This window comes from Staphylococcus sp. HMSC055A09, from assembly GCF_001809655.1.
GTDB lineage: Bacteria > Bacillota > Bacilli > Staphylococcales > Staphylococcaceae > Staphylococcus > Staphylococcus capitis.
This window is the reverse complement of sequence record NZ_KV798369.1, coordinates 1,024,385-1,082,055: the sequence shown is the minus strand read 5'-3', so window position 1 is coordinate 1,082,055 and position 57,671 is coordinate 1,024,385. Positions and strand designations below refer to the sequence as shown.

56 protein-coding genes, 1 other RNA gene, 1 riboswitch and 3 other annotated features (2 of these 61 running past the window's edge) are annotated in these 57,671 nt (G+C 33.0%); of the genes, 53 read left to right on the top strand and 4 right to left on the bottom strand.

Annotation, left to right across the window (positions count from 1 at the left end):
- From thrS to HMPREF2642_RS10540, 17 genes are all read left to right on the top strand, one after another.
- Nucleotides 1-706, top strand: the 3' portion of a protein-coding gene (gene thrS / locus HMPREF2642_RS10620; RefSeq protein ID WP_002453420.1) for a threonine--tRNA ligase. The gene continues 1,232 nt to the left of window position 1, outside the view; 706 of the gene's 1,938 nt are visible here — the last part of the coding sequence; the start codon falls outside the window, past its left edge; its stop codon occupies nucleotides 704-706.
- A gap of 49 nt (nucleotides 707-755) precedes the next feature.
- A riboswitch (Lysine riboswitch) is annotated at nucleotides 756-931 on the top strand.
- Nucleotides 932-1,151: 220 nt separating this feature from the next.
- Nucleotides 1,152-2,651 (top strand): amino acid permease, encoded by a 1,500-nt coding sequence (locus HMPREF2642_RS10615; protein ID WP_049427474.1) that lies wholly within the window; start codon nucleotides 1,152-1,154, stop codon nucleotides 2,649-2,651.
- Between the two features lie 60 nt (nucleotides 2,652-2,711).
- Nucleotides 2,712-2,835: a sequence feature (ribosomal protein L20 leader region), on the top strand.
- 27 nt (nucleotides 2,836-2,862) lie between these two features.
- A complete protein-coding gene (infC, locus tag HMPREF2642_RS10610; RefSeq protein ID WP_002436083.1) occupies nucleotides 2,863-3,390 on the top strand; it encodes a translation initiation factor IF-3 in 528 nt (175 codons plus the stop codon).
- Nucleotides 3,391-3,417: 27 nt separating this feature from the next.
- Nucleotides 3,418-3,618, top strand: coding sequence for a 50S ribosomal protein L35 (gene rpmI, locus HMPREF2642_RS10605; protein WP_001830767.1), 201 nt, complete (start codon nucleotides 3,418-3,420; stop codon nucleotides 3,616-3,618).
- A 48-nt stretch (nucleotides 3,619-3,666) separates the two neighbouring features.
- A complete protein-coding gene (gene rplT, locus HMPREF2642_RS10600; RefSeq protein WP_002436058.1) occupies nucleotides 3,667-4,023 on the top strand; it encodes a 50S ribosomal protein L20 in 357 nt (118 codons plus the stop codon).
- Nucleotides 4,024-4,202: 179 nt separating this feature from the next.
- Entirely contained in the window at nucleotides 4,203-4,811 is a 609-nt protein-coding gene (locus HMPREF2642_RS10595) for an NUDIX domain-containing protein (RefSeq protein WP_049427477.1), read from the top strand.
- Between the two features lie 19 nt (nucleotides 4,812-4,830).
- Nucleotides 4,831-5,754, top strand: coding sequence for a hypothetical protein (locus tag HMPREF2642_RS10590; protein ID WP_002436066.1), 924 nt, complete (start codon nucleotides 4,831-4,833; stop codon nucleotides 5,752-5,754).
- A 163-nt stretch (nucleotides 5,755-5,917) separates the two neighbouring features.
- Nucleotides 5,918-7,219 (top strand): trigger factor, encoded by a 1,302-nt coding sequence (tig, locus tag HMPREF2642_RS10585; protein WP_023350131.1) that lies wholly within the window; start codon nucleotides 5,918-5,920, stop codon nucleotides 7,217-7,219.
- 389 nt (nucleotides 7,220-7,608) lie between these two features.
- Nucleotides 7,609-8,871 carry an ATP-dependent Clp protease ATP-binding subunit ClpX gene (gene clpX / locus HMPREF2642_RS10580; protein ID WP_002436051.1) on the top strand — a complete coding sequence of 421 codons (1,263 nt, stop codon included), beginning with the start codon at nucleotides 7,609-7,611 and terminating at the stop codon, nucleotides 8,869-8,871.
- 144 nt (nucleotides 8,872-9,015) lie between these two features.
- A complete protein-coding gene (gene yihA, locus HMPREF2642_RS10575) occupies nucleotides 9,016-9,603 on the top strand; it encodes a ribosome biogenesis GTP-binding protein YihA/YsxC (protein WP_070597851.1) in 588 nt (195 codons plus the stop codon).
- Nucleotides 9,604-9,806: 203 nt separating this feature from the next.
- Nucleotides 9,807-11,153, top strand: a complete 1,347-nt coding sequence (gene hemA, locus HMPREF2642_RS10570; RefSeq protein WP_023350132.1) for a glutamyl-tRNA reductase — start codon at nucleotides 9,807-9,809, stop codon at nucleotides 11,151-11,153.
- A gap of 21 nt (nucleotides 11,154-11,174) precedes the next feature.
- On the top strand, nucleotides 11,175-11,987 hold the full coding sequence (locus HMPREF2642_RS10565) for a cytochrome C assembly family protein (protein ID WP_002436077.1): 813 nt from the start codon (nucleotides 11,175-11,177) through the stop codon (nucleotides 11,985-11,987).
- A gap of 66 nt (nucleotides 11,988-12,053) precedes the next feature.
- The gene (gene hemC, locus HMPREF2642_RS10560) at nucleotides 12,054-12,983 is read left to right on the top strand and encodes a hydroxymethylbilane synthase (protein WP_002436130.1); all 930 of its coding nucleotides are present in this window, start codon (nucleotides 12,054-12,056) and stop codon (nucleotides 12,981-12,983) included.
- A gap of 34 nt (nucleotides 12,984-13,017) precedes the next feature.
- Nucleotides 13,018-13,698, top strand: a complete 681-nt coding sequence (locus HMPREF2642_RS10555; RefSeq protein WP_037549820.1) for a uroporphyrinogen-III synthase — start codon at nucleotides 13,018-13,020, stop codon at nucleotides 13,696-13,698.
- Nucleotides 13,688-14,662, top strand: a complete 975-nt coding sequence (gene hemB / locus HMPREF2642_RS10550; RefSeq protein WP_023350136.1) for a porphobilinogen synthase — start codon at nucleotides 13,688-13,690, stop codon at nucleotides 14,660-14,662. The genes HMPREF2642_RS10555 and hemB overlap by 11 nt, the downstream gene beginning before the upstream one ends.
- A 28-nt stretch (nucleotides 14,663-14,690) precedes the next feature.
- Nucleotides 14,691-15,974 (top strand): glutamate-1-semialdehyde 2,1-aminomutase, encoded by a 1,284-nt coding sequence (gene hemL, locus HMPREF2642_RS10545; protein ID WP_002435979.1) that lies wholly within the window; start codon nucleotides 14,691-14,693, stop codon nucleotides 15,972-15,974.
- Nucleotides 15,975-16,071: 97 nt separating this feature from the next.
- Complete coding sequence (locus HMPREF2642_RS10540; RefSeq protein ID WP_070597850.1) at nucleotides 16,072-17,139, top strand: AbrB family transcriptional regulator; 1,068 nt, start codon at nucleotides 16,072-16,074, stop codon at nucleotides 17,137-17,139.
- A gap of 52 nt (nucleotides 17,140-17,191) precedes the next feature.
- On the opposite strand, the gene HMPREF2642_RS10535 is transcribed toward HMPREF2642_RS10540, so the two are convergent.
- Entirely contained in the window at nucleotides 17,192-17,752 is a 561-nt protein-coding gene (locus HMPREF2642_RS10535; protein ID WP_023350138.1) for a DNA-3-methyladenine glycosylase I, read from the bottom strand.
- Between the two features lie 58 nt (nucleotides 17,753-17,810).
- Nucleotides 17,811-18,058 (top strand) — a binding site (T-box leader).
- 40 nt (nucleotides 18,059-18,098) lie between these two features.
- Between HMPREF2642_RS10535 and HMPREF2642_RS10530 the strand changes: the two genes are divergently transcribed.
- From HMPREF2642_RS10530 to HMPREF2642_RS10515, 5 genes are all read left to right on the top strand, one after another.
- Nucleotides 18,099-20,729, top strand: a complete 2,631-nt coding sequence (locus HMPREF2642_RS10530) for a valine--tRNA ligase (RefSeq protein ID WP_002469671.1) — start codon at nucleotides 18,099-18,101, stop codon at nucleotides 20,727-20,729.
- A gap of 10 nt (nucleotides 20,730-20,739) precedes the next feature.
- A complete protein-coding gene (locus HMPREF2642_RS10525; RefSeq protein WP_030061502.1) occupies nucleotides 20,740-22,005 on the top strand; it encodes a bifunctional folylpolyglutamate synthase/dihydrofolate synthase in 1,266 nt (421 codons plus the stop codon).
- Between the two features lie 185 nt (nucleotides 22,006-22,190).
- Nucleotides 22,191-22,901 carry a prepilin peptidase gene (locus HMPREF2642_RS11465; protein ID WP_083300173.1) on the top strand — a complete coding sequence of 237 codons (711 nt, stop codon included), beginning with the start codon at nucleotides 22,191-22,193 and terminating at the stop codon, nucleotides 22,899-22,901.
- Nucleotides 22,898-23,581, top strand: coding sequence for a RadC family protein (radC, locus tag HMPREF2642_RS10520; protein ID WP_023350142.1), 684 nt, complete (start codon nucleotides 22,898-22,900; stop codon nucleotides 23,579-23,581). Before HMPREF2642_RS11465 ends, radC begins: the two co-directional genes overlap by 4 nt.
- A gap of 67 nt (nucleotides 23,582-23,648) precedes the next feature.
- On the top strand, nucleotides 23,649-23,930 hold the full coding sequence (locus HMPREF2642_RS10515; protein WP_049427491.1) for a hypothetical protein: 282 nt from the start codon (nucleotides 23,649-23,651) through the stop codon (nucleotides 23,928-23,930).
- 70 nt (nucleotides 23,931-24,000) lie between these two features.
- Here the strand turns inward: HMPREF2642_RS10515 and HMPREF2642_RS11460 are convergent, their stop codons facing one another.
- Complete coding sequence (locus HMPREF2642_RS11460) at nucleotides 24,001-24,180, bottom strand: hypothetical protein (protein WP_037560643.1); 180 nt, start codon at nucleotides 24,178-24,180, stop codon at nucleotides 24,001-24,003.
- A gap of 165 nt (nucleotides 24,181-24,345) precedes the next feature.
- On the opposite strand from HMPREF2642_RS11460, the gene HMPREF2642_RS10510 reads away from it, so the two are divergent.
- The 24 genes from HMPREF2642_RS10510 (at nucleotide 24,346) to HMPREF2642_RS10400 (ending at nucleotide 47,894) form a co-directional block, all read left to right on the top strand.
- Nucleotides 24,346-24,828 (top strand): DUF4930 family protein, encoded by a 483-nt coding sequence (locus HMPREF2642_RS10510; protein ID WP_070597849.1) that lies wholly within the window; start codon nucleotides 24,346-24,348, stop codon nucleotides 24,826-24,828.
- Nucleotides 24,829-24,916: 88 nt separating this feature from the next.
- On the top strand, nucleotides 24,917-25,057 hold the full coding sequence (locus HMPREF2642_RS11640) for a hypothetical protein (protein WP_002436055.1): 141 nt from the start codon (nucleotides 24,917-24,919) through the stop codon (nucleotides 25,055-25,057).
- Nucleotides 25,058-25,253: 196 nt separating this feature from the next.
- Complete coding sequence (gene mreC, locus HMPREF2642_RS10505) at nucleotides 25,254-26,096, top strand: rod shape-determining protein MreC (RefSeq protein ID WP_070597848.1); 843 nt, start codon at nucleotides 25,254-25,256, stop codon at nucleotides 26,094-26,096.
- Nucleotides 26,096-26,617, top strand: coding sequence for a rod shape-determining protein MreD (mreD, locus tag HMPREF2642_RS10500; RefSeq protein WP_023350147.1), 522 nt, complete (start codon nucleotides 26,096-26,098; stop codon nucleotides 26,615-26,617). The genes mreC and mreD overlap by 1 nt, the downstream gene beginning before the upstream one ends.
- 32 nt (nucleotides 26,618-26,649) lie before the next feature.
- Nucleotides 26,650-26,780, top strand: a sequence feature (ribosomal protein L21 leader region).
- Between the two features lie 12 nt (nucleotides 26,781-26,792).
- A complete protein-coding gene (gene rplU, locus HMPREF2642_RS10495; protein WP_002436008.1) occupies nucleotides 26,793-27,101 on the top strand; it encodes a 50S ribosomal protein L21 in 309 nt (102 codons plus the stop codon).
- 4 nt (nucleotides 27,102-27,105) lie between these two features.
- Nucleotides 27,106-27,426 (top strand): ribosomal-processing cysteine protease Prp, encoded by a 321-nt coding sequence (locus HMPREF2642_RS10490; protein ID WP_002436010.1) that lies wholly within the window; start codon nucleotides 27,106-27,108, stop codon nucleotides 27,424-27,426.
- Between the two features lie 11 nt (nucleotides 27,427-27,437).
- Nucleotides 27,438-27,722, top strand: coding sequence for a 50S ribosomal protein L27 (gene rpmA / locus HMPREF2642_RS10485; RefSeq protein ID WP_001830822.1), 285 nt, complete (start codon nucleotides 27,438-27,440; stop codon nucleotides 27,720-27,722).
- Between the two features lie 143 nt (nucleotides 27,723-27,865).
- The gene (gene obgE / locus HMPREF2642_RS10480) at nucleotides 27,866-29,158 is read left to right on the top strand and encodes a GTPase ObgE (RefSeq protein WP_002436005.1); all 1,293 of its coding nucleotides are present in this window, start codon (nucleotides 27,866-27,868) and stop codon (nucleotides 29,156-29,158) included.
- Nucleotides 29,159-29,169: 11 nt separating this feature from the next.
- Nucleotides 29,170-29,625, top strand: coding sequence for an ACT domain-containing protein (locus HMPREF2642_RS10475; RefSeq protein WP_002436060.1), 456 nt, complete (start codon nucleotides 29,170-29,172; stop codon nucleotides 29,623-29,625).
- A gap of 13 nt (nucleotides 29,626-29,638) precedes the next feature.
- Complete coding sequence (gene ruvA, locus HMPREF2642_RS10470) at nucleotides 29,639-30,241, top strand: Holliday junction branch migration protein RuvA (protein ID WP_002436096.1); 603 nt, start codon at nucleotides 29,639-29,641, stop codon at nucleotides 30,239-30,241.
- A gap of 33 nt (nucleotides 30,242-30,274) precedes the next feature.
- A complete protein-coding gene (gene ruvB / locus HMPREF2642_RS10465) occupies nucleotides 30,275-31,279 on the top strand; it encodes a Holliday junction branch migration DNA helicase RuvB (RefSeq protein WP_002436053.1) in 1,005 nt (334 codons plus the stop codon).
- Nucleotide 31,280: 1 nt separating this feature from the next.
- Entirely contained in the window at nucleotides 31,281-32,306 is a 1,026-nt protein-coding gene (queA, locus tag HMPREF2642_RS10460) for a tRNA preQ1(34) S-adenosylmethionine ribosyltransferase-isomerase QueA (RefSeq protein ID WP_002436078.1), read from the top strand.
- A 22-nt stretch (nucleotides 32,307-32,328) separates the two neighbouring features.
- A complete protein-coding gene (gene tgt, locus HMPREF2642_RS10455; protein ID WP_049427500.1) occupies nucleotides 32,329-33,468 on the top strand; it encodes a tRNA guanosine(34) transglycosylase Tgt in 1,140 nt (379 codons plus the stop codon).
- Nucleotides 33,469-33,483: 15 nt separating this feature from the next.
- The gene (yajC, locus tag HMPREF2642_RS10450; RefSeq protein WP_002436110.1) at nucleotides 33,484-33,747 is read left to right on the top strand and encodes a preprotein translocase subunit YajC; all 264 of its coding nucleotides are present in this window, start codon (nucleotides 33,484-33,486) and stop codon (nucleotides 33,745-33,747) included.
- Between the two features lie 235 nt (nucleotides 33,748-33,982).
- Entirely contained in the window at nucleotides 33,983-36,274 is a 2,292-nt protein-coding gene (gene secDF / locus HMPREF2642_RS10445) for a protein translocase subunit SecDF (RefSeq protein WP_023350151.1), read from the top strand.
- Nucleotides 36,275-36,413: 139 nt separating this feature from the next.
- Nucleotides 36,414-38,687, top strand: coding sequence for a single-stranded-DNA-specific exonuclease RecJ (gene recJ, locus HMPREF2642_RS10440; RefSeq protein WP_070597847.1), 2,274 nt, complete (start codon nucleotides 36,414-36,416; stop codon nucleotides 38,685-38,687).
- 18 nt (nucleotides 38,688-38,705) lie between these two features.
- Nucleotides 38,706-39,224, top strand: a complete 519-nt coding sequence (locus HMPREF2642_RS10435) for an adenine phosphoribosyltransferase (RefSeq protein ID WP_002453394.1) — start codon at nucleotides 38,706-38,708, stop codon at nucleotides 39,222-39,224.
- A 410-nt stretch (nucleotides 39,225-39,634) separates the two neighbouring features.
- Nucleotides 39,635-41,824: a RelA/SpoT family protein gene (locus tag HMPREF2642_RS10430; protein WP_002436070.1), complete on the top strand. Its 2,190-nt coding sequence runs from the start codon at nucleotides 39,635-39,637 to the stop codon at nucleotides 41,822-41,824.
- A 13-nt stretch (nucleotides 41,825-41,837) separates the two neighbouring features.
- Complete coding sequence (gene dtd / locus HMPREF2642_RS10425; protein ID WP_049427503.1) at nucleotides 41,838-42,290, top strand: D-aminoacyl-tRNA deacylase; 453 nt, start codon at nucleotides 41,838-41,840, stop codon at nucleotides 42,288-42,290.
- Nucleotides 42,287-43,162, top strand: coding sequence for an N-acetylmuramoyl-L-alanine amidase family protein (locus HMPREF2642_RS10420; protein WP_002436126.1), 876 nt, complete (start codon nucleotides 42,287-42,289; stop codon nucleotides 43,160-43,162). Before dtd ends, HMPREF2642_RS10420 begins: the two co-directional genes overlap by 4 nt.
- A 387-nt stretch (nucleotides 43,163-43,549) precedes the next feature.
- Entirely contained in the window at nucleotides 43,550-44,812 is a 1,263-nt protein-coding gene (gene hisS / locus HMPREF2642_RS10415; protein ID WP_023350155.1) for a histidine--tRNA ligase, read from the top strand.
- A 15-nt stretch (nucleotides 44,813-44,827) separates the two neighbouring features.
- Nucleotides 44,828-46,594, top strand: coding sequence for an aspartate--tRNA ligase (gene aspS / locus HMPREF2642_RS10410; RefSeq protein ID WP_002436088.1), 1,767 nt, complete (start codon nucleotides 44,828-44,830; stop codon nucleotides 46,592-46,594).
- Nucleotides 46,595-46,819: 225 nt separating this feature from the next.
- Nucleotides 46,820-47,010, top strand: a non-coding RNA gene (gene ssrS / locus HMPREF2642_RS10405) — 6S RNA.
- Nucleotides 47,011-47,120: 110 nt separating this feature from the next.
- Nucleotides 47,121-47,894 carry a tRNA threonylcarbamoyladenosine dehydratase gene (locus HMPREF2642_RS10400; protein WP_002435982.1) on the top strand — a complete coding sequence of 258 codons (774 nt, stop codon included), beginning with the start codon at nucleotides 47,121-47,123 and terminating at the stop codon, nucleotides 47,892-47,894.
- Between the two features lie 96 nt (nucleotides 47,895-47,990).
- On the opposite strand, the gene HMPREF2642_RS10395 is transcribed toward HMPREF2642_RS10400, so the two are convergent.
- Complete coding sequence (locus HMPREF2642_RS10395; protein WP_030064671.1) at nucleotides 47,991-49,259, bottom strand: replication-associated recombination protein A; 1,269 nt, start codon at nucleotides 49,257-49,259, stop codon at nucleotides 47,991-47,993.
- A gap of 83 nt (nucleotides 49,260-49,342) precedes the next feature.
- Between HMPREF2642_RS10395 and cymR the strand changes: the two genes are divergently transcribed.
- Nucleotides 49,343-49,765: a cysteine metabolism transcriptional regulator CymR gene (gene cymR, locus HMPREF2642_RS10390; protein ID WP_002436108.1), complete on the top strand. Its 423-nt coding sequence runs from the start codon at nucleotides 49,343-49,345 to the stop codon at nucleotides 49,763-49,765.
- Nucleotides 49,766-50,113: 348 nt separating this feature from the next.
- A complete protein-coding gene (locus HMPREF2642_RS11635) occupies nucleotides 50,114-50,254 on the top strand; it encodes an SAS049 family protein (RefSeq protein ID WP_002436115.1) in 141 nt (46 codons plus the stop codon).
- A 53-nt stretch (nucleotides 50,255-50,307) separates the two neighbouring features.
- On the opposite strand, the gene HMPREF2642_RS10385 is transcribed toward HMPREF2642_RS11635, so the two are convergent.
- Nucleotides 50,308-51,303, bottom strand: a complete 996-nt coding sequence (locus tag HMPREF2642_RS10385) for an LLM class flavin-dependent oxidoreductase (RefSeq protein ID WP_023350159.1) — start codon at nucleotides 51,301-51,303, stop codon at nucleotides 50,308-50,310.
- Nucleotides 51,304-51,563: 260 nt separating this feature from the next.
- Here HMPREF2642_RS10385 and HMPREF2642_RS10380 point away from each other — a divergent pair, with 260 nt between their 5' ends.
- From HMPREF2642_RS10380 to alaS, 5 genes are all read left to right on the top strand, one after another.
- Nucleotides 51,564-52,706: a cysteine desulfurase family protein gene (locus HMPREF2642_RS10380; protein WP_002436113.1), complete on the top strand. Its 1,143-nt coding sequence runs from the start codon at nucleotides 51,564-51,566 to the stop codon at nucleotides 52,704-52,706.
- On the top strand, nucleotides 52,706-53,824 hold the full coding sequence (mnmA, locus tag HMPREF2642_RS10375; RefSeq protein WP_049427509.1) for a tRNA 2-thiouridine(34) synthase MnmA: 1,119 nt from the start codon (nucleotides 52,706-52,708) through the stop codon (nucleotides 53,822-53,824). Before HMPREF2642_RS10380 ends, mnmA begins: the two co-directional genes overlap by 1 nt.
- 102 nt (nucleotides 53,825-53,926) lie before the next feature.
- A complete protein-coding gene (locus tag HMPREF2642_RS10370) occupies nucleotides 53,927-54,595 on the top strand; it encodes a tetratricopeptide repeat protein (protein ID WP_002470021.1) in 669 nt (222 codons plus the stop codon).
- 1 nt (nucleotide 54,596) lies between these two features.
- A complete protein-coding gene (locus tag HMPREF2642_RS10365) occupies nucleotides 54,597-57,047 on the top strand; it encodes an SF1B family DNA helicase RecD2 (protein WP_070597846.1) in 2,451 nt (816 codons plus the stop codon).
- 339 nt (nucleotides 57,048-57,386) lie between these two features.
- On the top strand, nucleotides 57,387-57,671 hold the beginning of the coding sequence (gene alaS, locus HMPREF2642_RS10360) for an alanine--tRNA ligase (RefSeq protein ID WP_070597845.1). It continues 2,346 nt past the right edge of the window; 285 of the gene's 2,631 nt are visible here — the first part of the coding sequence; its start codon is at nucleotides 57,387-57,389; the stop codon falls past the right edge of the window.

The following is a 57,671-nucleotide window of genomic DNA, read 5'->3' as shown; positions in this document are numbered from 1 at the left end:
AGACTTCGGTTTTAAGGATTACACTTTCAGATTAAGCTACAGAGACCCAGAAGATAAAGAAAAATATATGGATGATGATGAAATGTGGAATAAAGCTGAATCAATGCTCAAAGAAGCAGTTGATGAAATGGGTCTACCATATGTAGAAGCTATTGGTGAAGCGGCATTTTATGGTCCTAAACTTGATGTTCAAGTTAAAACTGCAATGGGTAAAGAAGAAACTTTATCTACTGCGCAGCTTGATTTCTTACTACCTGAACGTTTTGAACTCACTTATATTGGTAGTGATGGTGAACAACATAGACCAGTAGTTATTCACCGAGGTGTTGTTTCTACAATGGAACGTTTCGTCGCATTCCTTACTGAAGAAACTAAAGGAGCTTTCCCAACATGGTTAGCACCAAAACAAGTCGAAATCATTCCAGTTAATGTAGATTTACATTATGATTACGCCCGCCAATTACAAGATGAACTTAAATCGCAAGGCGTTCGTGTTGAGATTGATGATCGTAATGAAAAAATGGGTTATAAAATTCGTGAAGCGCAAATGCAAAAAATACCATACCAAATTGTTGTAGGGGATAAAGAAGTAGAAAATAATGAAGTCAATGTAAGACAATATGGTTCCCAAGATCAAGAAACACTTGAAAAAGATGAATTTATTTGGAATTTGGTGGATGAAATTCGTTTGAAAAAACATAGATAACCTTGAAAAGATAGGTCGTATCATGTATATTACAAATGAATGAAATAAAATTAGAGTTAGAGGTTGCATCTTTAATTAGTAACTAGTCAGAAGTCGTATGGGACATGTGTTGAATTAGTGAAAGGTAACGATGCCGAAACAATTGTAAAACCATAATTTATAATTGTTGGGACAGTTTTCGACAAGAAGCTGTACTGTCACAGAATGTGATGTGCTACCTTATATAGATAAAACCTAAGTGGTTGCATATCTTAAAGGTATGTAACCACTTTTTATTTTCGTATTGTGTAGTATTTAGCTTAATAAATGATTTAGTGCTATTATTGTCACAAAGTTTGTTGCTTATAAATTTTTTAATCAAACTTTCATATTTAAAATATATATTTATTACACAAAGAGAAAAATAGTTACATGTTAGCCTCTAAGACAAGGAAAGGGAGCTTCTATGAGTAAAAAAGAAAATCAAAATGACGGTGTCCAAAGAGGATTAAAAGACCGTCATATTTCAATGATCGCTATAGGCGGTTGTATTGGTACAGGTCTATTCATGACATCTGGTGGTGCTATTCATGATGCTGGTGCGTTAGGTGCTTTAATTGCTTATGCAATTATTGGTGCAATGGTATTCTTCCTGATGACATCTCTTGGGGAAATGGCTACTTATTTACCAGTTTCCGGTTCATTTAGTACATATGCTACACGCTTTGTTGATCCATCACTGGGATTTGCATTAGGTTGGAACTATTGGTTTAACTGGGTAATAACTGTTGCTGCTGATGTTACCATAGCTGCACAGGTTATACAGTATTGGTCACCTATGCAAGGTATACCAGCGTGGGTTTGGAGTTGTATCTTTTTAGTAATTATATTTGCCCTAAATTCTTTATCAGTGAGAATTTATGGTGAAAGTGAATATTGGTTCGCTTTAATAAAAGTAATAACTGTAGTTATATTTATTGTCATTGGTTTATTAACAATTGTTGGAATTATGGGTGGTAAATACGTCGGTTTTGATACATTTAACAAAGGTGATGGTCCTATTCTAGGTGGAAATTTAGGTGGTAGCCTATTATCAATTTTAGGAGTATTCCTTGTTGCAGGTTTCTCATTCCAAGGAACAGAATTAATAGGTATCACAGCTGGTGAGTCTGAAAATCCAGAAAGAGCCGTCCCTAAAGCGATTAAGCAAGTGTTTTGGCGTATCTTATTATTTTACATTCTAGCAATATTCATTATAGGTATGTTAATTCCTTATGATAGTAAGTCTCTAATGGGCGGTGGAGATAGCATTTCTACTTCTCCATTTACACTTGTGTTCAAAAATGCTGGTCTTGCTTTTGCAGCATCATTTATGAACGCCGTTATATTAACGTCTGTTTTATCTGCTGGTAACTCAGGAATGTATGCATCAACTCGTATGTTATATTCAATGAGTAAAGACAAATTAGCATTTTCTTCTTTTGGTAAGACTAACAAAAGTGGCGTACCTTATTTATCATTAATTGCTACTGGTGTACTTGTTGTAATCATCTTTGCTTTACAGCATATAAGTGGAGATGCATATGAATATATTGTTGCAGCTAGTGGTATGACAGGGTTTATCGCTTGGGTAGGTATAGCAATAAGTCACTATAGATTCAGACGAGCATTTGATAAACAAGATTATGATAAAAGTAAACTTAAATATAAGGCTAAGCTGTTCCCATTTGGCCCTATATTTGCAGGTATATTATGTATAATTGTTATCATCGGACAAGATGTAGACTTTATAAAAACAGGACATTTTGATCTTAATCGTTTTGTTATTACTTATATGGGAATACCTGTTTTCTTAGCATTCTTCATTTACCATAAGCTACGCTATAAAACGAAAATGATTCCACTTAAAAAAGTTGATTTAAGACAAGATGTTTCGATGGATGAAATTAGACATCACAATAAATAACAAAAAAACAATTGACTTACATGTTTATTATTGATATGATTAGTAACGTTGAATACGAAACGAACCAAGTAGAAGCACCCGCTTCTCACCTGTAGCGACGCAATAGCAGTTGGCAGGTTAATCATGTTACACAATAAATGTGTGGAAGAAGAGCGGGTATTGTTACTCGCTCTTCTTTTTTGCTTGGGACAATTTCGTAAAACTCTAGGAGGTGTCAACCATAGCAAAAGATCAAACTCAAGTTAATGAGAGAATTCGTGCAAAAGAACTACGTTTAATCGGCCAAGATGGTGATCAAATTGGTGTGAAATCGAAACGTGAAGCTTTAGAAATGGCTGAACGAGTTGATTTAGATTTAGTTGTTGTCGCACCAAATGCGAAACCACCTGTTGCGAGAATTATGGACTACGGTAAATATAAATTCGAACAACAGAAAAAAGAAAAAGAAATGAAGAAGAAACAAAAAGTCATTAATGTTAAAGAATTACGTTTAAGTCCAACAATTGAGGAACATGATTTCCAAACTAAGTTGAAAAATGGACGTAAATTCTTATCTAAAGGCGACAAATGTAAAGTTTCTATTCGTTTCAGAGGTCGTGCGATTACGCATAAAGAAATTGGTCAACGCGTATTAGAACAATTTGCAGATGAATGTAAAGATATAGCAACAGTTGAACAAAAGCCTAAAATGGAAGGGCGTCAAATGTTTATCATGTTAGCGCCTATCAATGAAAAATAATCGTTAAATAATAGGAGGAAATGAATCATGCCTAAAATGAAAACTCACCGTGGAGCTGCTAAACGTGTTAAAAGAACTGGTTCTGGTCAATTAAAACGTTCAAGAGCTTTCACATCTCACTTATTCGCAAACAAAAACACTAAACAAAAGCGTCAATTACGTAAAGCTAAATTAGTTTCAAAAAGTGATATGAAACGCGTAAAACAATTATTAGCTTACAAAAAATAATATTTAATACGAAATTACAAGATAGATAATATCTAAGGAGGAATTATTATGCCACGAGTTAAAGGTGGAACAGTAACAAGAGCACGTCGTAAAAAAACGATTAAATTAGCTAAAGGTTACTTCGGTTCAAAACATACATTATATAAAGTAGCTAAACAACAAGTAATGAAATCAGGTCAATATGCTTTCCGTGACCGTCGTCAACGTAAACGTGACTTCCGTAAATTATGGATTACACGTATTAACGCTGCTGCACGTCAACACGACATCAGCTATTCTCGTTTAATGAACGGTTTGAAGAAAGCTGAAATCGATATTAACCGTAAAATGTTATCAGAAATTGCTATTTCAGATGACAAAGCTTTCGGTGAATTAGTTACTAAAGCTAAAGAAGCTTTAAAATAATATTAGATTAAGAGATGACTCAGGTGTCATCTCTTTTTTTATGGCAATTCATAGTTGGTATCATTTTCAATTGCCATTAAGATTTTTGTGATTAAAACTTCATAATAAAGTAAATCGCAAAATAAGTAGATTTTTGCTAAAATGACTGATATAAAAGTATATACCTAAAGGAGATTAATATGTCTAAATTTGATGAACAAATTATCGTTGTTCCACGAAAAGTACTTTTTAATGATGAGAAAAATGCTTTTAATGGATTTTTACATAAAAATAATATTAAAGGTAAAGATATCTTTAATGCACTAAGTGAATACGAAGTAAAAAGACGTGGAGATATGGAAGAGGATTCCAAATTTAAACAGCTTATTTCATATTGTTTATTAGAAAATGAAAAAGGTGAAATCCTTGTATATGAGCGCTTATCTGGCGGAGGAGAAGAAAGGTTGCATGGTCAATCTTCAATAGGAGTAGGTGGTCATATGAACGACGTTATGGGAGCAGACTCTATCAATGAAGTACTAAGAGTTAATGCTCAAAGAGAATTAGAAGAAGAAGTTGGCCTTGCAAAAGAAGATTCTCAAAACATGGAATATCTTGGATTTATTAACGATGATAATAATGAAGTAGGAAAAGTTCACATGGGCATTGTTTTTAAAATAACTGTAAGTACTACTGATGTTGAAGCGAAAGAGACAGATACCCTTAGAATTAAATGGGTAGAAAAGGGAAGTATTGAGTCGTATGATGATTTTGAGACATGGAGTGCTTTAATTCTTCAAGATTTATAAAGATTGGAGTGCATAATCAATGTCAAATGTAATTCCATTTCCACAATCAGAGGAGAAAATAAGAAAGCAAATTAATGAAGCTCAAACGAGTCTTGATCTTGATTTAATGTATGATTTGTTTGAGAAGTATGAAATGCATTTTGAACTTAGTGAAGAATTAGCATTGAAAAAATGTTGGATGCTTCATCAGATGAGCTCTTTTTTAGAATTAAGAGAAGAAGCAATTATATTATTAAAGCGTGGATTAAATTGCTATGACGATTTAATGATTTATTATATAAAAAGTTTAAATGGGTTAGGTCAATATTACCAAGCGGTCGAAGTAATTAATCAAATTATCGATGAAGTTAAAAATCATAAAACGAGAATGGAATTATTTCCATTGAAAGAATATGCACAATCTAAACTTGATCAAGATAGAAAAATGATTTCAACTTCTTTATCTCAATTTGATGAGTTCAATAGTAGAGAACAGACAGCACTAATCCTCCAACTTATTGATAACGGTCATTATCAATTTAAAGAAAGTATCGCTCATTTATTAACAACATTAGATTTACCTAATAATATAAAAAGCTTGATGCTAGAATATTTAAGATTTGCGGGTTATCAACGAACAATTGATATTAACAAATATCGTCTTAGTGCAGAAGTTATACCATCGAAATTATGTGGACTTGAACATACAATAATGAAGAAACTAGTTATTCCTCAAGTAATTCAAAGGCTTGAAGATGGGGCTTTGCATATTGTAGATGAGGCTCATCATATCATGAATAATCACTCGATTCTTCTATATCCATTAAATATTGAAGATTTGTATGATATAGAAGATTGGATAAATGCATACGATGTTTATTTCAAAGCGTTACTTGGTATAGATATAACTGTTGAAAACTTAAACACACTTGAATTCATAAAATCTTTAGATATTGAAAGCTAAAATTCATTTGTTGCAAATTAGCTAAAAGAATTTTAATATAGTATCTATTGAAAACAAATAAACATGAAAAAGTCAGTATTTTCAATGTTTGTTTACGTTTTGAACCTATGATATAATAGGGAAGTTGAAAAAATAAATTAGTCAATCATGGAGGTATTTATACATGACAGCAACTTGGGAAAAAAAGGAAGGTAACGAAGGCGTATTAACAGTTACAGTTCCAGCAGAAAAAGTAGACAAAGCATTAGATCAAGCATTCAAAAAAGTAGTTAAACAAATTAATGTGCCTGGTTTCCGTAAAGGTAAAGTGCCTCGTCAAATTTTTGAACAACGTTTTGGTGTAGAGGCATTATACCAAGATGCAGTTGATATCTTATTACCTGAAGCTTACGGTGAAGCTATTGATGAAACTGGTATCAACCCAGTAGCGCAACCTGAAGTAAGCGTTACTCAAATTGAAAAAGGTAAAGACTTTATTTTCGATGCTACAGTAACAGTTGAACCTGAAGTTAAATTGGGCGACTATAAAGGTCTTGAAATTGAAAAACAAGATACTGAACTTACAGATGATGAATTGCAAGAATCAATTGATCATAGTTTAGGTCATTTAGCAGAAATGGTTGTTAAAGAAGATGGAGCTGTTGAAAATGGCAATACAGTAAACATCGACTTCACAGGTTCTGTTGACGGTGAAGAATTTGAAGGTGGACAAGCTGAAGGTTACGACCTAGAAGTTGGTTCTGGTTCATTCATTCCAGGATTTGAAGAACAATTAGAAGGTATGAAAACTGGCGAAGAAAAAGATGTAGTCGTTACATTCCCAGAAGAATACCATGCTGAAGAATTAGCTGGTAAGGAAGCTACTTTCAAAACTAAAGTCAATGAAATTAAATATAAAGACGTTCCAGAGCTTAATGATGAAATTGCGAACGAATTAGATTCTAATGCTGAAACAGTAGATGAGTATAAAGAAAACTTACGCAAACGTTTATCTGAACAAAAAGCTACTGAAGCTGAAAATACTGAAAAAGAAGAAGCCATTAACAAAGCAACTGAGAACACTACAATCGACATTCCAGAGGCTATGGTTAACACTGAATTAGATCGTATGATTCAAGAGTTTGGCCAAAGAATTCAACAACAAGGTTTAGATTTACAAACTTATTATCAAATCTCAGGTCAAAATGAAGATCAACTAAGAGAACAAATGAAAGACGATGCAGAACAACGCGTTAAAACAAACTTAACTTTAACTGCTATTGCTGATGCTGAAAATGTTGAAGTTTCAGACGAAGACATCGATAAAGAATTAGAAAAAATGAGTGAACAATTTAATATTTCAGTTGAAGATATTAAATCAACATTAGGTAATACTGACATTGTTAAAAATGATGTTCGTATCCAAAAAGTTATTGACTTATTAAGAGATAATGCTAAATATGTTGAATCAACAAAAGAAGACTAATTAACAAGTAAAGTTAATTTAACTTGCGCTATTTAATCAATTACTGATTGTTCGTATACTATGTTAATGTAATAAAGTGGGAGAGGGACGAAATATAATTTGTCAAAATTATTTTCATTGTCCCTCTCCCAACTTGCCCTACTTGTAGAATTTCGCTAAAATGAAATTCACTATGTTGGGCCCTGTTGACAAAGATGAATATGTTGGAAGAATCTTGGTATAAGCGCGCTTCCAATTCAGACATCTACTGCCAATATGTTGAGTGAGGCTGAGACAATGAATCATGTCCCAGCCTCATAACTATGTAAGCAGATAAATTGTAAATGTATAAAGTTGCATTGTAGAATGCAATCTAGTATAGTCTTTAAAGAATAGGGGTGTATATAAGAATGTTCAAATTCAATGAAGATGAAGAAAATTTAAAATGTTCTTTCTGCGGTAAAGACCAAGATCAAGTTAAAAAATTAGTCGCAGGAAGTGGCGTATATATTTGTAATGAGTGTATTGAATTATGCTCTGAAATCGTTGAAGAAGAATTAGCTCAAAATACGTCTGAAGGATTTACTGAATTACCAACTCCTAAAGAAATAATGGATCATTTAAATGAATATGTTATCGGCCAAGAAAAAGCTAAAAAATCATTAGCAGTAGCTGTATATAATCATTACAAACGAATTCAACAATTAGGACCAAGCGATGATGATGTTGAACTACAGAAAAGTAACATCGCTTTAATAGGTCCAACGGGTAGCGGTAAAACATTATTAGCTCAAACATTAGCTAAAACGCTTAATGTACCTTTTGCTATTGCTGATGCAACAAGTCTTACTGAAGCCGGTTACGTTGGTGATGATGTTGAAAATATACTATTACGTTTAATCCAAGCTGCAGACTTTGATATAGATAAAGCTGAAAAAGGTATCATTTATGTAGATGAGATTGATAAAATTGCTCGTAAATCTGAAAATACTTCAATTACACGTGATGTTTCAGGTGAAGGTGTACAACAAGCATTACTTAAAATTTTAGAAGGTACAACTGCAAGTGTACCTCCACAAGGTGGCCGTAAACATCCAAATCAAGAATTAATTCAAATTGATACGACAAATATATTATTTATTTTAGGCGGTGCCTTTGATGGTATTGATGAAGTTATCAAACGTCGTCTAGGTGAAAAAGTTATTGGCTTTGCTAGTAATGAAGCAGACAAATACGATGAAGAAGCACTATTAGAACAAATTAGACCTGAAGATTTACAATCATATGGTTTAATTCCGGAATTTATCGGACGTGTTCCTATTGTTGCAAACCTTGAAACATTAGACGTTGCAGCACTTAAAAATATTTTAACTCAACCTAAAAATGCATTAGTTAAACAATATACTAAAATGCTTGAGTTAGATAATGTTGAGTTAGAATTCACTGAAGAAGCGTTATCTGCTATAAGTGAAAAAGCTATTGAGCGTAAGACTGGTGCTCGTGGTTTACGTTCTATTATTGAAGAAGCACTTATTGATATTATGTATGACGTGCCATCAACTGAAAATGTAAGTAAAGTTGTTATAACTGAAAATACAATTAATGAAGAGATTGAACCTGAATTATATGATTCAGAAGGTAATCTTGTTAATGAAGATAAAACTTCTGCTTAATTTAAAAGCTAAACAGTGTCACACTTCTGTGACACTGTTTTTTATGTGTTGATTTAAACATATAATCAAATATATCTTATCGACACTAAATCATATATAATGTTAGAGTTAAGTTAAATTTAAGTGATAAAGAGAGGATCTAACATGAATATTAATCCTAATAATATTGAATTAATAATTAGTGCTGTTCAAGAGGCTCAATATCCTGAGACAAATTTGTCAGAAGTTGCTTTAAGCGGTCGTTCAAATGTTGGTAAATCAACATTTATCAATAGTATGATAGGACGAAAAAATATGGCTCGAACATCTCAACAACCTGGTAAAACTCAAACACTTAATTTCTTTAATATCGATGAACAACTTATCTTTGTAGATGTACCAGGGTATGGCTATGCAAAAGTGAGTAAAGCACAAAGAGAAAAATTCGGAAAAATGATAGAAGAGTATTTAACTCAACGAGAAAATCTAAGACTTGTCATACAACTCGTTGATTTAAGACATAATCCGACTGAAGATGATGTGCTTATGTATAATTATCTCAAACATTTTGATATATCTACTCTAGTTATCTGCACTAAAGAAGATAAAATCGCTAAAGGAAAAGTGCAAAAGCATTTAAAAAATATTAAGGATAAACTTGAATTAGAACCTGAGGATAGTATTATTAGTTATTCTTCTATTAAAAATAATAAGCAACAACCAATTTGGGATCTCATCTCAACTTATTTATAATCATTATTGTTTAAGATTGCTTAAACGAGTACAAATTTTGATATGAACTATATTTGATGGAAGATAATATTAATGCTTGTAATGATTTTGACAAAAAATTGAAGTTAGATTAGAATATTTCTAATTTATTTGAGCAATCAACTTAAATGTGTATATAAATGTGTTATACTTGGATTATTGTTAGTATATGGAGGGCGTTATAAATGCATTTTATTGCAATTAGCATAAATCATCGAACTGCTGATGTAGCACTAAGAGAGCAAGTTGCTTTTAGAGATGATGCCTTGCGATTAGCCCATGAAGATTTATATGAAACTAAATCTATTTTAGAAAATGTCATTTTATCTACATGTAATCGTACTGAAGTATACGCCGTTGTTGATCAAATCCATACAGGACGCTACTATATTCAACGATTTTTAGCACGTTCATTTGGATTCGATGTAGATGATATTAAAGTAATGTCAGAAGTCAAAGTGGGGGACGACGCAGTAGAACATTTATTGCGTGTGATTTCTGGTCTTGATTCAATAGTACTTGGTGAAACTCAAATTTTAGGTCAAATGCGTGATGCATTCTTCCTTGCCCAAGAAACAGGTACTACTGGAACGATATTTAATCATTTATTTAAACAGGCAATTACTTTTGCTAAACGCGCACATAGTGAAACAGATATTGCAGATAATGCAGTAAGTGTTTCATACGCTGCAGTTGAATTAGCTAAAAAGGTATTCGGTAAATTAAAAAGTAAACATGCTGTCATTATTGGTGCAGGGGAAATGAGTGAATTATCACTCTTAAATCTTTTAGGTTCTGGTATCTCAAACATTACTATTGTCAATCGTACTCTAGCTAAAGCAGAAATTTTAGCTAATAAACATAATGTATCATTTGATTCTTTAGATGCTTTACCTTCATTGTTAGAGCAAACTGATATTGTAATCAGCTCTACAAGTTCTCAAGATTATATCATTACTAATGAAATGATTAATCAAATTTCTGATCGTAGAAAAGTTGATTCATTAGTTATGATTGATATAGCGGTACCGCGTGATATTGAACCAGGTATCGATGCAATCACTAATATTTTTAACTATGACGTTGATGATTTAAAAGGTTTAGTTGACGCTAATTTAAGAGAACGTCAACTTGCAGCTGAAACGATTGCACAACAAATTCCAGCTGAAATTGACTCACACAATGAATGGGTTAATATGTTAGGTGTCGTACCTGTCATTCGAGCATTACGTGATAAAGCTATGGATATACAATCAGAAACGATGGATAGTATTGACCGTAAATTACCTCATCTTTCAGAAAGAGAAAGAAAAGTAATTTCTAAGCATACAAAAAGTATTATTAATCAAATGTTGAAAGATCCAATCAAACAGGCTAAAGAATTAAGTAGTGATAAGAAAAGTACTGAAAAATTAGAGCTATTTCAAAACATTTTTGACATTGAAGCCGAAGATCCTAGAGAAAAGGCTAAGCTAGAAAAAGAGAGTAAAGCACAGGAGATTTCTGCTCGTCGAATTTTTAGTTTTGAATAAGCATATTAATATGGTGATAATATGCAAGAAACCCTGTTTATTCGATTTCATGAAATTATATTAATTATATATATTCTAAGTATAGTGTTCTATTTTATAGATTTTATTAGTAAAAGTTATAAAGTTAGGACTTTAGGCGTTTATTCATTAGGGATTGTTTGGGTATTACAAACAATCTCTTTATCTGTTTTTATCATTCAAACTCAAAAAGTGCCTTTAAATTCGATATTTGATGTCTTTTTCACACTTACGTGGATTATTATTTCACTTTCTTTAATATTGAATTTAATTAAAGTTCTTAATTTCTCCGTTTTCTTTTTGAATTTAGTAGGATTAGCACTTATGGCGATGAACACGTTTCAGCCTGAACACTATCAAACACAGGTACAACAAGTAGCTGTGATCAATGAACTTTTACTTGTTCATATTGGTTTAGCTGTGTTAAGTTATGCCTTTTTTGCAGTAGCATTTGTGAATGCTTTGCTATACATTATTCAATATAGAAACTTAAAAGAGAAAATTTTTGATCAAAATTACTTTAGAATTGGTAGCGTCGCTACTTTAGAGTCGATTATATTTTACTCCACACTAATAGGCTTTATCGTTCTTATTTTGAGTATTATTTTAGGTGCTCAATGGGGCGTTTTTGCCATCGGTAATCGTATTTTTATAGATCCAAAAGTTATCTTTTCTTCAATTATTACTTTATTATATGGTGTTTACATCCTGTTACGTATTAGAAAATGGATTACACAAAGAAATTTAATTTATTTTAATATCATTCTATTCTGTCTTAGTATGATTAATTTATTCTTTACAACGCACTTTAATTAAAAAGTTGCTTAATTTTTACTATTTCGAGTATTTAATAGATTTTAGTACCTAGGAGGCATTCAACATATGCGTAAACTCGTTGTTGGATCACGTAGAAGTAAACTAGCTTTGACTCAAAGTCAACAATTTATAGATAAATTAAAAAAAGTCGATCCTGATTTAGACATCGAAATCAAAGAAATTGTTACAAAAGGGGACCAAATTGTAGATAAACAACTATCCAAAGTTGGAGGTAAAGGTCTATTTGTTAAAGAAATTCAAAATGAATTATTTAATAAAGAAATCGATATGGCTATTCATTCTCTGAAAGATGTGCCAAGTATTATTCCCGAAGGTCTTACATTGGGATGTATTCCAGATCGTGAAGTTCCATTCGATGCTTATATTTCGAAAAACCACACCCCACTGAGTGAGTTAACAGAGGGTAGTATAGTCGGTACAAGTTCACTTCGTCGAGGCGCACAGATTTTATCTAAATATCCTCATTTAGAAATTAAATGGATTCGCGGTAATATAGATACGCGTTTAAAAAAATTAGAAACAGAAGATTATGATGCAATTATACTCGCTGCAGCAGGTCTAAAACGTATGGGTTGGTCAGACGACATAGTTACAACTTATTTAGATAAAGATGTCCTTCTACCAGCTATTGGACAAGGAGCACTAGGTATAGAATGTAGAAGCGATGATAAAGAACTTTTAGAGTTGCTTAAAAAAGTGCATAATCAAGATGTCGCACAATGTGTTACTGCTGAACGTACCTTCTTGTCGGAGATGGATGGCAGTTGCCAAGTACCCATCGGTGGATACGCCACTATAGATGGTGATAAGCAAATCGAGTTCACAGGATTAATTATGACACCAGATGGAAAAGAACGTTATGAACATACTGCCAAAGGTTTAGATCCTGTTGAATTAGGTCAAGAAGTTAGTCGCGTATTGAAAGAACAAGGCGCTTATGAAATTATTAGAAAGTTAAATGAGGAAAATAATTAAAAAGATTACCATGTCTTAAAGGTGGAACTCAATGATGAAACCAGTTATAGTTATGACCCAAACAAGTAAAGTTCAAAGTAATTTAGTCAATATTATTCATAAACCATTGATTCAAATACAAGAACTTTCGTTTAATGAGCATTTGCTTAATCATGACTATGACTGGCTTATTTTTTCTTCTAAAAATGCAGTCAAATACTTTTATGAGTATTTAAAAAGCGTTAAAGTTAAGAAGGTAGCAGTTATCGGCGAGAAAACGGCTCAATACTGTGAGGATTTAAATATAAATGTTGATTTTATTCCAAGTGATTTTTCTCAAGAAGGATTTCTTAAAGAGTTTAATTCTATGAATCAGCGAATCTTACTTCCTTCTAGTCAGCTTGCACGACCGAAATTAGCACATCAATTGAATAATAATAATGTTGTGATTAAGATTGATTTATATAAACCTATACCTCACCATCAAAATATTAATGAGGTTAAACAACTTGTAAAAAATAATGAATTAGATGCTATAACTTTCTCAAGCTCATCTGCAGTTCGTTATTATTTTGAAAATGGAGATACTCCAGAGTTTCACCATTACTATGCGATAGGTAAGCAAACAGCTACAGTTCTTAAAAATTATAATCAAAATGTGCAAGTTGCTGATTCACAAACTTCGGAATCAATAATAGCCAAAATTTTAGAAAGTAGGGAGAATAATGAAATTTGATAGACATAGAAGACTACGTTCTTCTCATACAATGCGAGATTTAGTGAGAGAGACACACGTGAGAAAAGAGGATTTAATTTATCCTATTTTCGTAGTCGAACAAGATGACATTAAATCTGAAATTCATTCACTACCTGGTGTATATCAAATTAGTTTAAATCTATTACATGAAGAAATTAAAGATGCTTATGATTTAGGCATTAGAGCAATAATGTTCTTTGGAGTGCCTAATAACAAAGACGATGTAGGTTCAGGTGCATACGATCATAACGGTGTTGTACAAGAAGCAACGCGTATTGCTAAAAAAATGTATGATGACTTGTTAATTGTTGCGGATACTTGTCTATGTGAATATACAGATCACGGCCATTGTGGCGTTATTGATGATCATACTCATGATGTTGACAATGATAAGTCATTACCTTTATTAGTTAAAACTGCTATATCACAAGTAGAAGCAGGCGCAGATATTATCGCTCCAAGTAATATGATGGATGGTTTCGTTGCAGAAATTAGGAAAGGCTTAGATCAAGCTGGGTACGAAAATATTCCAATTATGAGTTATGGTATTAAATATGCGTCTAGTTTCTTCGGTCCGTTCCGTGATGCAGCAGATTCAGCTCCATCTTTCGGTGACAGAAAAACTTATCAAATGGATCCAGCAAATCGTTTAGAAGCATTGAGAGAATTAGAAAGCGATCTTAAAGAAGGTTGCGATATGATGATTGTTAAGCCAGCTTTAAGTTACTTAGATATTGTTAGAGACGTAAAAAATAATACTAATGTTCCTGTTGTTGCATACAATGTCAGTGGTGAATATAGCATGACTAAAGCTGCGGCCCTCAATGGTTGGATTGATGAAGAAAAAATTGTGATGGAACAAATGATTTCTATGAAACGTGCTGGTGCGGATTTAATCATCACTTACTTTGCTAAGGATATTTGTCGCTATTTAGATAAGTAATGAATCACTACTAAGGAGGATTTTATTTATGGGTTATGAAAAATCTATAAAAGCTATGGAAACAGCTGAAAATTTAATGCCTGGAGGTGTTAATAGCCCTGTCAGAGCATTTAAATCGGTAGATACACCTGCTATTTTTATGGATCATGCAGACGGTTCTAAAATATATGATATAGATGGCAATGAATACATTGATTATGTACTAAGTTGGGGACCACTAATTTTAGGACATAAAAATAAACGTGTGATAGAAAAGCTTCATGAAGCAGTTGATAACGGTACAAGTTTTGGTGCTTCAACGTTACAAGAAAATAAACTAGCAGAACTCGTGATTGACAGAGTGCCATCAATAGAAAAAGTAAGAATGGTGTCTTCAGGTACTGAAGCTACACTTGATACTCTACGTTTAGCTAGAGGGTATACAGGTCGTAGTAAGATAATTAAGTTTGAAGGTTGCTATCATGGTCATAGTGATTCTTTATTAATTAAAGCTGGTTCTGGCGTAGCTACATTAGGATTACCTGACTCTCCTGGTGTACCAGAGGGAATTGCTAAAAACACAATAACAGTTCCTTATAATGATTTAGAATCATTAAAATTAGCTTTTGAAAAATATGGTGACGATATCGCTGGTGTAATTGTTGAGCCAGTAGCAGGTAATATGGGTGTAGTTCCGCCTTTAGAAGGATTCTTACAAGGTTTACGTGACATTACAAATGAATATGGTTCTTTACTTATTTTTGATGAAGTAATGACTGGTTTCCGCGTAGGATATAATTGTGCTCAAGGTTACTTTGGTGTTACTCCAGACTTAACTTGTTTAGGAAAAGTTATTGGTGGCGGATTACCAGTTGGTGCATTTGGTGGTAAAAAAGAAATTATGGATCAAATAGCTCCAGTAGGAAATATTTATCAAGCTGGAACTCTATCAGGAAATCCTTTAGCAATGACGAGTGGGTATGAAACATTAAGTCAGCTAACTCCTGAGTCTTATGAATATTTTAATGAATTAGGGGACATTCTTGAAAAAGGTCTAAAAGATGTGTTCGCTAAACATAATGTACCTATTACTGTAAATAGAGCAGGCTCAATGATAGGATACTTCCTAAATGAGGGCCCTGTTACTAATTTTGATGAAGCAAATAAAAGTGATTTAGAACTATTTAGTAATATGTATAGAGAAATGGCAAAAGAAGGTGTATTCTTACCGCCATCTCAATTCGAGGGTACTTTCCTTTCAATGGCTCATACTAAAGAGGATATTGAAAAAACGATTCAAGCATTTGATAACGCACTAGGCCGTATTGTATGATAAATTGAACAAAATAAAAAAGATAAATGACTGGGGTGATAGCTATTATCCCAGTCTAAGTTTTGTTAATGTTCTTTTATGAAAGTAGTGAGATAAGATGAATAATATACAGAGAAATAACTTTATTGTCTTAGCATTAGCTATAATAATAAGTTTAATATTGAAGATTTCTCACATACTGTTGCCTTTCATGTTTGGACCAATTATTGCAGCGGTTATTTGTGTGAAAGCATTTAAATTGGAGATCAAATGGCCTTTTTGGTTAAGTCAAATCGGTTTAATATTTCTTGGCGTACAAATTGGTTCTACTTTTACGAAAACAGTGATCGGTGATATAAAAAATGATTGGTTAACAATCATCATAGTAACTGTACTTTTATTAGTCTTAGCATTATTAATAGCTTATTTCTTTAAGAAAATAGCTCAAGTTAATTCGGAAACAGCTATTTTAAGTGTAATTCCAGGTGCATTAAGCCAAATGTTAATTATGGCTGAGGAAGATAAGAAAGCTAATATTTTAGTTGTAAGTTTAACTCAAACATCTCGTATAATATTTGTGGTTATATTAGTTCCGTTGATATCATATTTTTCCCAAGATTCCCATAATACCACTGGGGAACATGTAAGCAAAGCGCCAGCATTGACACATGCTCTTGATTTTTGGCAAATATTCATAATATTTTTAGCTGTAGCAATAGTTTATTTCTTGATGGCGAAAATTAACTTTCCTATTAAACAATTGTTAGCTCCTATATTTGTCTTAATTGTTTGGAATATGACTACAAATTTAAATTTCACTTTAGATAATTGGTTACTCGCATCTGCGCAAGTGATTTATATGATACGTATAGGCCTTCAAATTGCTCATCTACTTAATGATTTAAAAGGTCGTATCGCAGTAGCTATTGCTTTTCAGAATATAATGTTAATTATTTCGGCTTTTATAATGGTGGTTATCATTCATCTTTTCACGCATAATTCAATTAATGAATTATTCTTAGGTGCAGCCCCAGGAGGTATGAGTCAAATAGTTTTAGTAGCTATAGCTACTGGTGCTGATGTAGCAATGATTTCAAGCTATCACATCTTTAGAATTTTCTTCATTCTTTTCTTAGTTGCACCTGTGATTAATTACTTCTTAAAATTTAGAGCGAAATCTCGTTAAATAAATAATAAAACGCATTTCCTAAGTTAATAGGAAATGCGTTTATTTCTATCTAAGAATGACTCGGTTTAACAGGGCATCCTTCAAGATGTGAATCGTATAATCCTGCAGCCTCAAGAAATGAAAATACAGTGACAGGACCTAAAAATTTAAAACCATATTTTTTTAAATCTTTAGAAAGTTGTGTAGCTCTATCATCTACTGTTTTACGATCTCTGGGTTTTTTATAACCCATATTAATAGGTTGATGATTAACATATGACCAAAGAAAATCACTAAAACTTTTATAATCTTTTTCAATTTGTAAGTAACCTCGTGCTTGGCTAACAATAGCTTCTAACTTTTTTCTATTATGAACTATATTAGGAAATTCCATAAGGCGATCAATATCTTTATCAGACATTTTGGCAACCTTTTTTGGTTCGAAATTATAGAATGCTTCTTCATAGGATTCTTTTTTCTTTAAGATGGTAAGCCATGATAAACCGGCATGTTGGGATTCTAAGGCGATTAACTTAAAAAGTTCTTTACTATCATATAAAGGTTGACCCCAAAAATAATCATGATATTCTAAATATGTTTCATCTTTAGTACCAAAGGCGCACTCATTCATAAATTTTACCTCCAATACATTGACTTATTGATGTATCCATTATACTATAAATAAGTAAATGAATATAATGATAGGGAAGAGTAAATTCTAATCATTTCAAAGAGAGCATATGTTTGGTGTGAATATGTAGATGATTTTAATTGAAGGTAGCCCAAAATGAAACTTTCACTGAACAAATGTTCAGTAGGTGAAAGCGTGTGAGAGCGTTAATCTTATACTTAAGTGCTCGAAGAATAAAGTATGTTTAAGTTAAAAGACTTTATTTTTCTTGAATATAGGTGGTACCACGGAACATCCGTCCTATTTTTAGGGTGGATGTTTTTTTATTTTATTAGGAGGTTTTTACATGGAAATGAAACCGAAATACGACCCAAGAGAAGTAGAAGCTGGTCGTTATGAAGAATGGGTAAAAAATGGTTATTTTAAACCATCAGAAGATAAATCGAAAGATACATATACTATTGTTATTCCGCCGCCAAATGTGACGGGAAAATTACATTTAGGACATGCGTGGGACACAACGTTACAAGATATAATTACTCGTATGAAGAGAATGCAAGGATATGATACTTTGTATCTTCCAGGTATGGATCATGCTGGGATAGCTACACAAGCGAAAGTAGAAGCAAAATTAAATGAACAAGGTATTTCAAGACATGAATTAGGTCGAGAAAAATTTCTAGAACAAGCTTGGGATTGGAAAGAGGAATACGCTTCATTTATTAGACAACAATGGGCTAAACTAGGCTTAGGATTGGATTATAGTAGAGAGCGTTTCACTCTTGATGACGGTCTAAGTAAAGCTGTTAGAAAAGTATTTGTTGATTTATATAACAAGGATATAATTTATAGAGGCGAAAGAATTATTAACTGGGATCCTCAAGCTAGAACGGCTTTGTCTGACATTGAAGTTATTCATGAAGATGTGCAAGGTGCATTTTATCACTTTAAATATCCTTACGCAGATGGTGAAGGTTATATTGAAATTGCGACTACCCGTCCCGAGACAATGTTAGGTGATACAGCGATTGTTGTTAACCCTAATGATGAACGTTATAAAGATGTTATTGGTAAAAAAGTAATTTTACCAATTGTTGGTAGAGAATTGCCTATCTTAGCTGATGAATATGTTGATATAGAATTTGGTTCAGGTGCAATGAAAGTCACACCTGCGCATGATCCAAACGACTTTGAAATTGGGCAAAGGCATGATTTAGAAAACATCATAGTAATGGATGAATACGGTAAAATGAATGAGAGATCTGGTAAATATGAAGGTATGGATCGTTTCGAATGTCGTAAACAACTCGTTCAAGATTTAAAAGATCAAGATTTAGTTATTAAGATCGAAGAGCATACGCATTCTGTAGGTCACTCAGAAAGAACAGGTGCAATCGTCGAACCGTATTTATCAACACAATGGTTTGTTAAAATGAAACCTTTAGCTCAAAGAGCACTAGATAACCAAAAAACAGACGACAGAATTGATTTCTTCCCAGGTCGTTTCGAAAACACATTTAATCGTTGGATGGAAGAAATAAGAGATTGGACTATTTCTCGTCAATTATGGTGGGGACATCAGATTCCTGCTTGGTATCATAAAGAAACTGGTGAAATCTACGTAGGGGAAGAAGCACCCAATGACATTGACAATTGGGAGCAAGATGCAGATGTATTAGATACTTGGTTCTCAAGTGCTTTATGGCCATTTTCTACTTTAGGTTGGCCAGATACTGAATCTGAAGACTTTAAACGTTATTATCCAACGAATGCTTTAGTTACAGGTTATGACATTATTTTCTTCTGGGTAGCAAGAATGATATTCCAAGGATTAGAATTCACAGATAGAAGACCATTTAATGATGTTTTACTACACGGTTTAGTAAGAGCTGAAGATGGACGTAAAATGAGTAAGTCATTAGGTAATGGTGTAGACCCAATGGATGTAATTGATGAATATGGTGCAGATAGTTTGAGATACTTTTTAGCTACTGGTTCATCACCAGGTCATGACTTACGCTATTCGACTGAAAAAGTTGAATCTGTATGGAATTTTATAAACAAAATTTGGAACGCTGCGCGCTTTAGTTTAATGAATATTGGTGAAGAGTTTAAAGTAGAAGATATCGATTTATCTGGAAACTTATCGCTTGCTGATAAATGGATTTTAACTCGCCTAAATGAAACAATTAAAACCGTAACAGATTTAAGTGACAAATATGAGTTTGGTGAAGTAGGGCGTGCGCTTTATAACTTTATTTGGGACGAATTCTGTGATTGGTATATTGAAATGAGTAAGATACCAATGAATGGTGATGATGAAGCTCAGAAACAAACTACACGTTCAGTGTTAAGTTATGTTCTTGATAAAATTATGAAGATGTTACATCCATTTATGCCTTTTGTTACAGAAACAATCTGGCAAAGTTTACCTCATGAAGGTGAAACTATAGTTAACGCAGATTGGCCAACTGTTAACTCTGAATATATGTTTGACGAAAGTAAACAAACAATGCAGCAACTTGTTGAAATCATTAAATCTGTTCGTCAATCAAGAGTTGAAGTGAATACGCCACTTTCTAAATCAATACCAATTTTAATTCAAACTAAAGATGATAACGTTAAGCAAACATTGAAAGATAATGCGAGTTATTTACACAAATTCTGTAACCCAAGCGAACTCACTATTGATACAGAAGTTGAAATTCCTGAAAAAGCTATGACATCAGTAGTTGTAGCGGGTAAAGTTGTGTTACCGCTTGAAGGACTTATTGATATGGATAAAGAAATCGCTCGCTTAGAAAAAGAACTAGATAAACTTCAAAGTGAATTAGATAGAGTAGACAAAAAATTATCAAACGAAAACTTTGTAAATAAAGCACCTGAGAAAATTATTAATGAAGAAAAAGAAAAACAACAACATTATCAAGAGAAGTATAATGGTGTTAAATCACGAATCGAACAATTAAAAGCATAGGAGTATGATCATGAATTACCTAGACAGCTTGTATTGGATACATGAAAGATCGAAATTTGGTATTAAACCAGGTGTCAAACGTATGGAATGGATGTTAGAACAATTTAATAATCCTCAAGATAAAATTAGAGGTATACATGTTGGCGGCACCAATGGTAAAGGGTCTACGGTAGCATATCTAAGAACTGCTTTGGTTGAAAATGGTTATGATGTCGGAACCTTTACATCTCCGTTTATAGAAAGTTTTAATGAACGCATTAGTTTAAATGGCACACCAATTACTAATGATGAAATTGTAGATTTAGTTGAGCGTGTTAAACCAGTTAGTGAAGCTTTAGAAAATGAAACAGAACTTGGTGGAGCAACAGAGTTCGAAATTATTACTACTATGATGTTCCTTTACTTCGGTGAAATCCATCCAGTTGATTTCGTTATCATAGAAGCTGGTTTAGGAATTAAACACGATTCAACAAATGTATTTAAACCAATTTTATCAATTTTAACTAGTATTGGATTGGATCATACTGATATTCTTGGGTCAACTTATCTAGATATAGCAAAAGATAAATCAGCAATAATTAAACCATATACACCAGTTATCTATGCTGTGAAAAACGATGAAGCTCTTAAGTATGTGAGAGACTATGCTTTAGAACAAAACGCTAAACCAATTGAGTTAGATAGAGAAGTAACCATCATTTCACAAGATGATGAGTTTACTTACCGATATAAGGATTATGAACTAGAAACTATCATTTTAAATATGATGGGTGAACATCAGAAAGAAAATGCTTCCTTAGCAATTACGGCGCTTATTGAACTTAATGAAGCGGATATTATTGATTTAGATTTTAATAAGATGATTGATGGTATTGAATCTGTAAATTGGACTGGACGTATTGAACAAGTGAAAGAACAGCCGCTTATGGTTATCGATGGTGCACATAATAATGAAAGTGTAGAAGCTTTAATCGATACTATTAAACATTACTATGGTAGAGATAAAATTGATGTACTCTTCTCAGCAATTAAAGGCAAACCAATTAATTCGATGATTCATAATTTAAGTGAAATTGCCTCGCAGTTTTATTTAGCGGATTTCGATTTTCCTAAAGCTTTAACTAAAGAAGAAATTGCTGATGAAACTAATTTAGATAATGTAGAACTTGTAGAAGATTATGTACAGTTTATTGAAAATTACACTGGTGAAGGTTTAATCATCACGGGTAGTTTGTATTTTATAAGCGAAATAAAAGCAAAAATTAAATTTAACTAAATTAAGAAAGAGTAAAATGAGTAGTTATACTAACTTGTTTTACTCTTTTTTTATATGAAAGCCATTAAAATATGGAAATTAAACATAGCCAATAAATAAGTACTCCAATGATAAAATTCCTCTAATTATGCAACTATTTACATTCAAAAGAAATTACTTATAATTATTTTAAAGGAGGATGATAAATGGCTTTACTGGCTTATTCATGTAGTGTGATATTTAGTTTTTTATACCAATTTAGTCACAAGGGTACATTAAAATTTAATTATTTCTTTTCAAGATCCGTTTGTGATCATTGTAATCAAAATGTTAAGCCTTATGACTTATTACCGATTTTGAGCTACATAATACTCAAAGGGCGCGCTCGCTGTTGTCACAAGAAATTACAAATATATTATTTGATAGGGGAAGTTTTAGCGCTTATACCAATATTTTTGTATTACTTTTCACATGGTAATATCAATTTTTCTCATTTCTTATTAACTTTTCTTTTTTTACTCAGTTTCTCTATATACGATATTAACAATCTATCGATCGACATAAGATTGTCCTCAGTCTATGTTATAGTAGCCTTCTTTTGTTCACATTTATATCTTCATACTTTTATAATTACTTTTTTAATTTCGCAATTGTTATATCTAATTCTACGTAAATATATAGGTTACGGAGATATCGTAATTTTTAACATGCTGTCTTTATTCTTACCTTTAAATTTTCTTATTTATTTATGTATGTTTACTTTTATTTTTGGCGGTTTTATATCCATTTTTATAAAACTTTTGATTAATAAAGATTTAAAATATATTCCATTAATTCCTTTTGTCTTCCTCTCTTTCATTTTCACTTCGCTTTTCTATAATGATTTAAATATTGTATTAGGAGGAACATATTATTGAAAATAAATGAAATGGCAATTTCCGAGAAACCTAGAGAGCGTCTTATGAATTACGGTGCAAAAAGCTTATCAAATGTGGAATTGCTGGCAATACTTATTAATACTGGTAGAAAAGGCTTCTCTAGCATTGATATTGCTAATGAACTTATAAAAAGTCATCATTCTATTAGAGATTTAAAAAAATTATCTATCAATGATTTATTAAAAGTAAAAGGGATTGGATTGTATAAAGCAATTATATTGCAAGCAGCTTTTGAGTTAGGAGAAAGGCTAAATGCATCAAGCACGATAGATAAAGTTAAAATTACTCATCCGAGTGACGTGGCTGATTTGATGATGTCTTCTATGAAAGATTTAGATCAGGAACATTTTGTAGTATTACTACTTAATTCAAAAAATATAGTTATAAAACAATCTTGGATCTTTAAAGGAACACTTAATAGTTCGATTATTCATCCACGTGAGGTATTTAATATTGCAATTAGAGAATCCTCTAATGCTATCATTATTGTTCACAACCATCCTTCAGGTGATGTAACACCCTCTAGAGAAGACATTACTACGACTTTACGTTTAAAAGAGTGTGGTGCTATTTTAGGAATTGATGTACTTGATCACATCATCATTGGAGATAATCAATTTACAAGTTTGGTTGAAGCAGGCTATTTTGAGGAGCATTAAAATCAATTAGTTTATATCAGTCACATAGTGTATAATTTTCTTATTAAAAAATAAGGAGATATTTTATATGAGTTTATTTCTAATTTTAGGTATAATCATGCCAGTGGTTTACGTAATAAGACTTAATATCCTAGATAATATAATGACTATTAGACGTGGTTTCATAACGATTATTTTATCGATTATAGGTATAGTTACAGCATCTTTGTTAGGTAGTATAGTAACAAAGCAATTGAATGAATTAATATTTATAATCATTGGAGCTATAATAACAGGTGTATTGTGGGGATTACTTCTAGTGGGGAGTTATATATTAATAAATTGGTTATCTAAATTAATTAAAAAATAATAAAAAGTTAGCTAAAAAACATTGAAGAGGTTTTGAAACATTCACTCACAATGTATAGCTAACTCTTAAATTAATTAACATAAGATATCAAGTTTTGATAGTTATCTAATAGCCAAATTACTCCTTGATACGCCAAATAAATACATAGTAAAACAATCCCTGCAGATATTAAGAAACGTAGTATAGATAGACCAACTCTAAAGAGAAGTACGACTAATAATACTATCAAAATAATAGTTAAGATACTTATCAAATGCTGTCCCTCCTCATCACGTATGCATGTTATATTGCTTATTATAATTCATTTAATGAATGTTAGCATCCGTCTACAGATATAATATTTCTACACCTATAGTCTGATGTAAACTAAAAACATTTAACATATACTTAATTAAATATGATAAGGAGGGCGAATATGAGATTTATATTTAGTATAGTTAAGAATATTATTGCTGTGCTAGCTATTATTGCTATTATTTATATAGCATTGAAGTATGCCCCTTTCCTTAGAGATCAAGAATGGAATCCTTTACATGAAAGTACTAATTATATTCAACAAAATATGCATGATACTCCGGCAAATAACAGACTACCTGCTCAGCCACAAAACGTCAAAAGTTATTCATTAAAAGAAAACGACATCATCAATAATGTCCCTTCTAGTCAAATTAAAAATGTATTTAATATGATTGATAAGAAAGAATTTATGTCAGTATCTGGTATAGGTAGAATGGGCTATAATAATAAATACTTAGCAGGCCAAAGAGGGGACGAATTCATAATATATAAATTTGGTTCAGATTCTATAAGAGTATATAACACAGAGTTTGAAATGCAACAGGATCTAAATAAATTAGGACAACATATAGAGTTAAAACCATCAGAAGCTTTTAAGTAAAAACTGTAAACTATGAATTTGAAATGTATTTTTAAATAAGTTAACCTTTATATATAGATAAATACATTAAAGGTTGGTGTGATTTCTAATGGCTGAACAATCAAAAGAAAAACAAGCTAACGAACAAGCAAAAGCACAAAATCTTTTTGCTCGTTGGAGAAAAGAAGAAACACTATATAGCGAAGACGAAAAGAAAGATAAAAATGATAGCGAAGATGAAACTAAATAAATTTAAGGTCATATTTTATTAAACTACTAACGATAAGGTTAGTAGTTTTTTTATGTATTTAGGCATAATGTTTTTAAAAAGTTTAACATTACTTATTATAAATTTTACCTTTTAGATTAGTTAGTGCTTTATTTCATGTAGTGAGTAATATAAAATATAAAAGGATAATAAATTTAGTCTTATAGAGGTGTTCTGGGTGCTTAATTTTTTCAAAAATAACAAGCTCATTGTTGTTTTATGTGCAATTATCGTTTTTATAGCGTTAATTGGTTTATCCATTCGTTCCCAAAACCAATCACCTCCTGAACAATATGTAGGAGACTCAGTTTCTTTAGGACAAAGAGTTGTGAGTTATCCTATTCATTTTGTAACTGGAGCTATTGGAAATATTTTCAATAATGGTGGATCGAAAGAAGATAAAAATAAAATTAAACAACTTGAGGCAAAGAATCAAAAGTTAGAAACTGAAAATAAAAAGTTTAAAAAAAAATTAGACGTTAAAGATTTATCAAAATATGAGCCTATTTCAACAACAGTGATTGCTAGAAACCCAGATCAGTGGATGAATACAATTGTGATAGACAAGGGTTCTAAATCTGGCATTAAAAATAATATGGCGGTTATGACTTCTGAAGGTTTAGTTGGTAGAGTCACAAAGGTAAATCAATTTTCTGCTCAAGTCGATCTAATTTCCACTCATACGAGAGCAGGTAAACTTTCAGTTAACGTACAACACGGTTCTAAAAATGTTTTTGGTTTGATTGATCATTATGATGCTAAAAACGAAGAATTAGTGATTAGTGATATTAACAACAAAGATAGTGTGAAAAAAGGAGATAAGGTAGTAACCAGTGGCTTAGCTGACCAGTTACCAAGTGATCTTTACATAGGTGAAGTTACAGATGTTGAAAATGATCAATACGGACTTGCCAAAGAGGTAAGAGTTAAGACTGGTGCTGATTTAGCTGACTTAAATCATGTATATGTTGCAAAACGTGATGTGAGCACGATTCCCGATGATGAAAGCAGGGATAACTAATGCGAACGCTTTATTATTTACTAATTGGAGTACTTTTATTTTATATAGATACGGCTATAGGATTAGTTATTCCATTGCATTTCGGTAAAATCGACATTATCTTTGTTCCTCATTTAACTTTAATGTACATATTGATAATGACTGTATATAGAGGTTTTGGTGTATCAATTGTTCTTGCTATCTTTTTCGGAATAGTTACAGATTTATATTTTGGAAGTATATACGGTTTATATATGTTTGGTTACATTATATTAGTTGTGATTGTAGATAAATTCTTTAAAGTGTTTTATCGAGACCATACAATGCTATTTAGCATCGTGTTGTTAAGTACAGTGATACTTGAAATTTATGTAGCAGCCATATATGCAGTAATTGGATTTATTCAATTTGATTTTATTGATTTTATTTTATTCAGATTAATCCCAACGTTTATAATTAATTTTATCTTATTATTAATTTTATATCCTATCATCATAAAATTTACGCGAAAAATGCAAAACGCAATTGACAGTAAAGCTTAGTGATGGTAAGATGCAGTAGTTGAGTAGTTTCAGGCTACATACAACCGCTCAAATACAGGTTTAAGTACGAAGGCAAATATATTATTTTGTTTGTCTATTCAAGCTAGCTTCATTGTATAGCTCATGAAGGTGTCACCTGTATATGGCGTGACTTATTATATAGGAGGTGCAAAGTATGTTTGCTATTATTGAAACAGGTGGAAAACAAATCAAAGTAGAAGAAGGTCAAGAAATCTTCGTTGAAAAATTAGACGTAAATGAAGGTGACTCATTCACTTTTGATAAAGTATTATTTGTAGGTGGAGATTCAGTAAAAGTTGGTGCGCCAACTGTTGAAGGTGCGTCAGTTACTGCTACTGTTAACAAACAAGGACGTGGCAAAAAAATCACTGTATTCACTTACAGACGTCGTAAAGACTCAAAACGTAAAAAAGGCCATCGTCAACCATTTACTAAATTAACTATCGATAAAATTAACGCATAATTTTATGATTACTGTTGATATTACAGTTGATGATGAAGGCAAAGTCACAGATGTGATCATGGATGGTCATGCGAATCATGGTGAATATGGTCATGACATTGTCTGTGCTGGTGCCTCAGCAGTTTTATTTGGTAGTGTGAACGCAATTATGGGATTGACATCAGAAAAGCCTGACATCGATTACGATGATGATGGTGGTCATTTTCATATAAGAAGTGTTGATACTAATAACAAAGAAGCGCAATTAATTCTTCAAGCGATGTTAGTTTCTTTACAAACAATTGAAGAAGAATATAATGAGAATATCAGATTAAATTATAAGTGAGGTGTATCCCGATGTTAAAATTAAACTTACAATTCTTCGCATCTAAAAAAGGGGTAAGTTCTACTAAAAACGGACGTGACTCTGAATCTAAACGTTTAGGTGCTAAACGTGCTGACGGTCAATATGTATCAGGTGGTTCAATTCTTTATCGCCAACGTGGTACTAAAATCTACCCTGGTGAAAATGTAGGTCGTGGTGGCGATGATACATTATTCGCTAAAATCGACGGCGTTGTTAAATTTGAACGCAAAGGTCGCGACAAAAAACAAGTTTCTGTATATGCAGTTGCTGAATAATTTTGTCTAGTTAACACCAGAAGTGAATGCTTCTGGTGTTTTATTTTTGTTTAAATTGATATACACATTAAAAATTTTTCTATAAATAGGGATAATGATATAATTATAAGGATGAAAAATTCAGAGTAAAAGAGGTGAGATATATGTTTGTCGATCAAGTCAAAATATCTCTCAAAGCAGGTGATGGAGGTAACGGAATCACTGCTTATCGAAGAGAAAAATATGTACCTTTTGGTGGACCAGCTGGAGGTGACGGTGGTAAAGGTGCCTCAGTTGTATTTGAAGTAGATGAAGGTTTAAGAACACTTTTAGACTTTAGATATCAAAGACACTTTAAAGCTAAAAAAGGTGAAAATGGGCAAAGTAGCAATATGCATGGTAAAAATGCTGAAGACTTAGTATTAAAAGTGCCCCCAGGTACAATTATTAAAAGTGTAGAAACTGAAGAGGTTTTAGCTGACTTAGTTGAAGACGGTCAAAGAGCTATCGTTGCACGTGGGGGCCGTGGTGGTCGTGGTAACTCACGTTTTGCTACTCCACGTAATCCAGCACCCGATTTCAGCGAAAATGGTGAGCCCGGTGAGGAACTAGATGTAACCTTAGAACTTAAATTATTAGCGGATGTCGGTTTAGTTGGTTTCCCTAGTGTTGGTAAATCTACGTTATTATCTATTGTTTCAAAAGCAAAACCTAAAATCGGAGCTTATCATTTTACTACGATTAAGCCAAACTTAGGTGTAGTTTCTACGCCAGACAGTAGAAGTTTTGTTATGGCTGATTTACCTGGTCTTATAGAAGGTGCTTCAGATGGCGTTGGTCTAGGTCATCAATTTTTAAGACATGTAGAACGAACTAAAGTGATTGTTCACATGATAGATATGAGTGGTTCTGAAGGAAGAGATCCTATTGAAGACTATAAAATCATCAATCAAGAACTTGTTAATTATAAGCAACGACTTGAAGATCGCCCACAGATTGTAGTGGCTAATAAAATGGACATTCCTGACGCTAAAGATAATTTAGAACTTTTTAAAGAGGAAGTTGGCGAAGATATTACAATTGTTCCGGTATCAACTATCACACGAGATAACATAGATCAATTGTTGTATCTCATTGCTGATAAACTAGAAGAAGTTAAAGATGTTGACTTCTCAGTTGAAGAAGATGAAAATATAGGCGTCAATCGTGTTTTATATAAACACACGCCTTCCCAAGATGCATTTACAATTACTAGAGACGACGATGGTGCTTATGTAGTAAGTGGTAATGCAATTGAAAGAATGTTCAAAATGACTGATTTCAATAGCGATCCTGCCGTTCGTCGATTCGCAAGACAAATGCGTTCTATGGGTATTGATGATGCGTTAAGAGAAAGAGGATGTAGTAATGGAGATATCGTTAGAATTCTAGGTGGAGAATTTGAATTTGTCGAATAGGAGTGTAGACTATGGACAATAAAGACTATAGAAAGTTTTATTTAATTAGAGAAGATGTATTACCTGAATCTGTTGTTAAAACTTTGAAAGTTAAAGATGCTTTAAAAAACAATCCTGAATTGTCCATTTATGATGCAGTTAAACAGTTCAACTTATCCCGTAGTGCCTTTTATAAATATAGGGAAACTATATTTCCTGTAGATGAAAAGATGCTAGATCATAGGGAGTTTACACTCATTTTATATGTTAATGATATAGTAGGAATGTTAGCACAAGTATTAAATACAATTTCAAGACTTCAATTATCTGTATTAACGATACATCAAAGTGTACCTATGGAAGATAAAGCTACGATTACTTTATCACTTAACGCTCAATCATCCTATCTCTCAATTGATGATGTAGTCAATACACTTAGAGAAATAGAGCATGTTTCAAAAGTTGAGTTAATTAGTATGAGTATGTAAAGGGAGTGCCAACATGTATGCTTATGTAAAAGGGACATTAACGCAATTATTTCCAACTCATGTAGTGGTTGAAACTTCAGGAATAGGTTATGAAATTCAAACACCAAATTCTTATCGTTTTCAAAAATATTTAAATCAAGATGTACAAATTTTCACTTCTTTGATTGTTAGAGAAGATGCACAATTGTTGTATGGATTCATTAGTGAAGAAGAGAAAGATATGTTTCATAGTTTAATTAAAGTTACGGGAATTGGTCCCAAGTCAGCTTTAGCTATTTTAGCAGCTAGTTCTCCAAATGAAGTGAAAAGAGCAATTGAAAATGAAAATGATGCTTATCTAACTCAGTTCCCTGGCATTGGTAAAAAAACGGCCAGACAAATCGTATTAGATTTAAAAGGTAAAGTCACCATTACTGAGGAAGATTCAGAATCATTGCTTCAAGTCGATGTTAATAATAATGAACAAAGTCAAGTTGTTAAAGAAGCTATGTTAGCATTAGAAGCATTAGGATACTCAAAACGTGAACTTTCTAAGGTTGAAAAAGTGTTAAACAAGCAAAGTGTATCTAGTGTAGACGAAGCTGTAAAATTAGGCTTACAAACGTTAGTTTCTTAATAAATAGAGTATGTATCTTATGGAGGCACGAATATGGATAAAAGAATGGTCGATCAACAATTTCATAATGAAGATTCGGATTTCGAATTATCATTGAGACCTACTAAACTCAAACAATATATTGGTCAAACCTCTATTAAAAGTAATTTAGAAGTGTTTATTAAAGCTGCTAAATTAAGAGAAGAACCTCTCGATCATGTGCTTTTATTCGGGCCACCAGGATTAGGTAAAACAACACTTTCAAATATTATAGCTAATGAAATGGAAGTTAATATACGTACAATCTCAGGTCCTTCATTAGAAAGACCTGGAGATTTAGCTGCAATTCTTTCAGGACTACAGCCAGGTGATGTGCTTTTCATAGATGAAATTCATAGATTAAGTAGTGTCGTTGAAGAGGTACTCTATCCAGCAATGGAGGATTTCTTTTTAGATATTATTATTGGTAAAGGTGACGAGGCACGTAGTATTAGAATAGATTTACCACCATTTACACTAGTGGGTGCTACAACCAGAGCAGGTAGTTTAACAGGACCGTTAAGAGATAGATTTGGGGTGCACTTGAGACTTGAGTATTATAACGAAAATGATCTCAAAGAAATAATTACTCGAACTGCAGATGTACTTGGTACTGGTATTGATGAAGAGAGTGCTTTAGAATTAGCTCGACGTTCTCGTGGTACACCAAGAGTAGCAAATCGTTTATTGAAACGTGTTAGAGACTTTCAGCAAGTCAATGAAGATGATCAAATTTATATTGAAACAACAAAAAGAGCATTACAATTACTTCAAGTTGATAAAGAAGGTTTAGATTATATAGATCATAAAATGATGAACTGTATTATCAATCAATATAATGGTGGCCCGGTTGGTTTAGATACAATTGCTGTATCTATAGGTGAAGAGCGCATTACTATTGAAGATGTTTATGAACCATTTTTAATACAAAAAGGCTTTTTAGAGCGAACACCACGTGGACGAAAAGCGACGCCTTTCGCTTACGAGCATTTTAATAATACGAATGAAAAGAGGGAGTAAGTTGAATATTGAAGAATTTGACTATCATTTGCCAGAATCTTTAATAGCTCAAACACCTTTAAAAAATAGAGACCAAAGTCGTTTGCTTGTGCTTCAAAGAGAGACTGGTAAAATGACTCACCTCCATTTTAAAGATGTCATTGATTATTTAAATCCTGGAGATACACTGGTTTTAAATGATACGCGAGTGATGCCCGCAAGACTATTTGGCTTAAAAGAGGAAACTGGCGCTAAAGTAGAAATGCTTATGCTTACTCAAATTGAGGGAAACGATTGGGAAGTATTGCTAAAACCTGCTAAAAGAATCAAGGTGGGTAATCGCTTATCATTTGGCGACGGAAAAATTGTTGCTGAATGTATTAAAGAATTAGAACAAGGTGGACGTATTATGCGTCTACACTATGATGGTATTTTACAAGAACGACTTGATGAGCTTGGTGAGATGCCTTTACCTCCATACATTAAAGAACGTCTTGATGATCCAGATAGGTATCAAACTGTATACGCTAAAGAAAGTGGTTCTGCTGCAGCTCCAACTGCAGGGTTACATTTTACGGATGATTTATTAAATCAAATTAAGCAAAAAGGGGTCAATATCGCTTTTATAACATTGCATGTAGGGTTAGGCACGTTCAGACCAGTTAGCGTTGATAACATTGATGATCACGAAATGCACAGCGAATATTATCAAATGACTCAAGAAACTGCTGATTTACTTAATCAAACAAAGGCCAAAGGTAAAAGAATAATTTCGGTGGGAACAACATCTACACGTACTTTAGAAACTATTAGAAGAGACCACGAGCAATTTGTTGAAAAAAGTGGCTGGACGGATATATTTATTTATCCTGGATTTGAATATAAAGCGATTGATGGATTAATTACTAATTTTCATCTACCTAAATCTACATTAGTAATGCTAGTTTCAGCATTTAGTACTAGAGAAAATATTTTAAATGCATATCATAAAGCGGTAGAAATGGAGTACAGATTCTTCAGTTTTGGAGATGCAATGTTAATTATTTAAAGAAGAATGTGAGGTTTAAAGTATGCCTGCGGTAATTTATGAGCATATTAAAACATGTAAACAATCAGGGGCAAGATTAGGTATTGTACATACACCACATGGTTCATTTGAGACACCGATGTTTATGCCTGTGGGAACAAAAGCTACAGTTAAAACGATGAGCCCTGAAGAACTTAAAGATATTGAAGCAAAAATCATTTTGGGCAACACATATCATTTGTGGCTACAACCTGGAAATGATATCATCAAGCATGCTGGGGGCCTACATCAATTCATGAATTGGGATGGTCCGATTTTAACAGACTCTGGTGGATTTCAAGTTTTCAGTTTGAGTAATTTGCGTAAAATAACTGAAGAGGGCGTTGAATTTAGACATCATACTAACGGTTCTAAACTTTTCCTTAGCCCTGAAAAGTCTATGCAAATACAAAATGATTTAGGTTCAGATATCATGATGGCGTTTGATGAATGTCCGCCCATGCCATCTGAATACGATTATGTTAAAAACTCTATTGAAAGAACCACACGCTGGGCAGAAAGATGTTTAAAAGCGCATCAACGTCCCGAAGATCAAGCATTGTTCGGTATTATTCAAGGTGGAGAATACAAAGATTTACGTGAGCAAAGTGCGAAAGAGCTTGTTGACCTTGATTTTCCTGGTTATGCTATCGGAGGTCTGTCTGTGGGAGAACCGAAGCCAGTTATGTATGACATGGTTGAACATACCGAACAATTTATGCCGAAAGATAAACCTAGATATCTTATGGGGGTAGGCTCACCTGATGCATTAATAGAGTGTAGCATCAGAGGCATGGATATGTTTGATTGCGTGCTTCCTACTAGAATCGCTCGAAATGGTACATGTATGACTTCAAAAGGTCGTGTAGTTATCAAAAATGCAAAATATGCAGATGACCTTGGACCATTAGATGATAATTGTGACTGTTATACTTGTCGTAATTATTCAAGAGCATATATTAGACATTTAATCAAAGCGGAAGAAACTTTTGGTATCCGTCTTACTACTATTCATAATTTACATTTTCTGCTAAAATTAATGGAAGATATAAGACAAGCCATTCGAGAAGACCGTCTTTTAGACTTTAAAGATGCGTTCTTTGAACAGTATGGATTAAATGTAGAGAACCCTAAGAACTTTTAAAAGGAGAATTTAACAATGGGCCAATTCACATCATTGATTTTACCAATTTTATTATTGGTATTAATGTGGTTCTTTTTAATCAGACCACAACAAAAACGTGCTAAAGAGCATCGTGAAATGATTAGCCGTGTAGAATCAGGACAAAAGGTTACTACAATAGGCGGTATTAAAGGTACTGTTAAATCTGTTGATGAAACAACAGTTGTCATTACAGTAAATGGTCATGGTACGGAAATGACTTTCGAGAAACCAGCCATCAAACAAGTTGACCCTTCATAATATGAGGTCAGTTTTAATTAAAAGTGGGACTCTTTAAAAGGAGTTTCACTTTTTTTATATACAAATCATTATGTTAAATTTGTTTAAAAGTTTTAAATTAAGCCAATAATTTCACTATTGAGTGTAGTATGTTAATATAGATAGGTCGTTAAAGTGAACGTAATATCATTTTAACTTGCATGATAAAATAATCATCGAGTATGCTAAATACATAAGTAAATAATGAGGTGTTCATGTGAAGAAAACTAGTAGATTAATTGCATTCATACTACTTGTGGCTCTTCTTTTTACAGGAATGGGACTTACATATAAGAATGTAGTTAAAAATGTTAATTTAGGACTTGATTTACAAGGTGGTTTCGAAGTACTTTATCAAGTTAATCCTTTAGATAAAGGAGAAAAGATAGACAAGAAAGCACTTCAAGCAACATCAAGAACACTCGAAAACCGAGTTAATGTTCTAGGTGTTTCAGAACCTAAAATTCAAATTGAAGATCCTAACCGTATACGTGTTCAATTAGCTGGTATTAAGGACCAAGCTCAAGCACGTAAATTGTTATCTACGCAAGCGAATTTAACAATTAGGGACGCTCAAGACCATGTTTTAATGTCTGGTTCAGATATCAAACAAGGTTCAGCCAAACAAGAATTTAAACAAGAAACTAATCAACCAACAGTAACATTTAAGGTTAAAAGCAAAGAAAAATTCAAAAAGGTTACTGAAAAGATTTCAAAAAAACGTGACAATGTTATGGTTGTCTGGATGGACTATAAAAAGGGTGATAGTTACAAGAAAGAGGCTAAGAAGCAACAAGAAGGTAAAGACCCTAAATATGTTTCTGCCGCAAACGTAGATCAGCCAATTAATTCAGATAGCGTCGAAATTTCCGGTGGTTTCAATGGTAAAAAAGGTGTTAAAGAAGCTAAACAAATCGCTGAATTACTAAATGCCGGTTCGTTACCTGTAGATCTTAAAGAAATTTATTCTAATTCAGTTGGCGCACAATTTGGTCAAGATGCTCTAGATAAAACAATATTCGCTTCATTTATCGGTGTAGGAATAATTTATCTATTTATGCTAGGCTTCTACAGATTACCAGGTTTAGTAGCAATTATTGCATTGACTACTTACATTTACCTAACATTAGTTGCATTTAACTTTATTTCTGGTGTGTTAACATTACCGGGACTTGCCGCACTTGTGCTTGGTGTAGGTATGGCTGTTGATGCTAACATTATTATGTATGAGCGGATTAAAGACGAACTAAGAATAGGTCGAACGCTCAAGCAGGCATATTCTAAAGCAAACAAAAGTTCATTCCTAACAATCTTTGACTCAAACTTAACAACTGTTATTGCTGCAGCTGTGCTGTTCTTCTTCGGTGAGAGCTCAGTTAAAGGTTTCGCGACGATGTTACTATTAGGTATTCTAATGATATTCGTTACAGCTGTCTTCTTGTCACGTGGACTATTATCATTATTAGTATCATCTAACTTCTTTAAGAAAAAATATTGGTTATTTGGAGTTAAGAAAAAAGATCGCCATGACATTAATGAAGGTAAAGATGTTCATGACCTTAAAACATCATTTGAAAAGTGGAATTTCGTTAAGTTAGCAAAACCGCTTATCGCGTTAAGTATTTTAATCGTCATAGTTGGTTTAGTTATTTTATCAATTTTTAAACTTAATTTAGGTATTGATTTCTCTTCTGGTACAAGAGCAGATATTGAGACAAATCAATCACTCACTCAAGGTAAAGTCGAAAAAGCTGTTAAAGATGTCGGCTTATCGCCAGACCAAGTTCAAATTAATGGCAGCGGTCATAAAAATGCTACTGTACAATTCAAGAAAAATTTAACAAGGGCAGAAGATAACAAGCTAAGTGATAAGATGAAATCAGAGTTTGGTGATACACCACAAATTAACTCAGTATCACCATTAATCGGTCAAGAACTCGCTAAAAATGCTATGACAGCGTTAATCCTAGCTTCAATAGGTATTATTATTTATGTATCACTTCGATTTGAATGGCGAATGGGCTTATCTGCAGTACTTGCGTTATTACATGACGTATTTATAATCGTAGCAGTATTTAGTTTATTTAGATTAGAAGTTGACTTAACATTTATCGCAGCTGTATTAACAATTGTAGGTTATTCTATTAATGATACAATTGTTACTTTCGACCGTGTTCGAGAAAACTTGCATAAGGTTAAGGTGGTTACGTCACCTGAGCAAATTGATGATATTGTTAATAGATCAATTAGACAAACAATGACACGTTCAATTAATACGGTCTTAACGGTTGTAGTTGTAGTTGTTGCTATACTCATCTTTGGTGCACCAACTATATTTAACTTCTCATTAGCGTTATTAATTGGTTTAATCTCAGGAGTATTCTCTTCTGTATTTATCGCCGTACCGCTTTGGGGTATCATGAAAAAACGTCAATTGAAGAAATCTCCAAACAGTAAATTAACGGTTTATAAAGAGAAAAAATCAAATGATGAAAAAATCTTAGTTTAATCTATTAGTTAACTGTCAATTAAGTATTTAATACTTGATTGACAGTTTTTTTGTTGAAATTATTTAATCCTTAACGGGTTGTACTTTTTATTTTAAATAAAGTTCGGTATAATGACTTTTGGAAATGAGGACGATTGTTATGATTAAATCAAGATATCATTGGGATTTAGCCCAGCCAACTGAATACATAACAGATGATCTTGCTAAGAAACTTAAACTTTCACCTATTGTAAAAAAAGTTTTGGAAAGCAAGAATCTAGTTCAAGAAAATAATATTTTAGATGTATTAGAAGATAAAGTACTTGACCATGATCCTTGGTTATTAAGTGATATGCAAAAAGCAATTGATCGCATAAATTTAGCTATTGATAAAAATGAACGTATTTTAGTCTATGGCGATTATGATGCTGATGGTGTCACTTCAACAACTATTCTTGTTAATACATTACAGCAATTGGGTGCTCAAGTAGGATGGTATATTCCTAATCGGTTCTCTGAAGGTTATGGACCTAATGAACATGCCTTTCGTAATGCATATGATGAGGGGATCTCACTAATCATAACAGTGGATAATGGAATACAAGGGCATGATGAAATTAAAATGGTTCAAGACCTCGGTGTGGATGTCATTGTGACAGATCATCATGAGATTGGACGTACTTTACCAGAGGCATTAGCCATTGTACATCCAATGCACCCGGATTTTGACTATCCGTTCAAATATCTTTGTGGTGCTGGTGTGGCATATAAGTTATCGCAAGCTTTATTAAGTCATCCACCTCAGCAATTTATAGCATTAGCAGCTATAGGAACGATTGCAGATTTAGTGTCTTTAACAGATGAAAATCGTTCAATAGTTAAAAGAGGATTGAAAATATTAAATGATCAGACACCTGTTTCTATCAATGCTATATTGAAACAAGCAGGTTATAATGATCAAATCAACGAAGAAACAATTGGGTTTATCATTGGACCTCGACTCAATGCGGTAGGTAGATTAGAAGATGCATCACTAGCTGCTGAATTATTAATGGTAGATGAGTTTGAGGAAGCAGAATTTTTAGCTGAACAAGTGGAGCATTTCAATCAAGAAAGAAAAGATATTGTAGCAGAAATTACTGAAGAGGCGCTTTCATTAGCTGAGGAACAAGTTCAACAAGGAAATTTATTTTTATTATTAGCTAAAGAGAATTGGCATGAAGGAGTACTCGGTATTGTAGCATCTAAGATTGTTGAAACTTATGCTCTGCCAACTCTAATCTTGAATATTGATTTAGAGCAAAATCATGCTAAAGGCTCTGCACGCTCGATAGACCAGGTGTCAATGTTTGAAATTTTAAATGCTCATCAGGATTTAATTACTAAATTTGGTGGTCATCATATGGCTGCTGGTATGACTATGGATATAGAAAATATTGATGAACTACGAAAAGGTCTTAACGAATGGATGAAGCAACTTTCAGAATCAACATCTTTAGCACCACGTAAACATGTAGATGTACTGCTCAATGAAAGTGAAATTACTGTTAAAAATATTCAAGATATACAAAAATTGCGTCCATTTGGTACAGACTTTAATAGTCCTACATTTGAAGTTAATGATTTAAATGTTAAATCGATTAAAGCTATTGGCCAGGAAGGTAAACATTTAAAAGTGGCACTTGGAGAGAATCAATTAGCGGCACTTTACTGGAGTTATGGACATCTTGCTAAAGAAATTGAAATGGGGCAACCACTTAATTTAATAGGTAACCTTCAAATCAATGAATGGAATGGAAATCAATCACCCCAATTAATTATTCAAGATATTGCTACAGAAACAATACAAATCTTAGATTATCGAAGCAAACGTAAGCATCTTCAATTCACTGAAAATAATTCTAATACAGCATATGTGATTCATCCTAAAAAGGATAAACCCAATGAGCATCATTATTATTATGGTGAAACTATAGAGTCACAATATGATAAAGTAGTTCTCAGAGATTTACCTACAACAATGAATGAAATTGAAGAAACGCTTAAACAATTACAATTTTCCCAGCTTTATCTTGTTTTACAACATGATCAATCAATTTATTTTGAAGGTATGCCAAGCAAAGCATTATTTAAAGAATGTTTTAAAGCTTTAATTAACAAACAAGAAACAAATTTAGCTAAAGAGGGTATGATGTTGTGTGAGTTTTTAAAAGTTAAGCCAGAAATATTAAAGTTTATGCTTAAAGTTTTTAATGAGCTTAATTTTATTTACAACGAGGATGGTCTTATTAAAATAAATTCACACTCTAGTAAAAAAGATATCGAGACGAGTCGTCTTTACCAATTAAGACAATCTCGAATAGAAGTAGAAAAAAGATTACTGTACGATGACTTTTCAAATATTAAAAAATGGATAAAGTCTCAATTGAGTTAAAATTTAGGAGGAAATTTAATGGATTTAAAACAATATGTCTCAGAAGTTCAAGATTGGCCAAAACCGGGAGTAAGTTTTAAAGATATAACTACAATTATGGATAATGGTAAAGCATATGGATACGCGACTGATCAAATCGTGGAGTATGCGAGAGAAAGAGATGTTGATGTTGTAGTAGGGCCAGAAGCTAGAGGATTTATTATTGGTTGTCCAGTGGCATACTCTATGGGGATTGGATTTGCTCCTGTGCGTAAAGAAGGTAAATTACCTAGAGAGGTTATTCGTTACGAATATAGTTTAGAGTACGGTACAAACATTTTAACTATGCACAAAGATGCGATTAAACCAGGTCAACGTGTGTTGATTACAGACGATTTACTCGCTACGGGTGGTACAATTGAAGCGGCAATTAAACTTGTAGAGAAATTAGGTGGCATCGTTGTAGGTATTGCATTTATTATCGAATTAAAATATCTACATGGTATTGAAAAGATAAAAGATTATGATGTCATGAGTCTTATTTCATATGATGAATAACTAAAGTTATGTTCAAAGCTATATCTTGTATTATTTAAATTTTAATACAGGATATAGCTTTTTTATATTTGCAAAAGTAACCTTATTTTAGCGAAATTTAATAAATAGATTGTAAGCTTTAAAGTCTACCCACGTTTATTTATTTAAAAAATTGTAGTATCATAGAACTATTATTTAAATTAAAGTGAACTACCTTATTTAAGTTAGGGTAAAAGTTATAGTAAAGTGGAAGTAAGTATTACTTATTGTATAGATAAGGACATAGATTTTATATAATCAGAATTTTACAAATATATTATATTTTAATTTTCAAAATCAAAAACCTATAAAAGCAAATAAATTAACTCGTTTATTTAGCGTTTAAATACTAAGGTATGTAATAGTAATAAATTTGAGTGGGGTGTCATAATTTGAACAACGAATATCCATATAGTGCGGATGAGGTTCTTCATAAAGCTAAATCATATTTATCGGCAAGTGAATATGAATATGTACTTAAAAGTTATCATATCGCTTATGAAGCCCATCAGGGTCAGTTTAGAAAAAATGGCTTACCTTATATCATGCATCCTATTCAAGTTGCAGGTATATTAACTGAGATGAGACTCGATGGGCCTACAATCGTAGCCGGCTTCCTACATGATGTCATAGAAGACACGCCTTATACATTTGAAGATGTTAAAGATATGTTCAATGAAGAGGTTGCTCGTATTGTAGATGGTGTAACAAAACTTAAAAAAGTTAAATATCGCTCTAAAGAAGAGCAACAAGCTGAAAACCATAGAAAACTATTTATAGCCATCGCTAAAGATGTTCGAGTTATTTTAGTGAAGTTAGCAGACCGTCTGCATAATATGAGAACATTGAAAGCAATGCCTAGAGAGAAACAAGTCAGAATTTCAAAGGAAACTTTGGAGATATATGCTCCACTTGCGCATCGTTTAGGTATTAACACAATCAAATGGGAATTAGAAGATACAGCATTAAGATATATTGATAGCGTCCAATACTTCCGTATTGTAAATCTAATGAAGAAAAAACGTAGTGAACGTGAAGCATATATAGATAATGCGATAAACAAAATTGAAGCAGAAATGGAAAAAATGAACCTTTCTGGTGAGATTAATGGTAGACCTAAACATATTTATAGTATTTATCGTAAAATGATGAAACAGAAAAAACAATTTGATCAAATTTTTGATTTATTAGCAATACGTATCATTGTTAATTCAATTAATGATTGTTACGCCATTTTAGGTCTTGTTCATACATTATGGAAACCTATGCCGGGTAGGTTTAAAGATTATATAGCTATGCCAAAACAAAATATGTATCAATCTCTTCATACTACAGTTGTAGGTCCTAATGGTGATCCACTCGAGATACAAATTAGAACATATGAAATGCATGAAATTGCCGAACACGGTGTAGCGGCTCACTGGGCTTATAAAGAGGGAAAAACGGTTAATGAGAAAACTCAAGATTTCCAAAACAAACTTAATTGGTTAAAAGAACTAGCTGAAACAGATCATACCTCCACTGATGCTCAAGAATTTATGGAGTCTTTAAAATACGATTTACAAAGCGACAAAGTTTATGCGTTTACACCTGCGAGTGACGTTATTGAATTGCCATATGGAGCAGTGCCTATTGATTTCGCTTATGCCATACATAGTGAAGTAGGTAATAAAATGATCGGTGCAAAAGTAAATGGCAAAATTGTACCTATTGATTATGTACTACAAACAGGTGATATCATTGAAATACGTACCAGTAAACACTCATATGGACCGAGTCGTGATTGGTTGAAAATCGTAAAATCTTCAAGTGCGAAAAGTAAGATTAAAAGTTTCTTTAAAAAACAAGACCGCTCCTCAAATATTGAAAAAGGTAAATTTATGGTTGAAGCAGAAATAAAGGAACAGGGATTCCGTGTTGAAGATGTTTTAACCGAAAAGAATTTAGAGGTTGTAAATGATAAGTATCATTTTGCAAACGACGAGGATTTATTTGCGGCTGTAGGATTTGGTGGCGTAACTTCCGTACAAATTGTTAATAAACTAACTGAAAAACAACGAATATTAGATAAACAGAAAGCTTTAAATGAAGCCCAAGAAGTTACAAAATCAGTTCCTATTAAAGAAGATATTATTACTGACAGTGGTGTATATGTTGAAGGATTAGAAAACGTCCTTATCAAACTGTCAAAATGTTGTAATCCTATACCTGGTGATGATATTGTAGGATATATCACCAAAGGTCACGGTATAAAAGTTCACCGTACAGATTGTCCAAATATAAAAAACGAGACAGACCGGTTGATTTCTGTAGAGTGGGTTAAATCTAAAGATTCAACTCAACGTTATCAAGTTGATTTAGAAGTGACAGCATACGATAGAAATGGTTTACTTAATGAAGTGCTACAAGCTGTTAATTCGACAGCAGGTAGTTTAATTAAAGTTTCAGGTCGTTCTGATGTAGACAAAAATGCTGTGATAAATATTAGCGTGATGGTGAAAAATGTTAACGATGTTTATCGCGTCGTTGAAAAGATAAAACAACTAGGTGACGTATATACAGTATCGAGAGTTTGGAACTAGAGGTGCAAAAGAAATGAAGATAATTGTACAAAGAGTTAAACATGCAAGAGTAATAAATGATTCTATCGATAATGAAATCGAGAGAGGATTTTGTTTACTAGTAGGTGTAGGCAAAGATTCTACTGAAGAAGATATCAAAATCGTTGCCAAAAAAATTGCTAACGCTCGATTATTTGAAGATGAAAATAACAAATTAAACCTTAATATTCAACAAGTTGATGGACAAATCTTATCTGTATCTCAATTCACACTTTATGCAGATGTTAAGAAAGGTAATCGTCCTGGATTTTCAAATTCAAAAAGCCCTGAAGAAGCGAAACAACTTTATGAAAGATTTAATGAGGAATTAGAATCATACGGTTTAACTGTTAAAACAGGCGAATTTGGTACACACATGAATGTTGAAATTAACAACGATGGTCCTGTTACTATAATCTATGAATCACAGGATGGAAAAATTCTATGAACAAAATAGATGCTTGGTTAACACGACATGGCCTAAAAAATTGGCTTACACTTGTAGTAGTCATAGCATTCATTCTATTTATTATCTTGTTATTTATGTTTCTCAATCAAGGTGATGAGGATACTGGTCAGATTACAATCACTGAAAATGCTGAATTAAGAACAGGTCCTAATGCAGCCTATCCTATCATTTACAAAATTGAAAAAGGTGATAGCTTTAAGAAAGTAGATAAACAAGGTAAATGGATAGAAGTCCAAAATCGGGCTGGAACAGAAAAAGGCTGGGTTGCCGGTTGGCATACTAACTTAAATATACATGCTGACAACTCTAAAGCTTCTAATCCTCTTAAAGGTAAAACAATTGTACTTGATCCTGGTCATGGTGGTAGTGACCAGGGTGCATCAAGTAACACCCCCTCTAAAAGTTTAGAAAAGAATTACACTTTGAAAACTGCTAAAGAACTTAAAAAATTACTTGAAAAAGAAGGTGCCAAAGTCAAAATGACTCGCACCACAGATAAATATGTGTCTTTAGATGATAGAAATATAAAAGGTGACGCATTTATCAGTATACATAATGACTCTTTAGATTCCTCTAATGCTAACGGTGCAACCGTTTATTGGTTACAAGATAATCAAGAATCGCTCGCTCAAACATTAAATTCTAATATCCAGAAAAAAGCCTTGCTTACTAATAGAGGTGCGCGACAACAGAATTATCAAGTACTCCGACAAACTGATGTGCCAGCTGTATTGTTAGAACTCGGATATATTAGTAATCCAACCGATGAAAATATGATTAAAGACCAACTACATCGTCATGTCGTAGAGCAAGCAGTAGTTGATGGTCTTAAACAATATTTCTCATCATAGAACTTGCAAATTAAAATAAAACTCGTTATCATAATTAATGAACTTTATAAATAAAACCATTATTATTCTTGGAAGATTAAACGAAAAAGGTAGCAAAGTATTGCGTAGAAATACAATCCTAGGCTGTAAGATTGTACTGAGTAGTTTAATTCTTGAACACAAGAAGAGGTACTTTAGGAAACTAATGTCGGCTTACGCACGTTAAGCGTATTGAGTGGGTCAAGCTCTTATTAAGAGACTGATCAATTAGGGTGGCAACACGGTTATTACGTCCCTTGTATAGTTTTAAACTATACAAGGGACTTTTTATTTTCTTAATTGGGGATAATCATCACCTTAGTCGTCATGATGACCTATTCTGAAACTAACGACAAAGGAGACAATGATATGATCAAGATTCCAAGAGGCACACAAGATATCTTACCTGAAGATTCAATCAAATGGCGCCACATTGAGAATAAATTAGATGAACTCATGGAATTATATAATTATAAAGAAATTCGCACACCTATATTTGAAAGTACTGAACTATTCGCAAGAGGTGTTGGCGATTCTACCGATGTAGTTCAAAAAGAGATGTATACCTTTAAAGACAAAGGAGATCGTAGTTTAACTTTACGACCTGAAGGTACTGCAGCGGTTGTTCGTTCTTATATAGAACATAAAATGCAAGGTAATCCTAATCAACCTGTTAAATTATATTATAACGGTCCTATGTTCAGATATGAACGTAAACAAAAAGGACGTTATCGTCAATTTAATCAATTTGGTGTAGAGGCGATTGGTGCTGAAAATCCGAGTATAGATGCTGAAGTTTTAGCTATGGTAATGCACATTTACGAATCTTTTGGTTTAAAACATCTTAAACTCGTTATTAATAGTATCGGTGATAGTGAATCACGAAAAGAATATAACGAAGCGCTTGTTAATCATTTTGAACCTGTTATTGATACGTTTTGTTCAGACTGCCAATCTCGTTTGCACACAAATCCGATGCGTATTTTAGATTGTAAAATTGACAGAGACAAAGAAGCAATCAAAACCGCACCTCGTATAACAGATTATCTTAATGACGATTCTAAAGCATACTATGAACAAGTAAAACATCATTTAGATGACTTAAATATTCCTTACGTAGAAGACCCAAATCTAGTAAGAGGCCTGGATTATTATACTCACACAGCATTTGAACTTATGATGGATAATCCAAACTATGATGGAGCTATCACTACATTATGCGGTGGCGGTCGTTATAATGGTTTACTACAGTTATTAGATGGACCAAGTGAAACTGGTATTGGATTTGCTTTAAGTATTGAAAGACTCTTACTTGCACTAGAAGAAGAAGGTATTGAGTTAGATATTGAAGAAAACTTTGATTTATTTATCGTAACGATGGGTGAGGAAGCTGATCGTTATGCAGTGAAGCTTTTAAATGACTTACGAAAAAATGGTGTGAAAGCTGATAAAGATTATCTCAATAGAAAAATTAAAGGACAAATGAAACAAGCCGATAGATTAAATGCAAAATATACAATTGTCATTGGCGATCAAGAACTTGAGAATAATTCCATTGCAATTAAAAATATGACTACAGGCGAGTCAGAAAATATACAACTTGATCAGTTAATTAATTATTTTAAAAAGTAGAAAGGGAGTATAACTTTGAGTAAGAGAACAACATATTGTGGTTTAGTCACAGAAGATTTATTAGATGAAAAGGTAACTTTAAAAGGATGGGTACACAATCGCCGTGATCTCGGAGGATTAATTTTCGTAGATTTAAGAGATCGTGAAGGTATTGTTCAAATCGTTTTCAATCCGGACTTTTCAGAAGAGGCCTTAAAAGTAGCTGAAACAGTACGTTCTGAGTATGTTGTAGAAGTACAAGGTGTTGTTACTAAACGTGACCCAGAAACAATTAATCCTAAAATTAAAACAGGTCAAGTAGAAGTTCAAGTTTCAAATATAGAGATTATTAATAAGTCAGAAACGCCTCCGTTTGCAATTAACGAAGAAAACGTCAATGTAGACGAGAACATCCGCTTAAAATATAGATATTTAGATTTACGTAGACAAGAATTAGCTCAAACTTTCAAAATGAGACATCAAACAACACGTTCAATTCGTCAATATTTAGATGATAATGGCTTCTTCGATATAGAAACGCCAGTATTAACTAAATCTACACCAGAAGGTGCTCGTGACTATTTAGTACCTTCACGTGTTCATGAAGGTGAATTTTACGCTTTACCTCAATCACCTCAGCTGTTTAAACAATTATTAATGATAAGTGGTTTTGATAAATATTATCAAATCGTTAAGTGTTTCCGTGATGAAGATTTACGTGCAGACCGTCAACCTGAGTTTACGCAAGTAGATATTGAAATGAGTTTTGTTGATCAAGAAGACGTTATTTCAATGGGCGAAGAGATGTTACGTAAAGTTGTTAAAGATGTTAAAGGTATCGATGTAGAGGGACCGTTCCCACGTATGACATACGCTGAAGCTATGGACCGATATGGTTCAGATAAACCTGATACACGCTTTGATATGGAACTCATTAATGTATCTCAATTAGGTAAAGACATGGATTTCAAAGTCTTTAAAGATACTGTTGAAAATGAAGGCGAAATTAAAGCAATTGTTGCTGAAGGTGCTGCGGATCAATATACACGTAAAGATATGGATTCATTAACTGAATTTGTAAATATTTACGGTGCTAAAGGATTAGCTTGGGTTAAAGTAGTCGAAGATGGCTTAAGTGGCCCAATCGCTAGATTCTTTGAAGATGCTAATGTAGAAACATTAAAAACATTGACTGGAGCTAAACCTGGTGATTTAGTTATGTTTGTAGCCGATAAACCTAGTGTGGTTGCTCAAAGTTTAGGAGCATTACGTATTAAATTGGCCAAAGAATTAGGATTAATCGACGAGTCTAAATTAAACTTCTTATGGGTAACTGATTGGCCATTACTTGAATATGATGAAGATGCTAAACGTTATGTTGCTGCACATCATCCATTCACATCTCCTAAACAAGAAGATATTTCTAAACTAGATTCTGAACCTGAAAATGTTCAAGCAAACGCATACGATATCGTATTAAATGGTTATGAGCTTGGTGGGGGATCAATAAGAATACATGATGGTGAATTACAACAAAAAATGTTCGAAGTTTTAGGGTTCTCTACTGAACAAGCAAAAGAACAATTCGGCTTCTTACTTGATGCATTTAAATACGGTGCACCTCCACACGGCGGTATAGCATTAGGATTAGACAGACTAGTGATGTTACTCACTAACAGAACAAACCTAAGAGATACAATCGCATTCCCTAAAACAGCATCAGCAACATGCCTATTAACAGACGCACCAGGAGAAGTATCAGACAAACAACTAGAAGAACTCTCACTACGAATCAGACACTAGGGGCCCCAACATAAAGAATTTCAAAAAGAAATTCTACGAGCAATGCAAGTTGGGGTTAGGCTCCCGACACAAAGGATTTCGATAAGAAATCCCTCGAGCAATGTGGACCTAGATGAAAACTCAATACCGCTTACTAAAGTTAAAAATTTAGACATAAAAAAGTTGATACTTTGAGTTTAAAAATTTCTTTAAATTCGAATTTGTGGTAAGATTATTTCATAAGATAGTCATCTGTGGTGTACGTAAGTTTGCTTTTTATTTGGGCCTAACACTCTTTGATCAGGGAGCCCAATAGGTTTTCTCGCAGCGCACACGCCTCTATAGGAGGACTTGCAAAACGAGAAACAGGGCACCCACCTGTATATAGCAGGCCGAATGATCAAGCTATTTACAACTACGGCACCTACGGACTCTATCGATACGCAAGACTTCGGTCTTGCGTATTTTTATGTGAATTTTTACAATGATGAATATACATACATAAATGAAAAGCTAATTAAGGTTTAGTTTGATAAAGGAGTACAGAATGAAACATCAATTTTCCAGAAATGAATTGGCAATTGGTCAAGAAGGCTTAGATTTATTAAAAAATAAAACTGTAGCAGTTCTTGGTATCGGAGGAGTCGGATCTTTCGCTGCAGAAGCACTTGCTAGAACAAATATTGGTCATATTATACTTATTGACAAAGATGATGTTGATATTACAAACGTTAATAGACAAATTCATGCATTAACATCTACGATAGGTCAAAGTAAGGTCACGCTTATGGAAGAGCGAATTAAATTGATTAATCCAGATTGTAAAGTAACGTCGCTTCATATGTTTTATACAGAAGAAACATATGAACAAATTTTTAATAATTATCATATAGACTACTTTATTGATGCGAGTGATACCATTATTTATAAAGTACACCTTATGAAAGAATGTCTAGAGCGTGGAATTGATATGATTTCAAGTATGGGTGCAGCAAATAAAACGGATCCTACACGTTTTGAAATTGCAGATATTTCTAAAACGCATACAGATCCAATGGCCAAGGTGATTAGAAATAGATTAAAAAGACAAGGCATTAGAAAAGGAGTCAAAGTCGTATTCTCTGATGAAAGTCCAATTGTGATTCGTGAGGATGTAAAAGAAACTGTTGGCGATAAAAATGCGATTAATCGTAAAGGTCAAATGCCACCTTCATCTAACGCCTTTGTACCAAGTGTGGTAGGACTCATATGTGCAAGCTATGTTATTAATGATATTTTAAAAGATATTCCAGTTAGACGTATTAAAGATAAAGGTCAGTAACCTCAAAAAAGTTAGCTTATATTCCATAGGATAGATTGAACAGAAGTTGCATATAACTACTATTCAACTATCTTATTATTGGAATATAGCTAACTTTTATTTTTTGTTTAATAAATTTTCATAAACATCTTTAAATTGTTGCTCACTCTTAGACGTTGTTTTAGGTTCATAGTAAATTCTATTTTTAAGTTTGTCTGGTAAATATTGTTGCACGACGTGACCATTTTCATAATTGTGAGGATATTTATAGCCAATTGCTCTTCCTAAGTCTTTAGCGCCAGAGTAATGACCATCTTTTAAATAGTCTGGTATTTGTCCTACTAAACCTTTTCTGATATCACTCAAAGCACTATCTATAGCTGTGATTCCTGAATTAGATTTAGGTGATAAACACAGTTCTATCACAGCTTGGCTAAGTGGAATTCTAGCTTCAGGAAATCCAAGACGTTCAGCTGACTGAATTGCCGCTAATGTTCGTTGCCCCGCAGAGGGTGAAGCTAGGCCAACATCTTCGTAACTAATGACTAATAAACGCCTTACAATGGTAGGTAAGTCGCCAGCTTCAATAAGTCGTGCTAAATAATGTAATGCTGCATTAACGTCACTACCTCGAATTGATTTCTGAAAAGCACTCATTACATCATAGTGCATATCCCCATCTTTATCGCTCACAAAAGCACCTTTTTGTAAACAATCTTTAGCATCATCTAATGTAATGTGACGTTGGTTTTCAACTACCTCTGCACTTAGAACTGCTAACTCTAAAGCATTTAGGGCACTTCTTACATCACCTTGGCTTTGAGTGGAAAAGTACTCCATAGCATCTTCGTCTACAATGGGATGATAACTTTTAAGACCTCTATCACTATCCTCAATTGCACGATCAAGTGCAATTCTTACATCATGGTCATCTAAAGGATAAAGTTCAAAAATTTGAGCTCTAGAACGGATAGCTGGGTTAATTGCATGATATGGATTAGACGTTGTGGCTCCTATCAAGACAATTTTGCCATTTTCTAAATGAGGCAAAAGAAAGTCTTGCTTTGCTTTATCCAAACGGTGTATCTCATCAAGTAGCAAGATGACTTGGCCAGACATTTTGGCTTCTTCAACAACCATTTGCATATCCTTTTTAGTATTTGTTACAGCATTTAATTGTCTAAATTTAAACTGCGTACTTCCAGAAATGGCTTTGGCAATACTCGTTTTACCAATACCTGGAGGTCCATAAAATATCATGGAAGAAAGTCGTTTAGTCTCAACCATTCTTCTAATAATACCTTTAGGACCAACGAGATGCTGTTGTGATATAATCTCATCTATATTCATAGGCCTCATTCGAGACGCTAGAGGTTCTGTACTCACATTTGTCACACCTTTCTAATATTATCTTAACGTAAAAAATGATAGAATGGGAATATATAATTCGAATTAAGTGAGGTTATACAATGAAAATATCAACAAAAGGGAGATACGGATTAACATTGATGATTTCTCTTGCTAAAAGAGAAGGTCAAGGTTGTGTATCTTTAAAGTCTATTGCTGAAGAAAATAAACTAAGTGATTTATATCTTGAACAATTAGTCGGCCCTTTAAGAAATGCTGGATTAATTCGAAGTGTGCGTGGTGCTAAAGGTGGTTATCAACTTAGAGTACCAGCTGATGAAATCACAGCAGGCGATATTATTCGCTTACTTGAAGGTCCGATTACGTTTGTAGAAAGTATTGAATCTGAACCACCTGCACAGAAACAATTATGGTTGAGAATGAGAGATTCAGTTCGAGATGTGTTAGATAACACAACTTTAAAATATCTTGCTGATTATAAAGAAACCAATGAAGATTTAGATGGCTATATGTTCTATATTTAACATTTTAGTAATCTATTTAAGTTAGAAATATACTCATTAATCGCATAAATCCTAAATTTTTATAGAAAAATTTAATTAATAATGTTTATCCTCATTTTCAAGTGGTATAACAATTAATACATCGAAGAGGTAGTAAGTATGGCAGACGAAATTAAGTTTAAATAAACTTAAGCTAACGTCAAATAGTCAATTGGAAATGCTACCATCAACCAAGAACTTGAAAGTGAAGGTCCGTAAAATAGTGCTTATGGCGAAACGAATGAATTCGTTGTAAATGTCAAAGATAAAGCAAGTGACCTTATTAATAAGCAAAAAATAATTTTTCAAATTCGAAAGGAGCTATTATTTATGAGTTTCATGGATAAAGCAAAAGAAGCAGCAGAAAAATTCAAGGATAGCGATAACGAACAAGTTAACAAAGCAAAAGATAAAATTAACGAATACACTGGTGGCGGAGACGACGACAAAAAAGACAAAGACGACAAATAAGTCTTAACCATACAGTTATAAAGGGAGGGCAGACGCCCTCCCTTTATTTTATATTATGACTGAATTACTTTTTGTAATCTTTGATAAGATTCAAGTTGTTTATCTTGGTCATAAATGTAACTTATTGCCATTAGCTCATCAATTTCTCCATATTCCTTTATAAAGCCTTCAAGTTGACGCTTAACAGAATCCTCTGAGCCAATTAAAGAGCCACTGAAACGTTGTTTAGCTAGTTCATATTCTCTCGGAGTAAGTAATCCTTTTAAATCATCAGTTGGTGGTTGAACAGGTTGCATTCTGCCTCTTGTAATACTCACCATTACTTGAGCCATTGTGCTTGCTAAATATTCTGCATGCGTATCTGTATCTGAAACAATCACATTTAAACATACAATGACATAAGGTTCGCTTAACACATCAGAAGGTTCAAATAACTCTTTATATATTTGAATAGCTTCTTTCATTTGTTGAGGCGCAAAATGTCCGGCAAATACATATGGCAATCCTCTTCTAGCAGCCACATGAGCAGAATCAGTAGAAGAGCCTAGTATATATAGAGGAACATTTTTACCTACAGCAGGGTAAGCTCTTACATATGCTTGTTGATTCCCCGGTCCGAAGTATTTCTCTAGTTGTTCGACTTCTTCAGGAAATTGGTATACACCATTATGTTGGTCACGTCTTAATGCACTAGCAGTCATCATATCTGTACCAGGCGCGCGACCTAAACCTAAATCAACGCGATGTGGGAAAAGTGTTTCCATCGTGCCAAATTGTTCGGCCACTATAAGTGGTGCGTGATTAGGTAACATAATTCCACCTGAACCTACTTTAATTCTTTCCGTATGTTCTAAAGTATGTTGAATAAGTAATGCCGTAGCAGAACTAACTAAATTTGGAGCGTTGTGATGTTCAGCTATCCAATAACGTTCGTAACCTAATTCATCTAAACCTTGAGCTAATTTAACCATGTCATTAATAGCGTCTTTATCGTCTTGACCTTCTCTAATAGGTACAAGATTTAATGCTGATAATTTAATATCTTTCATTTTATAGCTTCCTTTCATGACAATTTAATAGTTGAAGTATAACAACTGAATATTGAATGCAACATTTATATGCTCATGCATAGAAAGGTTTCATCTTTTTGGAAAATGAGTTTCATTAAAGATTAATCATCGAAAAATTACTATTTAAGATGTTAAAATATTATAGAAATAAAAATTCTTTCCATAAACAGAAAGGTAGAAAAAAGCAAGTATTGGTGCTATTATAGGAACATTGATAACATGACGAGGAGTGTCCACACATGGAAGTTTATGCAGATTATGCCGCGACCACACCAGTAAAAACAGAAGTCGTTGATGCAATGATGGAAATCTATAAAGAACATTATGGTAATCCATCTTCTATTCACTCAATAGGTAGAGATGCACGTAAATATTTAGATCAATCACGCCGAAAAGTTGCACAACTATTAGGTGCAAAACCTCATGAAGTGATATTTACAAGTGGTGCTACGGAATCTAATAATACTGCAATCAAAGGATTAGTAAAAGCGAATGAACAATTAGGAAATCATATTATTACTTCTAAAATTGAACATCATTCCGTTTTACATGTATTTGAGCAACTTGAACGAGAAGGCTATGACGTAACATATTTAGATGTAGATGATACTGGAGCGGTTGATTTAGATCAATTACGTGAAACAATCACAGATAAAACAATTCTTGTATCAATTATGTTTGTTAATAATGAAGTTGGTACTGTTCAAAATATGTATGACATTGAGGACATTATTGCTGAAACTAATGCGTTATTCCATGTTGACGCTGTACAAGCTATTGGTCATTTAGAAATTGACTTTCATGATTTCAAAATTGATACTATGAGTGTAACTGGACATAAATTTGGGGGCCCTAAAGGAGCTGGTATACTCTTAGTAAAGGACCATACTCCGCTTGAATTTAATCAGCTAGGTGGGGAACAAGAAACGAAACGTCGAGCTGGTACTGAGAATGTTCCTCAAATAGTTGGACTTACTAAAGCTTTGGAATTAGCAGTTCAACATCGTGACGCAAATAATGTTCATTTAATGAATTTAAAAGAATTATTCTTAGTTAGTTTGCAAGAACGTGCGATCCCGTTCGAACTTAATGGTTCTATGACAGACTCAACAGGTCATATTTTAAATCTTTATTTCCCATTTATTGATGTTGAAACAATGTTAACTCTACTAGACCTCTCTAATGTATACGTATCATCTGGGTCAGCTTGCACAGCAGGTTCTACAACACCGTCACATGTTTTAGCAGCAATGTTTGAAGATGAAGAACGTGCAAAACATTCTGTTAGATTTAGCTTTAATGAACAAATGAACGAACAACAAATTAAATATATAGTAGCCGAAATTCATAAAATTTATCATAAATTTAAGGAGGAATCATAGTGTCAAATAAAGATATACGCGTAGTCGTTGGTATGTCTGGAGGTGTTGATAGTTCAGTAACTGCACACCTATTAAAAGAGCAAGGTTATGACGTTATAGGTATTTTTATGAAGAACTGGGATGACACTGATGAAAATGGTGTATGTACCGCCACAGAAGATTACAATGATGTCATTGCAGTATGTAACCAAATTGGTATACCATATTACGCAGTTAACTTTGAAGAAGAATATTGGGACAAAGTATTTACTTACTTTTTAGATGAATATAAAAAAGGACGCACACCAAATCCTGATGTAATGTGTAATAAAGAAATTAAATTCAAAGCATTCTTAGAGCATGCTTTGAAATTAGGTGCTGACTATGTCGCAACTGGACATTATGCTCGTATACGTCGACACGAGGATGGGCATGTAGAAATGTTACGCGGTGTAGATAATAATAAAGATCAAACTTACTTTTTAAACCAACTATCACAAGAACAACTTTCTAAAGTTATGTTCCCAATTGGTGACATTGAAAAAAGTGAAGTTAGACGAATCGCAGAAGAACAAGATTTAGCTACAGCCAAGAAAAAAGATTCTACAGGAATCTGTTTCATTGGTGAAAGAAACTTCAAGGAATTTTTATCGCAATATTTACCAGCACAATCAGGTGACATGGTAACATTAGATGGTAAAAAAATGGGACAACATAGCGGTTTAATGTATTATACAATTGGACAACGTCATGGCTTAGGAATAGGTGGAGATGGAGATCCATGGTTTGTTGTAGGTAAAAACTTAGATGACAATTTTTTATATGTTGAGCAAGGCTTCCATCATGATGCTTTATATAGTGATTACTTAATCGCTTCAGATTTCTCATTTGTTAATGAAAATGAAATTGACTTAGAGCATGGTTTCGAATGTACTGCGAAATTCCGTTATCGTCAGAAAGATACAAAAGTATTCGTTAAAAAAGAGGATGAATCTTCAATTCGTGTAACTTTCGACCAACCTGTACGCGCAATTACTCCTGGACAAGCGGTTGTCTTTTACAATGAAGAAGTCTGCTTAGGTGGAGCTACTATAGATGATGTATACAAAAATGAAGGTCAACTTAGTTACGTAGTTTAAACCGTGAACTTGAATACCGTTAATTCATAAGATGACTATCTTTGGGTTAACGGTTTTTATTTTTTTAACATGTTATAATTATTTAGAAACGAGGTACGAATGATGCATGAACAGAATCAGATTTATCAATATATTAAAGATGGTAAGTTCGAAGATGCTTTAAAAGCGCTTTTCGAAAATATTGAAGAAAATCCTAATGCAGTTGAAAACTACATTAATGCAGGAATTGTGTTATCTGATGCAGGAGAAATAGAAAAAGCCGAGCGTTTCTTCCAAAAAGCGATTACTATTGATCCGTCTAATGGTGCTGTATATTATAATTTAGCGAATGTTTACTATAATCAAGGTCGCTTTAAAGAAGCAATTAAATTATATCAAAAGGCATTAAAAAACAATGTAGCTACTGTAGATTGTAATTATATGATTGGAATGTCATTTAACCAATTAGAAGCTTTTAAAGAAGCATTACCATTCTTGATGACTGCAGCTGAAAAAGACGATAACGATGATGTTGAGATTCAATTTCAATATGGACTTGTCTTATGCCAGCTCGAAATGTTTGAACAAGCCATTAATCAGTTAAATCACGTATTAAAAATTGACCCTAAACATGTAGATGCTATATATAATCTCGGCCTAGCAAGCTATATGAAAAAAGAAGATGTTGATGAAGCTATTGCTTATTTTGAACAAGCAGTTTCTATTGATGAACAGCATTTATTAAGTCAACACGCTTTAAAAACGTTTAAGACGATGAAAGAGGAGGAGTAACATGTCTGACCCTACACTTTTTGATAAATCAATGATCAAAGGTACTGTAGATGCTATATTATTTCAAAATAATGATAATTTCTATACAGTTCTTAAAGTAGACACGATTGAAACGAATGAGTCCTTTGATAGCATGCCAACTGTTGTAGGGTTTCTTCCAAATGTAGTTGAAGGAGACGTCTATACGTTTAAAGGGCAAATTGTCGACCACCCACGTTATGGTAAACAATTAAAAGCTGAAACTTTTGAAAAGGAACTTCCACAAACCAAAGATGCAATTATTAGTTATTTATCTAGTGATTTATTTAAAGGAATAGGAAAGAAAACTGCTCAAAATATTGTTAATGCATTAGGCGAGAATGCAATCAATGATATATTAAATAATCCTGAAGTGTTAGAAAAAGTCCCTAGTTTACCTAAGAAAAAGCAAAAGCAGATTGCAGAACAAATAAGTTCGAATCAAGAATCAGAAAAAATAATGATTCGGTTACATGATTTAGGATTTGGTCCTAAACTTTCAATGGCAATTTATCAGTTTTATATGGGAGATACATTGAAAATACTAGACGAAAATCCTTATCAACTCGTTTATGATATTAAAGGAATAGGTTTTAATAAAGCTGATCAATTAGCGCGAAACATTGGTATTGCAGCAGATTCTGAAGAGCGTTTGAAAGCAGGATTGCTTTATACACTTGAAGAAGAATGTATCAAACAAGGACATACATATTTGCCTAATTCATATGTGATTGAATCAACGCAAACTATGCTTAACGATAGCTCTGAAGTTGTAATTTCTACTAAAATGCTAGAGCAAAAGATTGAGCAACTCTCTGAAGAGAAAAAATTGATTCAAAGCGAAGAACAAGTTTCAATTCCAAGTTTGTATTATTCGGAATTAAAGAGTGTTCAAAATCTTTATCGTATTCAAACTAATAATAAAAAGTTAAAAGAAATCGAACAATCAGATTTACAAATGCATATTGGTGAAATTGAGTCACTAAATCAAGTAAATTATGCAACTTCACAGAAAGAAGCTTTAGAGACGGCAATCAATTCAAAAGTGATGCTTCTTACTGGTGGTCCCGGTACTGGTAAAACTACTGTCATTAAAGGCATCGTAGAGCTTTATGCAGAAATACATGGATTATCATTAGATTATGATGATTACAACGAGGATGATTATCCAGTTGTACTTGCTGCACCAACTGGACGCGCATCTAAAAGACTTCAGGAATCTACTGGATTAGAAGCAATGACAATTCACCGTTTAATAGGTTGGAATCAAGAAACACAACCTGAAGATATTTTAGATAATGAAATTAATGCACGGCTTATCATTATAGATGAAATGTCTATGGTAGATACATGGTTATTTCATCAATTTTTAAGTGCTGTTCCATTAGATGCTCAAATTGTATTTGTAGGAGATGAAGACCAACTCCCTTCAGTTGGACCGGGTCAAGTGTTTAAAGACCTCATTGATTCTAAAAGAATTCCGCGTGTTAATCTTACGGAAGTGTATCGCCAACAGGATGGCTCAAGTATTGTTGATTTAGCACATCGTATGAAAGTAGGCGAACCCATAGATATAACTCAACGTTTTCACGATCGCAGTTTCATTAACTGTACTTCAGACCAAATACCTGATGTAGTAGATAAAGTTGTTAAAAGTGCAGTGAGTAAAGGGTATAATATGAGTGATATTCAAGTCCTTGCTCCTATGTATAAAGGTAATGCAGGAATAAAACGTCTCAATCAAGTATTACAATCTATTTTAAATCCAAAGGAAAAAGATAGTCGTGAAATTGAATTCGGAGATGTTGTATTTCGTAAAGGAGATAAAGTACTTCAGTTGGTCAATAGACCTAATGACAATATATTTAATGGTGATATTGGTGTAATTGTAGGCATATTTTGGGCTAAAGAAAATGCTCTTAATAAAGATGTAATAGTAGTAGATTTTGAAGGAAATGAAATTACCTTTACTCGACAAGACTTACTTGAACTTACTCATGCTTATTGTACATCTATTCATAAATCTCAAGGGTCAGAATTTCCAATTGTTATTATGCCTATAGTTAAACAATACTTTCGTATGTTACAAAGACCTATCCTTTATACGGGTCTGACCCGTGCTAAGCAATCACTTGTTTTACTTGGGTATCCCCAAGCATTTGATATAGGACTGAAGACAAAAGGCCAAGAACGTTTAACTCAGTTGAATCACTTATTAAAATCTTATTTTGGTGATGAGCAAGAAGTTATAGGTAGTTCAGGTCATTCATCTGTAAATAGCACTGAAAAACATGATACTACACAAACTGAAGAAGAGAGCGCAACAACTGACGCACCACAAAATGACATTGTTCTTAGTGAAACCACTATATTTAAAATTGATCCTATGATTAATATGGGAGAAATGACGCCTTACGATTTTGCCGAGCATTGACATTCGTCATTAAAATAAATAAAATAAACTTAAGTTCACATAAAGATGAGTAAGTAACATGTTGATTTTAGAGATGTACTGGCTGGTGTAAAGTGCAATCAATGTTACCGAACGCTACTTTATGTCATAGAGAATACGTAATTTTAAGTGGTAAGAAATTTAATTAAGTTATAAATAGTTTCTTTTATAGCTACTATTATTTTTCTTATAACTAGGGTGGTACCGCGATAACGTTCGTCCCTTTGTGGATGAACGTTTTTTATTTTTCGTGTGATTATCATTAAGTTAAAATTCGTATTTCTTTATTAAATACTTATTTCCCAAGGGAGTGTTCTATAGATGAAAAATTTAAAAGCTAGTGAAATTAGACAAAAATATTTAGATTTCTTCGTTGAAAAAGGTCATATGATTGAACCTTCTGCACCACTTGTACCTATTGATGATGATTCATTACTATGGATTAACTCAGGTGTAGCAACACTAAAAAAATACTTTGATGGTCGCGAGACGCCAAGAAAGCCAAGAATTGTAAACTCACAAAAAGCCATTCGTACTAATGATATTGAAAATGTTGGCTTTACAGCGAGACATCATACATTTTTTGAAATGCTTGGAAATTTCTCA

Coding starts and splice junctions, on each gene's coding strand:
- HMPREF2642_RS10615 (WP_049427474.1), top strand. CDS start 1,152: ATGAGTAAAAAAGAAAATCAAAATGACGGTGTCCAAAGAGGATTAAAA.
- rpmI (WP_001830767.1), top strand. CDS start 3,418: ATGCCTAAAATGAAAACTCACCGTGGAGCTGCTAAACGTGTTAAAAGA.
- rplT (WP_002436058.1), top strand. CDS start 3,667: ATGCCACGAGTTAAAGGTGGAACAGTAACAAGAGCACGTCGTAAAAAA.
- HMPREF2642_RS10595 (WP_049427477.1), top strand. CDS start 4,203: ATGTCTAAATTTGATGAACAAATTATCGTTGTTCCACGAAAAGTACTT.
- HMPREF2642_RS10590 (WP_002436066.1), top strand. CDS start 4,831: ATGTCAAATGTAATTCCATTTCCACAATCAGAGGAGAAAATAAGAAAG.
- tig (WP_023350131.1), top strand. CDS start 5,918: ATGACAGCAACTTGGGAAAAAAAGGAAGGTAACGAAGGCGTATTAACA.
- clpX (WP_002436051.1), top strand. CDS start 7,609: ATGTTCAAATTCAATGAAGATGAAGAAAATTTAAAATGTTCTTTCTGC.
- yihA (WP_070597851.1), top strand. CDS start 9,016: ATGAATATTAATCCTAATAATATTGAATTAATAATTAGTGCTGTTCAA.
- hemA (WP_023350132.1), top strand. CDS start 9,807: ATGCATTTTATTGCAATTAGCATAAATCATCGAACTGCTGATGTAGCA.
- HMPREF2642_RS10565 (WP_002436077.1), top strand. CDS start 11,175: ATGCAAGAAACCCTGTTTATTCGATTTCATGAAATTATATTAATTATA.
- hemC (WP_002436130.1), top strand. CDS start 12,054: ATGCGTAAACTCGTTGTTGGATCACGTAGAAGTAAACTAGCTTTGACT.
- HMPREF2642_RS10555 (WP_037549820.1), top strand. CDS start 13,018: ATGAAACCAGTTATAGTTATGACCCAAACAAGTAAAGTTCAAAGTAAT.
- hemB (WP_023350136.1), top strand. CDS start 13,688: ATGAAATTTGATAGACATAGAAGACTACGTTCTTCTCATACAATGCGA.
- hemL (WP_002435979.1), top strand. CDS start 14,691: ATGGGTTATGAAAAATCTATAAAAGCTATGGAAACAGCTGAAAATTTA.
- HMPREF2642_RS10540 (WP_070597850.1), top strand. CDS start 16,072: ATGAATAATATACAGAGAAATAACTTTATTGTCTTAGCATTAGCTATA.
- HMPREF2642_RS10535 (WP_023350138.1), bottom strand. CDS start 17,752: ATGAATGAGTGCGCCTTTGGTACTAAAGATGAAACATATTTAGAATAT.
- HMPREF2642_RS10530 (WP_002469671.1), top strand. CDS start 18,099: ATGGAAATGAAACCGAAATACGACCCAAGAGAAGTAGAAGCTGGTCGT.
- HMPREF2642_RS10525 (WP_030061502.1), top strand. CDS start 20,740: ATGAATTACCTAGACAGCTTGTATTGGATACATGAAAGATCGAAATTT.
- HMPREF2642_RS11465 (WP_083300173.1), top strand. CDS start 22,191: ATGGCTTTACTGGCTTATTCATGTAGTGTGATATTTAGTTTTTTATAC.
- HMPREF2642_RS10515 (WP_049427491.1), top strand. CDS start 23,649: ATGAGTTTATTTCTAATTTTAGGTATAATCATGCCAGTGGTTTACGTA.
- HMPREF2642_RS10510 (WP_070597849.1), top strand. CDS start 24,346: ATGAGATTTATATTTAGTATAGTTAAGAATATTATTGCTGTGCTAGCT.
- HMPREF2642_RS11640 (WP_002436055.1), top strand. CDS start 24,917: ATGGCTGAACAATCAAAAGAAAAACAAGCTAACGAACAAGCAAAAGCA.
- mreD (WP_023350147.1), top strand. CDS start 26,096: ATGCGAACGCTTTATTATTTACTAATTGGAGTACTTTTATTTTATATA.
- rplU (WP_002436008.1), top strand. CDS start 26,793: ATGTTTGCTATTATTGAAACAGGTGGAAAACAAATCAAAGTAGAAGAA.
- HMPREF2642_RS10490 (WP_002436010.1), top strand. CDS start 27,106: ATGATTACTGTTGATATTACAGTTGATGATGAAGGCAAAGTCACAGAT.
- rpmA (WP_001830822.1), top strand. CDS start 27,438: ATGTTAAAATTAAACTTACAATTCTTCGCATCTAAAAAAGGGGTAAGT.
- obgE (WP_002436005.1), top strand. CDS start 27,866: ATGTTTGTCGATCAAGTCAAAATATCTCTCAAAGCAGGTGATGGAGGT.
- HMPREF2642_RS10475 (WP_002436060.1), top strand. CDS start 29,170: ATGGACAATAAAGACTATAGAAAGTTTTATTTAATTAGAGAAGATGTA.
- ruvA (WP_002436096.1), top strand. CDS start 29,639: ATGTATGCTTATGTAAAAGGGACATTAACGCAATTATTTCCAACTCAT.
- ruvB (WP_002436053.1), top strand. CDS start 30,275: ATGGATAAAAGAATGGTCGATCAACAATTTCATAATGAAGATTCGGAT.
- tgt (WP_049427500.1), top strand. CDS start 32,329: ATGCCTGCGGTAATTTATGAGCATATTAAAACATGTAAACAATCAGGG.
- yajC (WP_002436110.1), top strand. CDS start 33,484: ATGGGCCAATTCACATCATTGATTTTACCAATTTTATTATTGGTATTA.
- recJ (WP_070597847.1), top strand. CDS start 36,414: ATGATTAAATCAAGATATCATTGGGATTTAGCCCAGCCAACTGAATAC.
- HMPREF2642_RS10435 (WP_002453394.1), top strand. CDS start 38,706: ATGGATTTAAAACAATATGTCTCAGAAGTTCAAGATTGGCCAAAACCG.
- dtd (WP_049427503.1), top strand. CDS start 41,838: ATGAAGATAATTGTACAAAGAGTTAAACATGCAAGAGTAATAAATGAT.
- HMPREF2642_RS10420 (WP_002436126.1), top strand. CDS start 42,287: ATGAACAAAATAGATGCTTGGTTAACACGACATGGCCTAAAAAATTGG.
- hisS (WP_023350155.1), top strand. CDS start 43,550: ATGATCAAGATTCCAAGAGGCACACAAGATATCTTACCTGAAGATTCA.
- HMPREF2642_RS10400 (WP_002435982.1), top strand. CDS start 47,121: ATGAAACATCAATTTTCCAGAAATGAATTGGCAATTGGTCAAGAAGGC.
- cymR (WP_002436108.1), top strand. CDS start 49,343: ATGAAAATATCAACAAAAGGGAGATACGGATTAACATTGATGATTTCT.
- HMPREF2642_RS11635 (WP_002436115.1), top strand. CDS start 50,114: ATGAGTTTCATGGATAAAGCAAAAGAAGCAGCAGAAAAATTCAAGGAT.
- HMPREF2642_RS10385 (WP_023350159.1), bottom strand. CDS start 51,303: ATGAAAGATATTAAATTATCAGCATTAAATCTTGTACCTATTAGAGAA.
- HMPREF2642_RS10380 (WP_002436113.1), top strand. CDS start 51,564: ATGGAAGTTTATGCAGATTATGCCGCGACCACACCAGTAAAAACAGAA.
- HMPREF2642_RS10370 (WP_002470021.1), top strand. CDS start 53,927: ATGCATGAACAGAATCAGATTTATCAATATATTAAAGATGGTAAGTTC.
- HMPREF2642_RS10365 (WP_070597846.1), top strand. CDS start 54,597: ATGTCTGACCCTACACTTTTTGATAAATCAATGATCAAAGGTACTGTA.